The sequence below is a fragment of the Devosia aurantiaca genome (assembly GCF_011058215.1).
Classification (GTDB): Bacteria; Pseudomonadota; Alphaproteobacteria; order Rhizobiales; family Devosiaceae; genus Devosia; species Devosia aurantiaca.
In genome coordinates this window covers 567282-621659 of record NZ_JAALFG010000001.1, presented here as the reverse complement: position 1 = coordinate 621659, position 54378 = coordinate 567282, and the positions used below count along the sequence as shown (strand labels likewise).

Here is a 54378-nt window from a genome sequence, read left to right as displayed (position 1 = left end):
AGCAGCATCACATCGGGGAATCGGCTGGGGCGGTCCATGCCCGGATAGAACCCGGGCCGGTGCCCCCTGTCCAGTACGGCTTACGCTCAGAACTCGGCCCAGTCTTCCTCTATCTTGACCGCCGTGTTGCCGCGCTTGAGGTAGGTGTTGGCGACGGTCTTGAGCTTTTCCTGCATGCCGCGGATGCCGCTTTGCGACAGGACGACCGGCTTGGGCGCGGCGACCGGCGCGGCCGAGGCCTCGACGGTGAAGATATCAACGATATCGTCGAGCCGCACCGCCTGCGCTTCAGTCTGCTCGATGGCGGCATTGGTTTGCTCGACCAGCGCCGCATTGTGCTGGGTCATCTCGTCCATCTGCCGTACGGAGATGGTGACTTCCTCGATGGCCGAGGCCTGTTCGCGGCTCTCGCGGGCGATGGATTCAAGCGCCGCGGTATTATCGCGGATGCCGTCGAGCATGCTGGCGAGCTTTCCGGCGGCTTCCGTCACCAGCTTGCTGCCGCCCGAGACTTCGTTGGCGCTCTGTTCGATCAGCGCCTTGACGTCGGACGAGGCGCTGGCGGCCGACTGGGCAAGGCGGCGCACTTCGACGGCCACCACGGCAAAGCCCTTGCCGGCGTCGCCGGCGCGTGCGGCTTCGACCGATGCGTTGAGCGCCAGAAGATTGGTTTGGAAGGCGATGTCGTCGATGAGCCCGATGATGTTGGAGATCTTGCCCGACGACTGGGTGATCCGGTCCATGGCTTCGGTGGCATGCGCCATGACCGTGCCGCTGGCTTCCGCCTCGCGCGACACATCCTGCGCCTTGCGGCTGGCGCTCTGTGCCTTGCTGGCATTGCCCAGAACCGTTGCGGCAAGCTGCTCCATGGTGGCCGAAGTTTCTTCGATCGTTGCGGCCTGCTTGGTGGTGCGTTCGGACAGGTCGTTGGCGCCGGAGAGGATTTCACCGGTGGCGCGCTTGAGGGCCCCCGAGGTCGCGCGCAGGTCGCCGACGATTTCTCCCAGCTTTTCGGCGACCTTGTTGGTGTCGGCCTTGAGGTTTGCGAAGGCGCCCTGGTACTCGCCCTCGACGCGGCGGGTCAGGTCGGCATCGGCAAGCGCCGAAAGCACGCTGCCGGTTTCATCTAGACCGCGATCGACGGTTTCGACCAGACGGTTGACGGAGCCCGCAAGTGCGTTGAGCTCGGCATCGGGAAATTGCGCATCGACGCGGCGGCTGAAGTCACCGGCGACGGCGGCGTCGACCACGTCACCAAAGGCGCGCTGCAGCGACACCATCATGCGGGCGCGCTCTTCCTGGTTGGCCAGAGCCTGCGCGGCCTCCGCCTCGGTCAGCTGGCTGATCTTGCGGCCGTTCTCGCGGAACACTTCGACGGCGCGCGCCATGGCGCCCAGCTCGTCGGCGCGGTGGTTGCCGGGCACATCGACGTCAAAGTTGCCTTCGGCCACGGTCTCCATCGTGCCGGTCAGACGAGTAATCGGCCTTGTGATGGAGCGCGAGAAGAGGAGGCTTAGTAGCGCGACGACGGCAAGGAGGGCAGCACCAATGACGAGCATGGTGTTGCGCATCTCGGCAATTGGGGCCAGCACCTCATCGGTGGCTTCGACGGCCACCGCAGCCCAATTGCCGGCGCGGGTCGTAATCGGGGATGCGGCAACCAGCATGTCGGTTGACCGGTAAGCCGGGGTTTCGCCGTCGGTCGCCGTGCCCGCCAGGGCCGCCTCGACGATGGGATCGATGAAAGAGGTCTCGAGCGCGTCGTTGTTTTCGGTGAAGGTGGAGTTCGAGCGCAGCAGTCCATCGGTGCCGACGATCACAACTTCGCCGCTGTCGCCCAGGCCCGTCCGGCTGCCGATCACGGCATCGAGGCGCTCGGAGGGCAGCTGGAAGGCGAGGACGCCAACCGTGCGGCCCTGGCCGTTGATCACCGGCTTGGCGAAAAAGCTCGCCGGCATATCGCCCGCCACGGGATAGCGCGCAAAATCGGCGACGGCGATCTGGTCGGGATCGGTGATCGCGACGGCTTCGCGGAACACGCGGCCGAGGCTCGTGTCGGCCATGGGGCCACCCTCGGCAAAGCTCGTGCCGTAATCCTCGCCCTTGTTGACCGAGTAGATCAAGAATCCCTTGGGGTCGAAGAGGTAGAGATCGGCATAGCCACGCGTGCCGATCTGGCTGCGGAAGGTCGGGTGGTAGCGGGTGTGGGGAACGTCATAGGGCCCTACCGTGCCCAGCGTCGTCAGTTCGGCGAGGTTCTCCTTGTTGGGATTGTCCTCGACATACATCTTGCGCACTTCGGCGGTCGGGTCGGTCTTGAACTGCAGCCAGGCGCCGGCGAAGTCGCGCAGCGCCAGGATCACCGCCTCGGAGCGCGAGGAGGCGATAAGGTCGTTTTCGACAGCGTCGAGATAGGTGTCGACGGCCGCCGCGCGTTCGTTGGCAATGGTCGCAAGGGTGTTTTCGGCAGAGCTGCGCAGCGCCTGGCTGCCGATCATGTAGCTCGAAAGACCGACACCGAGACTGACCAGCAGCGCCGAGCCCAACAAGGCAAGTGGAAGCTTGCGTGCGATTGGCAGCGAGAAACGGCGCATGAAAATCCCCGGGACAGATCATTGGCAGCCGCTGCGTTGGTTCGCGCGGCCGATCAGTCCCGGAGATTAGCGTGAACGTCCTTAATCCAGCGTAAAGCTACTCGGCATGCGCGGCGGCGGCCGGCGGATTGATGTCATCGTCGCCCTCCGCCGCAACCGCGGCTTCGCGCAGGCTTGCCTGTGCGGCAATGGCTTTTGCGCTGCTCCGGTAAAGGTGTCGTTGGCGGGGGCATTTGTAAGAATACCTGCCAGCGAGCCGATGGTTGAGCGCAGGTTGTGGCGATGCACGACCATGTCCACCATGCCGTGCTGGTAGAGATATTCGGAGCGCTGGAAGCCCTTGGGGAGCTTTTCGCGGATGGTCTGCTCGATGACGCGCTGGCCGGCAAAGCCGATCAGGGCTCCAGGCTCTGCCAGATGAACGTCGCCGATCATGGCGTAGGAGGCGGTGACGCCGCCGGTGGTTGGGTTGGTGAGAACGACGAAGAAGGGGAGGCCTGCTTCGCGCAGGCGCAGCACAGCGACCGTGGTGCGCGGCATCTGCATGAGCGACAGGACGCCTTCCTGCATGCGGGCGCCGCCGGAAGAAACAAAGAGCACGAAGGGCGTCTTGTTGCGCAGCGCCGTTTCAAGACCGGTGATGATGCCCTGCCCCGCGGCCATGCCGAGCGAGCCACCCATGAATTCGAAATCCTGGATGCCGACGGTGATCGGACGATCGTGGAGCTTGCCGGTGGCAACGATGACGCTGTCTTCGTAGCCGGTCTTGGCGCGGCTCTCGCGAAGGCGATCGGTATAGCGCTTCTGGTCGCGGAATTTGAGCGGATCGACCGGCACGGAAGGCACCGGCACGAGATCGTATTTGCCGTCATCGAGGAAGGTCGCAAGACGATCGGCCGGCTTGATCTTCATGTGGTGACCCGAATTGGGCACCACCCACTGATTGGCCTCGAGATCGCGATAGAACACCATCTCGCCGGATTCGGGATCCTTGACCCAGAGATTTTCCGGGGTTTCCCGCTTGGGATTGAGAATGGAGCGGATTTTCGGGCGGACGAAATTGTCGATCCAGTTCATGGCGCGGCCTTTCGGAGGGAGCGTTCGGCTCCCCTAATCGTCAATTGTGGCAAATGTTATCAGGCCTCACCTCACCAGCAAGGCCCGCTTGAAGGTGTCAGACCCGCGCTCGGCGCAGCCCGCCGGCGAGGTCGGCTACGAGGTCGCGCACGGCAGCAACGGTCTTTTCCGTCGCCTTGCCATCCACCAGCGAGGTGCCGACCGCATTGACCAGCACGGTGCCGACGGCAATCCCGTCGGCATGGCGTCCGATCTCGGCAGCATCATCAGCGGTCTTGATGCCGAAGCCAACGATTACGGGCAGGTCGGTGTGCCCCTTGATGCGTTCGACAGCATCTCCCACGGCGCCGCGCGAGGCGATGGCGCCGCCGGTCACGCCGTTCATGGAGACGTAGTAGACAAAGCCCGAGGTGTTTTCGAGCACGGTCGGGAGGCGGCGATCGTCGGTCGTCGGCGTGGTCAGGCGGATGAAGTTGAGGCCGGCGGCGAGAGCAGGCTTGCAGAGCTCGTCGTCTTCCTCGGCGGGGAGGTCGACGATGATCATACCATCGATGCCGGCTTCCTTGGCCATGGCGATGAAGCGGTCGACGCCGAAAATGTAGATTGGATTATAGTAACCCATCAGCACGATTGGCGTCGTTTCGTCCTTGCGGCGAAACTCTTCCACCATGCCGAGAACGCCGGTCAGCGTCTGGCCGGCCGCAAGGGCGCGCTGTCCGCCGAGCTGGATGGCGACGCCATCGGCCATCGGGTCGGAAAACGGCAGGCCCAGCTCGATGATGTCGGCGCCGGCCTGGGGCAGCATGTTGAGGATAGCTTGGCCGGTCGCGAGATCAGGGTCGCCCGCCATGACATAGGCGGCCAGCGCGGGACGGTTCTGCGCCTTCAGTTCGGCAAGGCGGCGGTCGATACGCGTGGTCATTACTTCAGCAGTCCCAAATATTTGCCGACGCTTTCGACGTCCTTGTCGCCGCGGCCGGAGAGGCAGAGCACGACGGACTGGTCCTTGCTCATGGTGGGCGCAAGCTTCATCACCTGCGCAAGGCCATGAGCGGATTCAAGCGCCGGTATAATGCCTTCCATGCGGGTGCAAAGCTGGAAGGCTTCGAGCGCTTCCTGGTCAGTAATGGGCACATAGGTCACGCGCTTGCTGTCATGCAGCCAGGCGTGCTCAGGACCGACGCCGGGATAGTCGAGACCGGCCGAAATCGAGTGGCCCTCGAGAATTTGCCCATCGGCATCCTGAAGCAGGTAAGTGCGGTTGCCATGAAGGACGCCAGGACGGCCGCCGGTCATGGACGCAGCATGGCCATTGTCGACCTCGATGCCGTGGCCACCCGCCTCGGCGCCGTAGATGGCGACATCGGGTTCGTCGAGGAAGGCATGGAAAGTGCCGATGGCGTTGGAGCCACCGCCAACGCAGGCAACAACAGCGTCTGGCAGCCTGCCCTCTTCCTCGCGGAACTGCGCCTTGAGCTCGGTGCCGATGACGGACTGAAAGTCGCGCACCATTTCCGGATAGGGATGCGGGCCCGCTGCGGTGCCGATCAGGTAATAGGTGGTGTCGACATTGGTGACCCAGTCGCGCAGGGCCTCGTTCATCGCGTCCTTGAGCGTACCGGCACCGGCGGTCACGGGCCGCACTTCGGCACCCAGCATGCGCATGCGCAACACATTGGGCATTTGCCGCTCGACGTCGGTTGCGCCCATGAAGATTGTGCAGGGCAGGTCGAACTTGGCGCAAACGGTCGCGGTCGCGACGCCATGCTGGCCGGCGCCGGTCTCGGCAATGACGCGGGTCTTGCCCATGCGCTTTGCCAGGAGGATCTGGCCCAGGCAATTGTTGATCTTGTGCGAGCCGGTATGGTTGAGCTCTTCTCGCTTGAACCAGACCTTGGCGCCGCCGAGATGGTTGGTCAGCCGTTCGGCAAAATAGAGCGGACTGGGCCGGCCGGTATAGTGCTTGGCAAGATGCTCGACCTCAGCCAGATATTCGGGGTCGTTCTTGGCGGCGCGATATTCACGCTCGAGATCGAGGATCAGCGGCATCAACGTCTCGGCGACGAAGCGCCCGCCATAGATGCCGAAGCGGCCATGCTCGTCAGGACCGTTGCGCAGGGAATTGGTGTTCTGGATGCTCAAGATCGTCTCCCACGAAGTCCAAGGGAGGACCTCATCCTGAGCCTGTCGAAGGACGAGGTCCGGTGTGCCAGGCCTCGTGGTTCGACAAGCTCACCATGAGGCCTCATGAAGCCTCTGGCCTGTCATTGCAAATCTATCCTGCCGCCTTGGCGTTTCGGATGAACGCTTCGATCAGCTTCTTGTTCTTGACGCCCGGTGCCGTCTCGACGCCCGACGACACATCGACGCCGAATGGCGGCCGCACGGTGCGAATGGCTTCGGCCACGTTGTCCGGCGTCAGGCCACCCGAAAGCATGAAGGGCACCGAAGGGTCAAGGCCCCCGAGCAGGCTCCAGTCGAAGGTCTCGCCCAGTCCGCCCGGCCGGTCGGCGTTCTTGGGCGGCTTGGCGTCGAGCAGGATACGGTCGGCGACGTCGAGGAAAGCTGCGACATGGGCGACATCATCAGCCGAGCCGATCGGCAGCGCCTTCATGATCTGCGTGCCAGCTTCCGCCCTGATCGCTTCTACACGATGCGGTGTTTCGGGCCCATGCAGCTGGATCCAGTCCGGACCGAGCGCTGCAACTTCGGCAACGCAGGAATTGTCCGGATTGACCAAAAGCACGCAGCTTTCCACCCGGCCGCGCGCTGCCGAGATCAGACCACCAAGCTCTTCGATCGATACGTGGCGCGGCGAGCGCATGAAGTGGACGAAGCCGACCATGTCGGCACCGGCCTCGATGGCGGCATCGAGAAGGTCGAGCGACTTGATACCGCAGATTTTGACGATAACCGGGTCGGCCATGGGGCTCGGGCTCAAGGGGTCACGTAAGCGTAGCAGAAAACGGCAAAAAGGTCAGCGCAGTTCTAGCACATCATCCACTTCGCTCAGCGTCGAAACGCTTGTCGTGCCAGTGGCGCGGCGCTGCTTGTCGAGCTCCTGCGTCAGCTGATAAGCCTCGCGCCGCCAATGCCGCTCGCGCTTTCGGTGCTGTCCTTGCGCAAACCAGGTCGCAATACCGCCCAGCAGCACGCCGATCAGCAGGACCACAAACAGCACCACGAATAGCGGAATGCCGTAGCCGGCGGTGGGGTCGAGCGGGGCGACGAAAGGATTGACGTTGACCGTCACCAGCTGCCGATTGGCCAGGGCGAAGGCGATCAGCAGCGCGCAGAAGGGAACAAGGACCAGCCAGCCGACGATTTTCTTTGCCATACCGTATCCTAGACGCGCCGACGACGATCCGCTCAGGACGAGCGGTTCAGCCGCTCGCGGATTTCCTTGCCGGCCTTGAATTGGGGAACGTACTTTTCACCCACGTCAACCTGTTCGCCGGTGCGCGGGTTCCGGCCGACGCGGGCCGGGCGATTCTTGACCGAGAAGGCGCCGAAGCCGCGAAGCTCCACCCGGTCGCCGCGGGCCATGGCATCGCCAATTTCGTCGAGGATGGCGTTGACGATGTTCTCGATGTCACGCTGGAACAGGTGCGGGTTTTCCGCCGCGAGCTTTTCGACAAGTTCCGACTTGATCATCCAAGGCTCCGCCGTTTCCTCCGCCCCATCGAAAGAGGCCGCGCCAACCTGCCAAAGCGCGTTCAAAGCGTCAAGCAAAACAGGGGCTTTTAGCCGCTAAACTACGGCAGGCGCTTGATCATATAGCGCGCGTCGGCCTCGTAGCCATGGAGCTTTTCAACCAGATCGGGCCGCTCCTCGACTTCAAAGCCGAGCTTTTCCCAGAAGGGGCGCGACTTGTTGACCGCAACAAGGCTCATGGTCGCAAAATTCTTGACCGCCGCATGCTTGGTCAGCGCCGCGACGATGCCCTTGGCCGAGCCCAGGCCGCGGGTCAGCGGCAGCAGCGCCAGATCGTGAATGTAGTAGGTGTCCGGGGTTTCGGGCAGCGCACCCAGAAGCGTATTGAGCGGCGGCAGGTCACCCAGGCGCCAGGGATGGCTCAGCACATAGCCGGCGGGCTTTTCGTTGACCTCGAGCAGGTAGCAGCCGTTGTGGTAGAGCGCGTATTTTTCCGCCAGAACCTCGACCGACTCGTAAAAGCCGGGATGCACCTTACCGGCAATGGTCGAGACGGCATCGATGTCGTAGCCCGACATGGCCCGCCAGGCGACGTCACGAAACTGGATCATGGGCGGCTTCCACAAAAAAACGACCCGCACCATGTGGCGCGGGTCGAAAAAGTCGTCAACGCAAGAGCGCTTTACTTCTCTTCGCGACCCTTGAGGGCAGCGCCGAGGATGTCGCCCAGCGAAGCACCCGAGTCGGACGAACCGAAGTTGGCCACGGCTTCACGTTCTTCGGCGATTTCGAGCGCCTTGATCGAAAGCTGGATGCGGCCGGTCTTGCGGTCGTACTGGGTGATGCGCGCATCGACCTTGTCGCCCTTGGCGAAGCGCTCGGGCCGCTGGTCGTTGCGGTCGCGGCTCAGATCGGCGCGGCGGATGAACGAGGTCACGTCGCTGTCAGCGATGCGGACTTCAATGCCGCCTTCGTTGACGTCGATGACTTCGGTGGTGACCACGGCGTTCTTGCGCAGGCCACCGGCTTCACCGGCTTCGCTCGAGGACGAACCAGCCGAAGAGGAGGTGCCTTCGCCGTTGAGCTGCTTGATGCCCAGCGAGATACGTTCCTTTTCGACATCGACGTCGAGGACGCGCGCCGAAACCATGTCGCCACGGTTGTAGTCGTCGAGGGCAACTTCGCCCGACTTCTGCCAATCGAGGTCGGAAAGGTGAACCATGCCGTCCACATCGCCTTCGAGGCCGATGAACAGGCCGAATTCGGTCTTGTTCTTGACTTCGCCTTCGATGGTGGAGCCGACCGGATGCTTCTCAGCGAAAGCTTCCCACGGATTCTGCAGGGTCTGCTTGAGGCCCAGCGAAATGCGGCGCTTGTCCGGATCGACTTCGAGCACGACAACGTCGACTTCCTGGGAGGTCGAGACGATCTTGCCCGGATGGACGTTCTTCTTGGTCCAGCTCATTTCGGAAACGTGGATCAGGCCTTCGATGCCCGGTTCCAGTTCGACGAAGGCACCATAGTCGGTGATGTTGGTCACGCGGCCGGTGAACTTGGCGCCGATCGGATACTTGGCTTCGATGCCTTCCCACGGATCGGACTGCAGTTGCTTCATGCCGAGGCTGATGCGGTGCGATTCATGGTTGATGCGAACGATCTGGACCTTGATGGTCTCGCCGATCGTGAGCACTTCGGACGGGTGGTTGACGCGACGCCATGCAATGTCGGTGACATGGAGCAGGCCGTCAATGCCGCCGAGATCGACGAAAGCACCGTAATCGGTGATGTTCTTGACGACGCCGTCAACAACCTGGCCTTCTAGCTGCTGCACGATTTCCGAACGCTGTTCGGCGCGCGATTCTTCGAGGATGGCGCGGCGCGACACGACGATATTGCCGCGGCGCTTGTCCATCTTCAGAATCTGGAACGGCTGCGACACGTTCATCAGCGGAGCGATGTCGCGGATCGGACGGATGTCCACCTGCGAGCGCGGCAGGAAGGCCACGGCGCCTTCCAGATCGACGGTGAAACCACCCTTGACCTGGTTGAAGATGATGCCTTCGACGCGTTCGTTGGCGTTGTACTTTTCTTCGAGCTTGACCCAGCTCTCTTCGCGGCGGGCCTTTTCACGGGAAAGGACGGCCTCGCCGACAGCGTTCTCGACGCGGTCGACGTAGACTTCCACTTCCGAGCCGACCTGGATCTGGCCATCGCGGTAAGCCTGGCCGAATTCCTTGAGCGCCACGCGGCCTTCGGTCTTGAGACCGACGTCGATGATGGCGAGGTCCTTTTCGATGGCGACGACCCGGCCCTTGACGACCGCACCCTCTAGGGGCTCGTTGTCGACAAAGCTGTCGAGCAGCATCGATTCAAAATCTTCAGTAGTCACAGTTTGCTGTGCCAAACGTATTTCTCCGTTGCGCCGGTGGTTGCTGAGGTTGCAGATCCTGTCCCGAAGCCGGGTCCGCTCTGGCGAAACGCCAAAGCCGGCGCACGGAGCACCGCTTCTTGAACAGGACGATCTGGTAGTCTTGGGTTCCGGGCCATCGAGGAGGCTGAGCGTCGTGACGCCGGCGCACAAGGAGGAAATTAGGAGGCGTCAGCCCCCTGCCTTGAGCGCCATGGTCCGATCGACGATCGCGATGGCAGCGCGGAGTGCGGCCTCAATATCCAAAAGCGTCGTGTCTAGCAAGTGCGCGTCTTGCGCCTGATAGAAGCCGCCATGGGGATTGAGCATGTCGCGGGCATCCCGCTCCTCTATCTGGTGATAGAGCGCATAGCGATCAACCACCGCGCCGCGCTTTTCGAGTTGCCGGGCCCGGCGCTCCATGCGTGCCTTGCTGTCGGCGCGGATAAAGAGTTTTACATCCGCATCCGGGCAGATGACGGTGCCGATGTCCCGGCCATCGAGAACGGCACCAACGGGGTTCTGCGCGAACTGGCGCTGGAAATCGAAGAGCGCTTTGCGCACGTCGGCGATAACCGCCACCTTGCTGGCCAAGACGCCGGTTTCGGCGGAGGTCAGCGCCTCGATATCGCCGAGTTGGGTAGCATCGAGCGCGCGCGCGGCGGCGATGGCGGCGGCTTCGAACATGGTGCTGTCCATATAGGTCGCGACGGCCAGTCCCACGGCGCGATAGAGCAGCCCCGTATCGAGGTGCGGCAGGCCATAATGACGCGCGAGCCCGGTCGCGAGCGTGCCCTTGCCCGAGGCGGCAGGTCCGTCGACGGCGATGATCATGGCTTGGCTCCCCGCTGGCTCCCCCAAGGCGATAGCGGGGTGCGGCAGGGAGGGCAAGGGGCAGCATCGGCGCGAAAGCGAAGCATTTTGCGTTTGACAGGGCTGGGCTTTGACCATAACCGAAGCGACCGAAACGGGCGCCGCGGCACTGGTGCGCCCGCACTTTTCCCAAGACGAGGCATGAGAAATGGCCAACGAGCGCGGTACCAAGCGGACCGATCCCGACACCGGCAAGAAATTCTACGACCTCAACCTGGACCCGATCGTCTCGCCCTATACCGGCAAGAGCTATCCGCGGTCCTTCTTCGAGCAGATCAGCGGCAAGGCCGGCCCGGCCACTGCCCGCAAGATCGATGACGAAGACGAGACCGAAGAAGAAGAAGTCGAAGACGTCGCAGCACCCGAAATGGTCAGCCTCGAAGAGGCCGATGCCGAAGAGGCGGGCGACGACGAAGTGCCAGATGACGTCGAAGACGTCGAGGTCGACGAAGAGCTCGGCGACGACGAGGAAGACGTCTTCCTCGAAGAAGACGAAGACGAGGACGACGGTCTCGGTTTTGAAGTCGGCGACGACGAAGAGACCGCTGATTTCGTTAACAAATTCGTACCGGGCAGGCTCTCTGCCCGGTGCACCAAAAAAGTGTTATTTAGGCACTTGCACCCGGGCGGATCATCCAATAGGTTCCGCCTCGCTTCGGACGGGTTAGCCCCTCCGGAACCCACACTAGACTGCCGCAAGGTTGTTCGCGAAAAACCGGTTTCCACTTTTTCGCACCTTGCTCGGATGGGGCCATAGCTCAGCTGGGAGAGCGCTTGCATGGCATGCAAGAGGTCAGCGGTTCGATCCCGCTTGGCTCCACCAGCCTTCGCTTATCGCGAAGGCTTCGATAGTAGATTTCCTGCTTAAGTTTACGCTGTTTTGCCTGCTCCGACTTCGGCCGAGCAGAAGTCGTCACCTACTTCAGTCAGGCGTGAAGCTGGATTGAAGCGACCTTCAGGTCGCCTCGTCCAGACCCTCTACTTCGCCGACCCATCCTTTGAAGCAGCGCCTGCTGCCTTGTCGTCGGCACGCTCGGCCATCAGCATTTCGATGGCGCGGAACCAATAGTCCTTTTCCTTGCCAAACGGGCGGCCGTCGTCTTCCCAGAGGTGGTAAGCGGCCTTACGGACGTTTTGTTCGAAATCCATGTCGACGAATTTTTCGGTGTCCTCATACATGACGCTTCTCCATTCTTGATCGTGAAACGCTAGCAAGGTTCCTCCGTATCCATAGCTGACATGGGTTATTTGCGCAGCTGGTTGACGCCGGAGGGTGCCCTGCTCATGCTGCATGCCTCGCTTGGATCGCCTCGTGACCCGCAAACCTCTTGTCATCACTCAAAAACAAGCGCGCGCCATCTGGATGCGGGCGCAACGTCTCGACAGTTTCGAGCCATTCGGCAGAGGGCCGGAAGCAGCGCAGGCAGCGATCGCTCATCTGGGTTATGTGCAGATCGACACCATCAACGTGATCGAACGCTGCCACCACCACATTCTTTATTCGCGCATCCCGGCCTATCGCCGCTCGGACCTCACGCATCTGCAAAGCGCAGAGAAGTCGATCTTCGAATATTGGACACATGCGCTAAGCTATGTGCCGACCGCCGACTTCGCGTATTTCGTGCCGGCGATGAAACGCTATCGCGACAATCCCAGCGCCTGGTTCGGCTCGGTGACCAAAACGGAAATCAGCGCCATGACCAAGCGGCTGAAGACCGAAGGCGCGCTCTCGATACGCGACATCGATGACGACGAACTCGTCGACAAGAACCATCCCTGGGCCAGCCGCAAACCGTCCAAGCGCGTGCTGCAGCTAATGTTCTATCAAGGGCTTGTGACCATTTCGGCGCGCGAGGGCATGCTCAAGACCTATGAGCTTACCGGACGCCATTTCGGCTGGGACACGTCGCCAAAAGCGGCCACCGAGCGGCAGATCACCGCCTATCTCCTGGACCGCGCCCTGCGCAGCCAGGGACTGGTTAGCCTAGACTCCATCTGCCACCTCAATGCGCCCGCAAAAGGCGCCGTGCTTGAGCTGATCGAGTCGCGGGTCAGGCGGCGCCTGCTTGTTCCGGTTACGATAGAGGGCGCGGAAAAGACCCCGCATTGGGCAGAGCCCGTCACGCTCGACTGGACGGAGGCCCAGGCATCCAACCGCGTCCATATCCTTTCGCCCTTCGATCCGCTGATTATCCAGCGCAAAAGGCTGAAGCTGATGTTCGGCTATGATCATGTCTTTGAAGCCTATGTGCCGGCGGCCAAGCGGCGTTTTGGCTACTTTGCCTTGCCGGTGCTGGTGGACGACCGGATCGCGGCGGTTGTCGACCTCAAGACTGATCGGGCCGCAGGCAAGCTCCTTGAGCAGAAATGGACCTGGCTCGAAGATCCCGGTCTTGAGGGCAAGACGGCGATCGAAGCCGAGCTCGCGCGCTTTGAACGCTTCCAACTGGACCGCTCGGCATAAAGCCGCCTTTCCAGCACATCGGCGGCGCGCTAGAACCCCAGCCGCGACTGGGGACAGCTATGGCCACCTATACCGATATTGCTCGCCGGGTTTACAACCATACCTGGAAGCTCGATCCGATCATCCGCAGCCTGCTGGACACCGATTTTTATAAGCTCCTGATGCTGCAAATGATCTGGGGACTTTATCCCAAGGTCGAGGCGACCTTCTCGCTGATCAATCGGACCAAGTCCGTACGGCTCGCCGAAGAGATCGATATCGAAGAGCTGCGTGCCCAGCTCGATCACTGCCGCACCTTGCGCTTTTCCAAGAAGGAAATGATCTGGCTGGCGGGTAATACTTTTATGGCAGCAAGCAGATTTTCCAGCCCGGTTTTCTGCGCTGGCTTGAAAACTACCAGTTGCCGGAATACCGCCTCGAAAAGCGCGACGGCCAGTATATTCTGGAGTTTCCGGGGCTTTGGGTCGACACCACGATGTGGGAGATCCCGGCGCTTGCCATTATCAACGAGCTGCGGTCGCGGGCGGCGATGAAGCGCTATGGGCCGTTTACGCTCGACGTGCTTTATGCGCGCCAAGGCGCGGATGTGGGAAAAAGTCGAGCGTTTGCAGAAGCTTCCGGACCTCAAGATCTCCGATTTCGGCACCCGCCGCCGCCATTCCTTCCTCTGGCAGCGCTGGTGCGTCGAGGCCCTCAAGGAAGGGATCGGCGACAGCTTTACCGGCACCTCGAACGTCAAATTGGCGATGGACAGCGACCTCGAAGCGCTCGGCACCAATGCGCATGAACTGCCCATGGTGCTGGCCGCCCTCGCCCGCTCCGACGATGAGCTGCGCGAAGCACCCTATCGGGTTCTCCAGGACTGGAAGAGCTATTATGGCGGCAACCTGCTGATCGTTTTGCCGGACGCTTTCGGCACCGATGCCTTTTTGCGCGATGCGCCGGACTGGGTGGCCGACTGGACCGGCTTCCGTCCCGACTCGGCGCCGGCCATCGAAGGGGGCGAACGCATCATCGAATTCTGGAAGTCGCGTGGCCGCGACCCGCGCGAAAAGCTGCTAATTTTCTCGGACGGGCTCGACGTCGACATGATCGAGGAAGCCTATATCCACTTCAACGGCAAGGTGCGGATGAGCTTTGGCTGGGGCACCAACCTCACCAATGACTTCGAAGATTGCGCGCCCGAGCCCAATCCGGGTCTTTCGCCCATCTCCATCGTAGCCAAGGTCAGCGAGGCCAATGGACGCCCGGCGGTCAAGCTTTCGGACAACCCCGCCAAGGCGACGGGCACGCCTGAAAATATCGCACGTTATCTTCGCATCTTCGGGGACACCGGCCGGGTGGAACACGCGGTGCGCGTTTAGCTTTTGTTTTTGATGGCAAATCGCTTTAGGCAGTTCAGGTCTCGGCTCTTCGGGCGAGACCCAGAATCTTATTCTCCATGTGGAGAAACCTAAGCAGTTTCCCAGAGTTAAGGCCGCGTGAACCACTATCGGCCAGCTTGGCTCGGGGGCTCTGCGGAGCCAAAATGACTTTCGAATTGATCGATATCGCGCTGGCTGAACGCCAGGCGCATCCGCGACTCCCCGACAGGATGACCGGGAAAGTGCGGGCCGTGCTCACCGAAACCGTGGGCGACCAGCACTTGCGCCACGAGCTGATGTTGCCGGTCTGGGTCGACACGCATCAGGGCATGAGCGACGAGGACATCGAGCTCGGACTCATGGTCAAGGCCGCCGACATCGTCGGTCGCCTCAAGCAGACATTGGGACGGCCCGCGGCCTAATCCAGACGCGCCAGCCGCGCCGCAGCGGAGGGCTGGTGCCGATAGGCCGGCGCCTCTGCGAAATGGCGTACTCGAGCCATCAGCCGCTCTTCGCGCAGCCGACGTTCATCCATGACGAACCAGGACACGGTGGTGAAGACGATTGCCCCGATTGCCAGCAGTTCCCAAGCCATGACGCGCGCTCCTTGTGCGCCGTGTCGTAGCTAACAATTCGTTAAGGCAAAAGCGGGTTCGCCGATTAAGCCTAACCGCTAAACTTTGATCATTTCTGCGCAGATTTGGGGTCGAGCGGTACGGCGTAAAGCTCGAGCCGGTGGTCGATGAGCTTGTAGCCCAGACGCTTGGCGATCACTTCCTGGATCGCTTCGATTTCCTCGTTGCGGAACTCGATGACCTTGCCGGTGCGAATGTCGATGAGGTGATCGTGGTGCTCGTCGGGAATGAGCTCGAAGCGGGCGCGGCCATCCTTGAAATCGTGCTTGGTGACGAGCCCGGCCTCTTCGAAGAGGTTGACGGTGCGATAAACCGTCGACAGCGAAATGCGCGGATCGACGGCCGACGCGCGGCGATACAGCTCTTCCACGTCGGGATGATCGGAAGCGCCTTCGATGATGCGGGCAATGGTGCGGCGTTGGTCGGTCATGCGCATGCCGCGGGCGACGCAGGCTTCTTCGAGCGTTGGGTCGGAACTGATCTTGCTCACGGTATCGCTCCCTCGAAGCCGGGTGACCCGTCCGGGTTACCCAAGATCGCGGGCCATGACAAGCGCAGTGGCGGCGCTGCCGTCGGGCTGGGGATAGTAGCCCTTTCGAGTGGAGATGGTCTTGAAGCCTTGCTGCTTGTAGAGGCGAACGGCTGGGATATTACCCTCCTCGACCTCCAGAAACATGCGCTTGGCCGGCGACATCATCATGTCGGCAAAAACCGCATCGAGCAGTGCCCGGCCGATCTTCTTGCCGCGCCATTTGGGGTCGACAGCGATGGTCAAAAGCTCGGCTTCGTCGACGACGACGCGGATCAGGGCAAAGCCCGCTATGCGGCGCCTGGCGTCGCAAGCCACGTAAACGGGGGTCATGCGATCGGCGAGGAAGGTCGAAAACTCTTCGGCTGGCCAGCCGCGGTAAAAGCCCAGGGCATGGATGCGGGCCATTTCCCTGGCGTCGCCGGCTTCGCCCATTTCGATATGGAGCCCCGCGGGGGCCAGCCAGAGCTTGTCCATGCTGCTCACGCCCGGCGCGGCACGCGCGAGGCGTCCTGCGGCTTGGCATCGGCGTCGCGCACATAGGCGGCGTGCGGCGGGAAGGCGGCGGGATCGGCATCGGCCGAAAAACGCGCCAACTTGCCGATGTCGACGAAGGGGGCCTCGATCAACAGTGCTTCCGATCCCACCAAAGCTCGTGCTTCCGCCATGGGCAGGAGCCGGGGCCCGTCCCCGACCACGCCCGGCGAAGGAAAGGCTTCGAAATAGGCTTCGTCGCGCCGCGCATCGAGCAGGACCGCGACCGGACCGGAGGGCGCGCTCAGCGAAATCGCAAGGAGGCTCGGCACGCCAATCACCGGCAGCTTTCGGGCAAGGCCCAGGCCACGGGCAGCCGAGAGGCCGATGCGCAGTCCGGTGAATGAGCCGGGCCCGGTCGTCGTGGCAATCCGCGCCAGCGCCTCGTAGCCGACGCCTTTGCGCGCCAGAAGCGTATTGATGCGGTCGAAAAGAATTTCCGCATGGCCCTTGGCAATATCTTCCACCAGCACGTCGCAGCTCCCGTCGGCCAGCAACAGCGCGAGCTGCAAGCGGGGTGCGGCGGTGTCGATGGCAAGGGTGATCGGCAGGTCGGTCATGGCCTCTCGGCAGTAGCGCCAGCAAGGCCACGAGTCCACCGCCTTGACGCTACCCAGGCAGGCGACCACCTTGCCGCCATGTCCTCTGATTCGCCTCCCCCAAGCCCATGACCTGGCTGGCCGAAACTGCCATGTTGAGCCAGGGCTGGCGCCGCTTCCTGCTGCTGCTGGTGGCGGGCGCCATTGCCGGCCTATCGGTGCCGCCGCTGTTCATCGTTCCTGCGCTGTTTGTCGCCATGCCGATCTGGATCTGGGCCCTCGATGGCGCAGAGCGCGGCAAGGGCTGGCGCCGCATTTTCAGCCCGGCCTTCAGCATCGGCTTTGCCTTCGGCTGGGGCTATTTCATTGTCGCCTTCCATTGGCTGGGCGCGGCCTTCTTTGTGGATGGCGGCTGGATCATCGGCGCCATGCCGTTTGCGATCGCGGCCCTTGCAGCGCTCATCGCCGTTTTCTGGGCTTTGCCAGCGCTTTTGCGCATCTGTTCTGGAGCCATGGCTGGACGCGGATCGTCACGTTTTCCGCCTGGCTTGCCGCCGCCGAGTTCGCGCGCGGCCATGTGCTGACCGGGTTTCCCTTCGATCTGCTCGGCTATAGCCTCACCGGTAGCGACGAGATGATGCAGCTGACCTCGGTGATCGGCATCTATGGCCTCACTTTTCTCGCGCCTCTCCTGGCGTCGGTGCCGGCGCTGGTGTGGCCGGCAGATGACCGATCCTGGTCGCGTCGCCTGGCGCCGTTGTTCCTCGCGCTCTTCGTCATCGCCGCGCAGCTCGGCTATGGCTACAACCGGCTTGCCGGCACCATCTCCACCGAGCGGCAGGACATAGCGATGCGCCTCGTGCAACCGCTGGTCTACGAGCATGCCGATTTCGGCAATGTCGATCCGGTGGCGCTGGTCGATCGCCTCTTGATGCTGAGCGACATGCGCATGGACCCGACGGACCAGGGGCTGGGCGACATCACGCACCTGGTCTGGCCCGAATCGAGCCTGCCGTTTTTCCTTGAAAGCTACCCCGATGCCCTGGCCCGCATCGCCCGGCTCTTGCCCGAGCAGACGACGCTGATCGCCGGCGTGCCGCGCCTGCCCTATGCCCTCGATGGTGCGCGAACCGGGGAGCCGCCCTTCAATTCCGTCGTGGCCATCGATACGGAAGGCGAGATCGTCGCCTCCTACGACAAGGCGCACCTCGTCCCCTTCGGCGAATTCCTGCCCTTTGCGCCCTTCTTCCGGCAGATCGGCATCACCCAGTTCGTGCCAGGGGTCGATGGCTGGTCGGCCGGTGAAGTTCGCCGGCGGGTCCTGGCCCTGCCCAATGCTCCCGCAGCCCTGGTTCTGGTCTGCTACGAGATCATTTTTTCAGGCGATCTGGGGGACAGCGGCAGCGCGCAGTTCATGCTCAACCCCACCAACGATGCCTGGTTCGATGGCTCGATCGGACCGGCGCAGCATGCCCACCATGCGCGGGCCCGCGCGGTCGAAGAGGGCATGAGCCTGGTCCGCGCGGCCAATACCGGCCTCACCTTTGCCACCGATCCGGTCGGCCGCATCACCGCAGCCCTGGCGCCGGGGCAGATGGCGGCGCTCGATGTCCGCCCGCATCAAAAGCTCAACGGGACGATCTTCACCCGGGTACGGCATTGGCCGTTCCTGATCGCGGTGATCGCGGGCATGCTGATCGGCCTTGTCGCATCGCGACGGCTTCGACGCCGGCGGCTCTGAGCGCCCTTCCCATCGCCTCCTCGGGCCTGCTACGTCTCACGCAGCACTTTGAGGAGAAGGCTGTGACCCCGATCGATCTTTCCGCCGCGCCGTTTCATCTCGACGAAGCGGCGCAGGCCTGGGTGCACCAGACACGCGATAGCCTCAGCGCGCGGGATCGGCTGGCGCAGCTTTTCAATCTCCTCAGCCGCGAGGGGCCGGAAACCGCCATCGAAAGCCTGCGAACATTCAAGCCGGGCGGGGTAACGCGCATCTTTTCGGCGAACCTTGCCGACGAGGTCGCACTGATGCGCCAGGTCGATGGCGCCGGCCCGGTGCCGATGCTGGTGAGCGCCGATCTTGAAGGCAGCCGCATGAGCCTTCCCTTCGGGACGGAAGTGCCGAACCCGCTCGGCTTGGCGGCGGTGGACGATGTCGAGGCCACCGCGGCAATCTCGACCATCATGGCGGAAGAAGCGCGGGCCGTCGGGCTCAACTGGAGTTTTACCCCGGTCATCGACATCAACAAGGCCTGGCAGAGTGCCATTGTCGGCACGCGCTCCTATGGCTCGGACGTCGCTCGCATCGAGCGGCACGCCTTGGCACAAATCCGTGCCTTTCAGGCCAAGGGCGTGGCCGCGACGGTCAAGCATTGGCCCGGCGAAGGCTATGACGACCGCGACCAGCATCTGGTGACGACGGTCAATCCGCTGACGCTGGCGGAATGGGAGGCCAGTTTCGGCCGGCTTTATCGCGCGGCGATCGAGGCCGGGGTGATGAGCGTCATGTCGGCGCATATCGCCTTCCCAGCCTTTGTGCGTGAGCTCGATCCCGCGGCGGAGGGCGAAGCGTTCCGGCCTGCCTCGATCAGCCGCGTCCTCAACCAGCAGCTCTTGCGCGAACGGCTCGGCTTTAACGGGCTCATCGTTTCGGATGCGACAGGCATGGCGGGGCTTGGCGATTGGGGGCATCGCGATCAGACCGTTCCGGACCTCGTGATCGCCGGCTGCGACGTCATCCTTTTTCCGACGACCCCAATGCCGACCTGATGCGGCTGGTCAAGGCGGTGGCCGACGGGCGGCTCTCACAGGAGCGCGTGGATGAAGCGGTGACGCGGGTTTTGGCCCTCAAGGCAGCGCTCGGACTGCACAAGCCGGAGCGCACCCTGCCCTCGCTCTCTACTGCCGAGATGATCATGGCGCGCTCGGATAGCCGCATCACTGCAAAGTCGGTGACCGAGCGGGTGCCGACGCTGGTCAAGGATGTGCAAAATCTGCTGCCGCTGACGACAGCCAAGCATAAGCAGGTTTTGGTCTTTTCGACTGGCGCCGTGCAGCCCTTTGCGCCGGTGCCGATCCCGCTTTCCCTGCCCGATCGATTGCGCCAGGAAGGTTTCGAGGTGACGGAGTTTTCGCCTGAGACGCCGGTCAATCCCAAGGATTTTGACCTCATGCTCTACCTTTTGGCCGAGGAAACGCTTTTGACGCGGGGGCGCATCTTCCTCAACTGGCGGCAGCTGACCGGCTCGGTCTTCGGTGCAATGCGGCGCTACTGGCACGATGTGCCCACGCTCATGGTTTCGCTGGGCTTCCCCTACTATCTCCACGACGCACCGCGCGTCCCGACCTATGTCAACGCCTATGGCTCGAACGAAGACATGCAGGCGGCCGTGGTTGAGGCGCTAATGGGGCGGATCGACTGGAAGGGCGTGAGCCCGGTCGATCCGTTTTGTGGGAGTGAACAGGGGAAGTATTAGGCGGTCTGAGAGCCCCCACCCCCGCCTCCCCGTTAGTCGGGGGAGGAGCTCGATCGAGTCATAGCCACCAGCGGTACTCCTCCCCCTCCTAAAGGGGGAGGCCGGGTGGGGGTTTTTACTTGGCCTAGTGCAGCGTCGCGACGCCGATATTCTGGTCGCCCAGCCATTCGGTCACGGCGGCTTGGGTGTCGGCCACCATAAGGGGCGTGCCATCGGCCGACATCACCAGGTGATAAAGCGTTGCTGCATCGAACTGGGCGTCCTCGATGAGGCCGGAAAGCAGGATGCCGTCCACCGACTTCACATAGGCCACGGCATCGCCGCCAAGGGCCGCGAACTGGGCGCGGGTCATATCCTTGAGCGGATTGGCAGTGTCGATCGCGGCGTCGTTTCTCTTATCCATCATTTTTTGGCCCTTTCCTGTTTTGCCTGGCCGCGGGGGCTGATCGCTAGAGCGATCGAATGTCTATCTTGCGGGCGATCTTGGGCGCTTGCGGACGCTCAAGGGTAATAACGAGCATGCCATGGCTCAAAGTTGCATCACGGACTTCCATGCCTTCGGCGAGGAGGAAGGATCGCTGGAATTGCCGGGCAGCAATGCCGCGGTGCAGATAGTTGCGGGAGGGGTCGTCCCGCTGCTTGCCGCGCACCTGGAGGCCATTGTCTTCCACCGTCACATCAAGCTCGCCCGAGGCAAAACCGGCCACCGCGATCGAGATCAGGAACCGCTCGGCACCATCGGCCGAAATCGTGCGCTCGATATTGTAGGGCGGGTAGCCGTCGGCAGTGCGGGCTAAGCGGTCGATGCGTTCTTCGAACGTGTCGAAGCCAAGAAGAAATGGTGCGGAAAACACCGAGATACGCGACATGATGGGCGTCCTTGAACTCAAGCAACGTCTTGCACCCGCGACCCTAACAATGGCATCGCTGACACGAGCCGGATATGGGGCCGAAAACCCATGATTTCAAGGCGGAGGAGCGTTGCACCATGGGCAAGACGGTCGCCATCATCACCCCGGCTTACAAGGCGCAGGAGACGCTGCCAGAGACGGTGCGCAGCGTGCTCGAGCAGACGCATGCCGATTGGCAGCACTGGATCGTCGCCGACGACGGGTTCGACTATGCCGGCTTCCTCGATCAGCAGGGCCTGGGCGACAGGCGGCAGGTCTTTGCGACCACCGGCCGCACCGGCAGCGGAGCCTCGGCAACCCGCAACGTGGCGCTCGAACAGCTGGCAACGCCCTATGCGGCTATCCTTGATGCGGATGATCGGCTGAAGCCGCAAAAGCTTGAACGCGCCGTTGTGGCTTTGGACGAATATGGCATCGTCACCACTGCGCTCGATGTGGTGACGACCGGCTTTTCACATTTGCGTTTCGTGGCCGACGGACCGGATCGCGTGCTCACGGCGGGCGAGCACAAGTGGGTCAATCTTTCCATGGACTCCATGGTGGTCTGGGACCGCCGACGGGCCGACGGCCGCTATGATCCCACTATCCGCAACATGAACGACCTCGAATTCCTGCTGCAGCTCTTCCGTACCGTGCCGCAGAGCTTTCACCTCGGCACGCCGCTGCATGACTATGTCAAACGCAATGGATCGCTCAGTAATGGCGCCGAGACCGCAGCGGCGATGATCCATGCCAAGACGGCGATCCTTGATCGGCTGGAAGCAGGATATTACGGGCTCGATGCCGAAGACGTCGCCGGCGTCGCGGGATTTTTGCGCGTTTCTCTCGCGGCGGAGGCAGCTTATGGCGATGCGGTCAGCGCCGCACCCGGCCTTCTCTTCGAAGATCATCTCGAACCGCGTTTGCGCGCATCCAAGCCCTTGCCTTAGCGGGCCTTTGCCCCTATAGAGCCCACTTCTCCGGACCGCCCGGCCAAAAGGCATGCCGTGGCGGTTCTTGAATGCGATGGGCCCAAATCCATCCTCACTGTTCTGAAGGACCCGCAAAATGCCAAAGATGAAGACCAAGTCCGGCGCCAAGAAGCGTTTCAGCTTCACCGCCACGGGCAAGGTGAAGGCCGGCGTCGCCGGCAAGCGCCACCGCCTGATCAGCCACAATGCCAAGTACATCCGCACCAACCGCGGCACCAAGATCCTGTCCAAGGGCGACGAGGGTCTGGTGAAGTGGTACATGCCGTACAATCGCTAAGCTGGAAGGACACAAATAAATGGCACGCGTTAAACGTGGCGTAACCGCCCACGCTCGTCACAAGAAGGTCTTGAAGGCCGCCGAGGGCTATTATGGCCGTCGTAAGTCTACGATCCGTATCGCCAAGCAGGCCGTCGAAAAGGCCGGCCAGTACGCTTATCGCGATCGTCGCGTCAAGAAGCGCAACTTCCGTGCGCTCTGGATCCAGCGCATCAACGCCGCCGTGCGCGATCACGGCCTGACCTATGGCCGATTTATCGACGGCCTCAGCAAGGCTGAGGTTGCTGTCGACCGCAAGGTGCTGTCCGATCTCGCGATCACCCAGCCCGAAGCGTTCGCTGCCCTGGTCACCAAGGCCAAGGCTGCGCTGGCGTATCTGGAAAGCGTGGACTCCGTCACCCACGCCCGCGTCACCGCCTAAGCACCCTCCTCGCTGAGGCTGAAATTTGCGCCTTGCGCCACCCGGAAGGGCTGGCGCGGGGCGTTTTGTTTTGGTCTATAGCGGCCAAGAACACGATAACCCATGAGACCTCATGGTGAGCTTGTCGAACCACGAGGGCGGGCGCAGCCATGGTGCCACGACCTCGTCCTTCGACAGGCTCAGGATGAGGTCTGCTGATGAGACTGCGGAAGATAAGATGTCCCTAGACGCCCAGATCGAAACCCTGCGCACCGAGCTCTCCGCCGCCATTTCTGCAGCCGAGACGGAAGCCGGGCTCGATGCCGTGCGTGTCTCGGCGCTGGGCAAGAAGGGCAGCGTTTCGGCCCTCCTCGCTTCGCTCGGTGCGATGGCGCCGGAGGAACGCAAGTCCGCGGGCCCGGCAATCAATGGGCTCAAGGCCGAAATCGGCGGACTGATCGAAGCCCGCAGCGAGGCCCTCAAGCGCGCCGCCCTCGATGCCCGGCTCAAGGCCGAGACAGTCGACATCACTCTGCCGCTGCCGCCTGCCCCCACAGCCCGCGGCCGCATCCACCCGATCTCGCAGACGATCGACGAGATCACCGCCATCTTCTCGGACATGGGCTTCTCGATCGCCGAAGGCCCCGATATCGAGACCGACTACTACAATTTCACCGCGCTCAACTTCCCCGAAGGCCATCCGGCGCGCGAAATGCACGACACCTTCTTCATGAAGCCCGGCCCCGACGGGGTAAAGAAGGTGCTGCGTACCCATACTTCGCCGGTACAGGTGCGCGTCATGCAAAAGACCAATGACAAGCCCGCCGCCGGCTATCTGACGCCCGCCATGGATCCGCCGATCCGCGTGGTCATGCCTGGCCGCACCTATCGCAACGACTCGGACCAGACTCACACGCCGATGTTCCATCAGGTCGAGGGTCTCGTCATCGACAAGAGCTCCCATATTGGCCAGCTGCGCTGGGTGCTCGAAGAGTTCCTAAAGGCCTTTTTCGAAGTGCCCAATGTCACGCTTCGCTTCCGGCCGAGCTTTTTCCCCTTCACCGAACCGTCCATGGAAGTGGACGTCCAGTGCGATCGCTCCGGCTCCGAGGTCAAGATCGGCGAGGGCAGCGATTGGCTCGAAATTTTGGGCTGCGGCATGGTGCACCCCAATGTCATCCGCAATGCCGGGCTCGACCCCGACGTCTACCAGGGCTTTGCCTGGGGCATGGGCATCGACCGCATTGCCATGCTGAAATACGGCATGCCGGACCTGCGCGCCTTCTTCGACGCCGACCAGCGCTGGATCGAGCATTACGGGTTCCGACCCCTGGACCTGCCGACCCTGTTCGGCGGACTTTCGAGCTAAGGAGCCAAAGACATGAAATTCACCCTCGACTGGCTCAAGGAACATCTCGACACCAATGCGACTGCCGAGGAGATCGGCGTTGCGCTGACGACTGTCGGGCTTGAGGTGGAAGGCATCGAAAGCCAGGGCAAGGCGCTGGACAAGTTCGTCGTCGCCAAGGTGGTTTCGGCCGAACCGCATCCCAATTCCGACCATCTCAATGTTTGCAAGGTGGATGCCGGGACCGGCGCGTTGATCGATGTCGTTTGCGGCGCGCCCAATGTGAAAACCGGCATGAAGTCGGTCTTTGCCTTCCCCGGCACCTATATTCCGGGCAAGGATTTCGAACTCAAGGGCGGAGTCGTCATTCGCGGACAGCCATCCAACGGCATGCTTTGCTCGGCGGCGGAACTGCAGCTTTCCAACGATCATGACGGCATTATCACGTTGCCGGACGATGCGCCGGTGGGCGAAAAATATGTCGATTATGCCGGCATCAATGGCGTGGTGTTCGACATTTCGATCACCCCGAACCGTGGCGATGCGACCGGGGTCTATGGCGTGGCGCGCGACCTTGCCGCCTTCGGTATCGGCACGCTCAAGACCACCCACATGTCGCCGGTGCCGTCAGTCGGACCGAGCCCAATCCCGCCGCTGCCGCAGCAGTTCGCCGATGGCGAGCCCAAGGCGATCCGCAAGTTTGCCGGCCGCTATTTCCGCGGCATCAAGAATGGCCCTTCCCCTGACTGGCTGCAGGCGCGGCTGCGGGCCGTCGGACTTCGGCCGATCAATACCGTGGTCGATATCACCAACCTCGTTTCGCTCGGCTGGGGCCGCCCGCTCCATGCCTATGACGCCGATAAGGTCGAGGGCAACATGGTGCTGCGCCCGGCGCGTGGCGAAAGCTTCGATGCCCTGGACAACAAGGTCTATACGCTCGACGAAACCATGACCGTCATCGCCGACGAGCGAGGTCCGCTCTGCCTTGGCGGCATCATGGGCGGCATCCGCTCGGGCGTGACCGACGAAACCACCAACGTCTTCATGGAATGCGCCAGCTGGGATCCCGAGCTCATCGCCCGCACCGGCCGTAAGACCGGCATTGTGTCGGATGCCCGCTATCGGTTGGAGCGCGGAGTCGATCCGGCGCTGACCGAACCGGGGCTGGAACTGGCCACGCGGCTGGTGCTGGAGCTTTGCGGCGGCGAAGCGCTCGAACCGGCTATTTCCGGCGAAGATGTCTTCCCCAACACCGTGGTCGAGTTTCCGCTCGGCGAGGTCAAGCGCTTGACCGGCCTCGACGTGTCACCAGAGCGGATCGATGCGATCCTCCGATCGCTTGGCTTTAAGACTTCGGGCTCGGGCGAAACGCGGACTGTCCAAGTGCCGAGCTGGCGTCCGGATGTGACGCAGAAGGCCGACCTCGTCGAAGAGGTCATGCGCATGGTGGGCGTCGACAATGTTCCGGTCGAGCCCTTGCCGCGCTTGAACCATGTGGCACAGCGCATGCTGACCAGGATTCAGAACCGCCGGCGCATCGTGCGTCGTGCCCTGGCGGCGCGAGGCCTAGACGAGGTGGTGACCTGGAGCTTCATCTCCAATGCCGATGCGACCCGCTTCGGCGGCGGGACCGAGGATCGGCAGCTGGCCAATGCCATCGCGTCGGACATGACCGACATGCGGCCCTCGCTCCTGCCGGGCCTGCTTGCCGGTGCGCGGCGCAATGGCAATCGCGGCTTTGGCGACGTGGCGCTGTTCGAGGTCGGGCAGGTATTTTTGTCAGACCGGCCTGAAGGGCAGCATACCTTTGCTTCCGGTGTGCGAACCGGGACGGCACGGCAGGATGGCGCCGGCCGGCATTGGTCGGGCAAAGCCCAGTCGGTAAGCGTTTGGGACGCCAAGGCGGACCTCTCGGCCGCGCTCGATGCCCTGGGTGTCGACATCGACAAGGTACAGGTGCTGGCTGAACCCGCTGCCTGGAGCCATCCGGGCCGGGGTGGTCGCGTGGCCCTGGGGCCGAAGGTGACGCTGGGCTGGTTTGGCGAACTGCATCCGGCGCTGGCGGCGGAGCTTGACCTTGAGGGCGCTGTTGCGGTGTTCGAGATCGACCTCGATGCCCTTCCGGAAGCGCGCAAGAAAGCCAGCAAGACCAAGCCGGCCATCGAGCTTTCGCCCCTCCAGCCGGTCTCTCGCGACTTTGCCTTCGTCATGGATCGCAGCGTTGCCGCAGCAACGATCCTCAAGGCCGCGCGCGGTGCCGACAAGACGCTGATCAAGCAAGTCGACATTTTCGACGTCTTCGAAGGCGCCCACGTCGGCGAAGGCAAGAAATCGGTCGCGATCGAAGTTACGCTTCAGCCCAAGGACCGCACGCTGACCGACGAGGAAATCGAAAAGGTGTCCGCAGCGGTGGTCGCGGCGGTGACCAAAACCACCGGCGGAGAATTGCGGAAGTAGGGCTCTATGGTCGGCTTCCCTCCCCCTTGTGGGGAGGGACTGAGGGTGGGGGTGTCGGGGCTCCCCATCCGTTGAGCTTGAGGATGTCGCGGCACCCCCACCCCAACCCCTCCCCACTAGGGGAGGGGCTTCAGATCGAGGATTGACCATCATGTCCCGCACCGATGAAATCCTTGCGCGCCTGTCCCAGCTCCATCCCAAGCTGATCGACCTGTCGCTCGATCGCATGCTGCCGCTGCTCGAGCGGCTGGGCAATCCGCAGGATCATCTGCCACCGACCATCCATGTGGCTGGAACCAATGCCAAGGGCTCCACCATTGCCTATCTGCGCGCCTTTCTCGAGGCTGCGGGGAAGCGGGTGCATGTCTACAATTCCCCCATCTTGTGCGCTTCAACGAGCGGATCCGGTTGGCCGGCACACTGGTCGAAACGGAACCGCTCAACGCGGCTTTGGAAGAAGTGGAGCGGATGAATGGAGGCGACGCGATCACCTTTTTCGAGGTGACGACCGTCGCGGCCTTCAAGCTGTTTGCGGAAACGCCTGCCGATTATCTGCTGCTGGAAACAGGCATGGGCGGGACCTTCGACACCACCAATGTGGTCCGGCATCCGCTCGGAACCATCATCACCCCGATCGACTATGACCACCAGGCCTTTTTGGGCAACACGCTGGCGGAAATTGCCTCCAGCAAGGCGGGGATCCTTAAGCGCGGTGCCAAGGCGGTGATGGGGCTGCAGCAGGATGAGGCGCGCCACGTGCTGGAGCGTGCGGCGGCGCGGCTGGGCGTTCGACCGATCTGGCAGGGCGAGGATTTTCACGGCAGCGCGCAAGATGGGCGGCTGGTGTTTCAGGACGAGGACGGCCTCCTCGACCTGCCGCCCCCTGCCCTCCTCGGCGCGCATCAATTTGACAATGCCGCGCTGGCCATTGCTGCGGTTCGACACTTTGGGCTGCCAGTGGACGAGGCAGCGCTAGTGGAAGGCTTGCGGCGGGTGAGCTGGCCGGCCCGGATGCAGCCGCTGCGCACCGGCGCACTGCGTGCGCTGCTGCCCGAGAGCCACGAGCTCTGGCTCGATGGTGGCCATAATGCGCATGGGGTGGCGGCTCTAGCGCGGTCGATCGCAGCGATCGCAAAAGCCGCTGGTGCTGATCATGGGCATGATGAACACGCGCCAGCCCGAGGATATTCTGGCGCCATTCGCGAATCTGCAGCCGGTTTCGGTCAAGACGCTGACGATCCCGGGCGAGACGAATGCACGCGACGCCGAGGAAATTGCCGGGCGGGCGCGGGCCCAAGGTTTTCCGGCCGTGGCAAGGGTAGTTCTCAGGGAAGCGCTGACCGAAGCCGCACAGGTCAACGGTGCGCGGGTTTTGATCTGCGGGTCTTTGTATCTGGCCGGAGAGGTGTTGGCGCAGAACGGGACCTTGCCTGACTGAAGCCCCCACCCAGCCTCCCCGTAAGGCGGGGAGGAGCCCCATCGAGCAAATCTTAAGCGGCGTAATGCGTCTCGAGCGGCGTCGTCAAAATCGAATAAAGGCGGGCCGGATCGGTTTCCGCGCGCAGCTGTGCGGTGATGCTTTCGGTCCGCAGCAGACGGGCAACCTTGGACAGCGCCTTGAGGTGATCGGCACCTGCGCCGATTGGCGCAAGCAGCGTCACGACGATATCGACCGGCTCATCGTCTACCGCGTCGAATTCGATGGGCTGGTCTAGGCGAGCGAAAACGGCGGTGACATGCTTGAGGCCCGCAACCTTGCCATGCGGCACAGCAATGCCGTTGCCGAGGCCAGTCGAACCGAGGTCTTCGCGCGCCTCAAGGGTTGCGAGCAGATCTTCGGCGGCAAAGCCGGTCAGTTCGGCGGCCCTGTCGGCAATGATCTTGAAGAGCTGAGGCTTATCAAGCGCGCCGTTACAAGTCAGCACGGCGCGCTCTGCCAGAATATCGGCCAAGTCCATAAATCTGCCTTAGGATCTATTACCCCGCGGACAGGCGCGGGCGCCGATCAATTGGCGCCCAGGGCTGGGTCGATCCAGCCAATATTGCCATCCGCGCGGCGGTAGACCACATTCAGCCCGCCATGTCCAGCATGGCGGAACATGACAAGCTGCTGACCGGAAAAATCGAGCTCGGCCACCGCCGCTTCGACGCTCATCTGGCGCAGGTTCTTGGTGGTCTCGGCAATCACCGGCGGCGCATAGTCCTCATCGAGCTCGTCGAGCTCTTCGGTGCTGCCGAAAACGGTGTATTGCGCGGTCACCGCATCGAGCCCGTCTCCGTCAAAGCCCTTGCGGTGCGACTTGAGCTTGCGATTGTAGCGGCGCAGGCGCTTCTCAATATTGTTGGCCATGATCTCGTAGGCGGACGTCGCGTCGCCGCCCTGGGCGCTGGCCTGCAGCACGGCGCCCGAATCGAGATGAACCATGCAGTCGGCCCGGAAACCGCTGCCATCGGGGCTGAGGGTCAGGTGTCCGTCGTAGCCGCCGTCGAAATATTTTCCGACCACGGCGGCGAAGTGTTCCTCCGCCTTGCCCCGCAGGGCATCGCCGACATCCATGTTCTTTCCCGAAACGCGTAAGGTCATGGCTTTTTTCCTCTCAGTCTTTGTTTGACGCGAGAGATCCGAAAGCCGTTTCCCGGCTTTACGGGATCACGTCTGCCCCTCCGCTACGAAAAGAGGCAGAGGCGATGCTAGACCCGCTCGCGCAGAGGAAGCAATGCGCAAGTGTCGTCACCGGTTCGATTGATCGAGACAGTGGACACACATTCGTCAAGCTTGGGACGAAGCCTCACGAGGCCTGCGCCAGTTCCTTCTTTTGCCGCCGGCGAATGACGGAGGAAGGGATATTCATACCCTCGCGGTATTTGGCGACCGTGCGTCGGGCGACATCCATGCCCTGCTCCTTGCGCAGCATTTCGGCGATCGTGTCGTCGGAAAGAATGGCGCCGGGCGGTTCGGCATCGATCAGCTGCTTGATGCGGTGGCGCACCGCTTCCGCCGAGTGGTCACCGCCGCCATCGGCCGAAGCGATGGCCGTGGTGAAGAAGTATTTCATTTCGTAGAGGCCGCGCGGCGTTGCCATATATTTTTGCGCGGTGACCCGGGACACGGTCGACTCGTGCATGTCGATGGCTTCGGCCACCATCTTGAGGGTCATCGGCTTGAGATAGGCCACGCCGTGCGTTAGGAAGCCGTCCTGCTGACGCACGATTTCGGCCGCCACCTTGGTGATGGTCTGGGCGCGCTGGTCGAGGCTCTTGGTTAGCCAGTTGGCGGTGGCAAGGCAATCGGTGAGGAAGGTCTTTTCACCGGCGTCCCGGGTCTTCTTGCTGACCGTTGCGTAGTAACTGCGGTTCACCAGGACCTTGGGCAGGATGTCGGAATTGAGCTCGATCTGCCAGCTGCCGTCAGGCTCCGCGCGGACAAAGACGTCGGGGACGACGGTCTCGACGGGGCTGGTGTCGAAGGCAAGACCCGGCTTGGGGTCGAGCATTCGAAGCTCTGCCAGCATATCCTGGAGATCCTCGCGATCGCAGCCGACGGCGCGCAACAGCGCCGGCGTATTGTGTTCAGCCAGCATCGGCAGGTGATCGATCAGCCGCTGCATCATTGGATCGAGCCGCCGATCGCGCTCGCGCGCAGCTGCATGGAAAGGCATTCGGCAACAGTGCGGGCAAAGATGCCCACCGGGTCGCAGGTCTGCAGCACGGCGAGCACGGCCTCGACGTCCTCGATCTCGGCACCGAGCAACACGGCAACCTGTTCAAGTTCAATGGCAAGATAGCCGGCTTCGTTGAGGCCATCGATCAGGTGCTGCGCAATAAGGCGGTCTGCCTGCGTGCGCAGCAGCATGTGTGCCTGCGCTTCGAGATGATCTGAAAGGCGCGGACGGGTGGCGATGAACTGGTCGAGATCAGGCGCATCGCCGCCGTCGAAACTGCCATTGCGGTCAGGTCCGGCCGCAGAGCTGCCCAAGTCGCTGGGCGCGCTGTCGGGGAACACGTTTTCTACGGCAGTGTCGTAGCCCTCGGCGATCTGGTCGGCATCCTTGATGCGGTCGGAGGACGCGACAGTGTCCTCGTAGGCACTCATTTCGACCCGTGGTTCGGCGGGTTCGGGCGCTTCATCGGTGCCGCCATCCTCACGTTCGAGCAGAGGATTGCGCAGCAATTCGTCGTCGACGAAGGCGGATAATTCGAGATGGCTCAGCTGCAGCAGCCGGATCGACTGCATGAGCTGAGGCGTCAATGTCAGCGTTTGAGACTGGCGAAATTCCAGCCGTGGCGAAAGCGCCATTCGCAAGCGGCCTCTGATGCAAACCTCGGCCGTTGCCGGCCACTTCCCGCGCGCACCATGGCAAGAACGCTCAAGGTTGGCAAGTTTCGTGCCAGAAGATGTGGTGCTAGATCGAAAAGCTTTCGCCGAGATAGACGCGGCGCGCTTCGGGATCGGCGCTGATGGTCTCGGGCTTGCCTTGAATCATCACCTTGCCGCCATGGATCAGATAGGCGCGATCGACGAGGCCGAGGGTTTCCCGCACCGCGTGATCGGTGATCAAGACGCCGATGCCGCGCTGCGTGAGCTGGCGGACAAGGCCCTTCACTTCGGCAACCGCGATCGGGTCGACGCCGGCAAACGGTTCGTCGAGCAGCATGAAGCTGGGGTCGGCTGCGAGCGCTCGGGCGATCTCGACGCGGCGGCGCTCGCCACCGGAGAGGGCTAGGGCATTGGACTTGGCGAGGTGAGCAATGGAAAATTCGTTGAGCAGCGCTTCAAGCCGCAGCTTGCGTTCGGCGCGGTTGCTGACGGTGTTTTCAAGCACAGCCATGATATTGCCGGTGACGGTCAGGCCACGAAAGATGGAAGGCTCCTGTGGCAGGTAGCCGATGCCCAATTGCCCGCGCTGGAACAGCGGCAGGCGGGTGATGTCCTGGCCATCGAGCATGATCTTGCCCGCGTCGGGTTTGACGAGGCCCATGATCATAGTGAAGACCGTGGTCTTGCCGGCGCCATTGGGGCCGAGCAAGCCCACCGCCTCGCCGCGGCGCACGGCGAGTGAAACGTCGCGCACCACGGTCCGCTTGCCGAAGCTGCGGGCCAAGCTATGGGCGACGAGCCAGCCCTTCTGGTCGATGCGCGGGCGAGCCGGTTCAGAGCTCATTGCGACGAGAAGATACCGGTAACGCGACCGCCGCCGGAGCTGGTGAATGTCGAAACGTTGGTCTCGAGATTCACCTCAAGTTCGGTAGCATCGATCGTGCCCGAAGCGTTGGTGACCTTCACATTCCCAGTGAGGCGCAGCATTTGATCAGCCGGGGTGAAGACGGCGCGATCGCCGGTGGCATCCTGATCAGACGTCTGCAGGCGCACATTGCCGCCAGACGCCTCAAAAGTCTGGATATCGCTGGTGCCGCCCTCGCCATAAGTGGCCACAACCTTGGGCGCCCAGACATTGACGGTCGGATGCTTGACGATGACGTTGCCGGTGAACACCGCCTCGCGCACCGCTTCGTTCATGACAAAGGTGTCGGAGGTGATTTCGACCTTGCTTTGCGCCAGGGCCGGCAGCGGCATCAGCAAGGCCAGAAGGGCAAGGAGACGCAAAGGTCGGGTCATCAGTTTTGGTCTCCGTCGGAGAGCTCGTTCTCTCCGGGGGTGGAAGGCAGGGTGACGACGGACCGGTTGAAGGTCCAGATCATGCTTTGCGCATCATAGACGAGACCGCCCGCCCGCACCGTGGTGCCATCGGCATAATCGATCACAACCTCGCCATTGGTAGTCAGAAGCTGCGCCTGCCAGTCGAAGACGGAATCGCGCAAGGTGCCTGTGGTTCCGCTCGAGTCCGCGATGTCGGCGACGCCGGGCACCATGGTCTTCTGGTTGGTGGTGTCGAGCTGGGCCATGGCCGCGTCAGCGCTGAGCTGAACGCCATCGATGCGGTCGAGCACCAGTTTGGCTTCGGCTAGACCGATAAGGTCGGGTCGCTCGGTGGTGGCGCGGGCGCTGCTGGCGGAAACATGGTAGGAGGACCCGTCCTGCATGACGCCGACATAGTCGGGCGCGGCGACCGTCACCGCATCGGGCGAAACGGTGATCTGGCCGATGCTGAAACGGCCTTCCAAGCTCGACAACACGATCTGCAGCAGCAGCGCGAACAGCACCAACGCACCCAAGATCGGCACCGCCAACCGCAAGACGCGCACAATCGAGTTGCGCCGCTTGAGGCGTCGGATCGGCGGCAGCGAGGCGGCGGTGCTGATGCTCATTTAGCTATGGGCAAAAATGTCGGTTTCTTCCCAGCCGAGCAGGTCGAGCGCGCAGCGCGTCTTGAGAAAATCAAAACACTCGCGCGCCAGCTCGGTGCGGCCTTCGCGCTGCAGCATGCGATCGAGGTGGCGCTTGAGATCGTGGAGATAGAGCACGTCCGAAGCGGCATATTCGAGCTGGGCATCGGTCAGCTTCTCGTGACCCCAGTCCGAACTCTGCTGCTGCTTGCTCATGTCGACATTGAGCAGCTCACGGACGAGGTCCTTGAGGCCATGGCGGTCGGTATAGGTGCGGACCAGCTTGCTCGCGATCTTGGTGCAATAGACCGGGCCGGTGACCACGCCAAAGCGCTTCTGCAGAACGGCGACGTCGAAGCGCGCATAGTGGAAAATCTTGGTGACGGCGGGATCGCCGAGGAGCTTGACGAGATTGGGCGCCTGGGTAGCGTCCTGCGGGATCTGCACCACATCGGCGCTGCCGTCGCCCGGCGACAGCTGGATGACGCATAGCCGATCGCGGTGGGGGTGGAGGCCCATGGTCTCGGTATCGATCGCAACTTCGCGGCCATAGTTGGAAAGATTGGGCAGATCACCCCGATGCACTCGAATGGCCATAAAGAAAATCCCGCGTTCCGATACCAGCTTCCTTGGCACAGAGCCGTGGCCAAGAAAAGGCACAGCGACCAGCACGTCGAACAGCGCAACGATATAAAGCTTTCTTTATATGGATATTGATTTCAGGTCGGGGACCTGCGAGAAGCGAAGCTGAAAGTGTGGGGACGTCTCCACACGCGCACTGCCCGTGCGCCCTCGCCACTTTGCAAAGAGGTTTAACGTGGCCCGTCTCGATTACCAGTTCACCTCGGAATCCGTCTCCGAAGGCCATCCCGACAAGGTTTGCGACCGCATTTCCGACGAAATCGTCGATCTCGTGTTCAAGGAAGCCAAAAAGGTCGGCATGGATCCGGCCAGTGTGCGCATCGCCTGCGAAACGCTGGCGACCACCAACCGCGTCGTGATCGCCGGTGAAGTGCGCGTACCGCAATCGCTGCTCAAGAAGGGCAAGGATGGCGCGATCCTGACCGATGCCGCCGGTGCGCCGGTGGTCAATCCGGCCAAGTTCAAGTCGGCGGCGCGCAAGGCGATCCGCGACATCGGCTACGAGCAGTCCGGCTTTCACTGGAAGACCTGCAAGATCGACGTGCTGCTGCATGGCCAATCGGCCGATATCGCGCAGGGTGTCGATGAAGGAGGCAACAAGGATGTCGGCGCCGGCGACCAGGGCATCATGTTCGGCTATGCCAGCCGGGAAACCCCGAATTGCTGCCGGCGCCGATCTATTATGCGCACAAGATCCTCGAAACGCTGACCACTGCCCGCAAGTCGGGCGAAGGTCCGGCTGCCGTGCTGGGCCCGGATGCCAAATCGCAGGTCACCGTCCGCTACCAGGACGGCAAGCCCGTCGGCGTGACGCAGATCGTCCTCTCCACCCAGCACATGGACGACAAGCTGAGCTCGGCCGACGTGCGCAACATCGTCGAGCCCTATATCCGCCAGGCGCTGCCGGAAGGCTGGATTTCCGACGATACCGTTTGGCATGTGAACCCGACGGGGAAGTTCGTGGTCGGCGGTCCTGATGGCGATGCTGGCCTCACCGGCCGCAAGATCATCGTCGACACTTATGGTGGCGCAGCCCCGCATGGCGGCGGCGCGTTTTCGGGCAAGGACCCGACCAAGGTTGACCGCTCGGCGGCCTATGCGGCGCGTTACCTTGCCAAGAATGTCGTGGCGGCAGGCCTTGCCGATCGCGCCACGATCCAGCTCAGCTATGCCATTGGCGTTGCCAAGCCGCTCTCGATCTATGTCGACCTCCACGGCACCGGCTCGGTCGACGAAGCCAAGCTCGAAACCGCGCTGGCCGAAGTCATGGACCTCACCCCCGCGGCATCCGCACGCATCTTGACCTCAACAAGCCCATCTACGCCAAGACCTCGGCCTATGGCCATTTCGGCCGCAAAGCCGGCCGCGACGGCAGCTTTTCCTGGGAGAAGACGGATCTCGTAAAGGCACTCAAGGCGGCGGTGGCTTAAGGGCCGATTTGCGTCAGACCGGGTGCAAGTATAGACTCTGGCGCTATTGGATCGCCGGAGGCTGTCATGACGGAAGAGAGCCTACTTCTGTTGAAGCGCATCGTTGCAACACCCGGTGTTCTGGGTGGCAAACCAAGCATTGATGGTACGCGGGTCGGGGTTTCTCATATCCTTGAGGCATTGGCCGCAGGCGATACCGCAGAGGAGATCGTCGACTCGCTGCCCTGGCTCACGCACGACGATATTCGCGCCGCCCTTATCTATGGAGCCTACCAGGCGGAAAATACGCGCATACAGGCGGCTGAGTGAGCTGTTTCCTGATCGATGCGCAGCTTTCAGGAAAGCTGGCGCGAAGACTTCGGGAACATGGTCACGTAGCTGACCATGTCTACGACCATCTCGACCCTCAGGCAGACGATCGGGAGATTGCAGATCTAGCCAATGCAATAGGCGCCAGCGTGATCAGCAAGGATGCCGACTTTGCGATCTCGCGAGGCGCGGCCGACTTGAGCAGACCTTTGTCTGGCTCAAGCTGCCCAACCTTTGCCATGCGCAATTGCTGGAAAGGCTGGACCTTGCCATGGCCGAGATTGTATCGGCCATCGACGCCAAAGATCGTATTATCGAAATCCGCTAGGGCCTTCCGCTTGACCGACCACCAACTCCCAAAAACCCGTTCGGGTGAACCGCGCGCATTTTTTGGCCGGCGTTCCGGCAAGACCTTGCATGGCGGGCAAAAGGCGCTGGTGGAAGATGTGCTGCCGGAAGTCGAGATTGAGCTCGACGGAGAGCTCGATCCGCGGTCGCTGTTTCCGCAAGCGGAGCGGATCGTCATCGAGATCGGCTATGGCGGCGGCGAGCATCTGGCGCGCAAGGCGAGCGAGGAGAGGCAAACCGGCTTTATCGGCTGTGAGGTGTTTACCGGCGGCATCGGCAAGATGGTGCAGGCCATCGCGGCGGCCGAGCTTACCAATGTGCGGCTTTTCACCGACGATGCGCTGAAACTGTTGATGGCCTTGCCTGACGCCTCGGTCGATGCGGTATACCTGCTTTATCCCGATCCCTGGCCGAAAACCCGCCACCACAAGCGGCGGTTCGTTTCGCCGACAACGCTTGCCGAACTGGCACGGGTGATCCGCCCAGGCGGCACGTTCTTTTTGCCACCGATATCGAGGACTATGCCGACTGGACGCTTGCCCATATCGTGCGGACGCCCGACTTCGTGTTCGACGCCGAGCGTCCTGGCGCCTGGCACGCGCCTTATCCCGGCTGGCAGCCGACACGCTATGAGCAGAAGGCGCGGCGTGAAGGCCGGATGGTCAGTTTCTATTTTGGTTTCAAGCGGCGCTGAAGCTCAGTTCCAGGCTGGTCGGGCGCCGCGTCACGACAGTGGCATCCCACTTGAACCCCGAGGAGCGGATTTCCAGCGTCACCGCGTCTGGAATATCGGCCGAGTTGAACACCTGGACTTCGGCGCCGCCATCCCAGAGGGCGCGGACGGTACAGTCGATCACCGACTTCTTGTCGTAGAACACCAGCCGCCCAGCCTTGAGCACCCGCCGGCGCTCGATCTGCCGCGTGGTGGCCGTGGTCGCGCCGCGCCAAAGCATCGAGACATTGCGGCCGGCGCCTTTGGCTTCGTAAAGCGCCTCATCGGCCTTGACCAGAAGTGCATCGAGGTCGTCGGCGCCCGGATCAAGCGTCGCCACCCCGAAGCTGGCAGAAATCGTCATCGGCGGCTTGCTGCCGGGAAAGCGCAGCGCCAGAAGGCTGTGGCGGAGTTTTTCGGCAACGGCCATGGCCGAGGCCGCGTCGGCATCGGGCAGGATCACGGCAAATTCTTCGCCGCCCAATCGGCCCAGAACGTCGCTTTGACGCAGGACGCCGCCAATGGTTTCGGCCACGGCTTTGAGCACGACATCGCCGGCAGCGTGGCCATAGGTGTCGTTGACCTTCTTGAAGTGATCGATGTCGAAGGCGATGACGCTGAGCTGGCTGCGGTGGCGACGCGCCAGCGCCACGAACTTTTGAGCATCTTCCTTGAAGGCGCGGCGCGTACTGATGCCGGTGAGGCCATCGGTGGTGGCGAGCCGCCTGAGCTCGAGTTCGTTGGTGACGATCTGTGCAAGCTCGTAAAGAATTTTCTCTTCGCGCTCGGTAAATTCACGCGGCCGGCTGTCGATGGCGCAGACCGTGCCGATGTTGAAGCCGTCGTTGGTGGTGATGGGGACGCCGGCATAAAAGCGCACGCCGACCTCGCCGGTGACCAGCGGATTATTGCGAAAGCGGTCGTCCTTGGTGGCATCGGGCACGATCAGCGGGGCACTTGCAATCAGCGCATGGCGGCAAAACGTGTCGTTGATCGGCAGTTCATCGACCTTGTTGCCCTCGGCTGCCTTGAACCATTGCCGGTGCCCGTCGATCAGCGACACGACGGAGGTTTCGACGCCAAAAATCAGCCGGATCAGCGAGGCGACACGGTCAAAGGCCGGCTCGCGCGGCGTGTCGAGCACATCGTAGCGGGCGACGGCCTCGAGCCGCGCCTCATCGGCGATAGGTGAGACAGGACTTGGCTTTTCGAGCACAGCAGACATGGCGGGTTCGCATCTCGACTGGTTGAGACCCCCGCACGCATGCAGCGGCCTTGATATATGACGCCATATGGCGCGGCTGGGTTTCCGTTTTCGGTTGAGACCCTTTACGAACCCTTGACGGCACGATCTTGCGTTTTACCGAGGCCGGCGCTATATGGAGGCAACATCGATGCTCTCAATCGAGAGTGGGTGCCCTGACCGGCCCCGCTCTTTTTGCTTATCTGGGACCTCCTATGGCGTTCGATCTTGCTGAAAAGCGCTACATCAAGGAAAGCGGGCTCGAGGCCCGCATCGCCCGGATCGTCGAACCGGTGGCAATCGGCCTCGGCTATTCGCTGGTCCGCATCAAGGTGACGCCGGAAAACGGCACTACGCTGCAGATCATGGCCGAAGACGAAAACGGGCGTTTCACCATCAACGACTGCGAAAACCTGTCCAAGGACCTTTCGCCGGTGCTCGACGTCGAGGATCCGATCGATCGCGAATACCATCTCGAAGTTTCCTCGCCCGGCATCGACCGGCCGCTGGTGCGCAAGCGTGACTACGAGCGCTTTGTCGGTCACGAGGCCAAGATCGAGCTGCACGACATGATCAATGGCCGCAAGCGTTTTCGTGGGCATATCGGCCCGGTGGATGAGGAGGGCGTCACCATTATCCTGCCCGATGCTCCGGGTGGAACCGACCCCAACCACAAGCTCAACTTCGTCAACATCGCCGAAGCGAAGCTAGTGATGACCGACAAGCTCATGGATCAGGCCCGCGCCGACCAGGAGCTGCACCCGATCGACGACGACGAGACCGAAACGGTCGAATATGCCGACGCCGACAATGACGACCAAGCCGACGGCCCGGAGACCGAGACGGTCGAGGACACGGTGGCAGACGAAATTAATGTCTCCGAGGAGAAGAACTAAATGGCCGTTTCAGCCAATCGCCTTGAGCTGTTGCAGATCGCTGACGCTGTTGCGCGCGAGAAATCGATTGACCGCATGGTCGTGATCGAGGCGATGCAGGACGCCATGGAAAAGGCGGCCAAGGGCCGCTATGGCGCCGAAACCGAAATTAAGGTCGAGATCAATCCGCGCTCGGGCGAAACGCGCATGTGGCGCCTGCTCGAGATCGTCGATGCGGTGGAAGAGCCGAGCCGCCAGGTCGAGCTCAGCTATGCCAAGAGCAAGTCGCCGCAGGCCAAAATCGGCGACTTTTTGACCGAGCCGCTTCCGCCGATGGAATTCGGCCGTATCGCCGCGCAGTCGGCCAAGCAGGTGATCGTTCAGAAGGTGCGCGATGCCGAACGTGACCGCATGTTCGAGGAATATACCGGCCGTGTCGGCGAGATCGTCAACGGCACCGTCAAGCGCGTCGAATACGGCAATGTGATCGTCGATCTGGGCCGGGGCGAAGCCATTATCCGCCGCGACGAGCTGATCCCGCGCGAGCTCTTCCGCTATGGCGACCGCGTGCGTGCCTATATCTATGACGTGCGCCGCGAGCAGCGTGGTCCGCAGATTTTCCTTTCCCGCACCCATCCGCAGTTCATGGCGAAACTGTTCATGCAGGAAGTGCCGGAAATCTATGATGGCGTGATCACCATCCGCTCGATCGCCCGCGATCCGGGTTCGCGCGCCAAGATCGCCGTGACCTCCAATGACAGCTCGATCGACCCCGTCGGCGCTTGCGTCGGTATGCGCGGCTCGCGCGTGCAGGCCGTGGTGGCCGAACTGCAGGGCGAAAAGATCGACATCATCCCTTGGACCGACACCATTGCCGATCTCGTGGTTTCTGCCCTGCAGCCGGCCGATGTCGCCAAGGTCGTGCTCGACGAGCAGGCCGAGCGTATCGAAGTGGTGGTGCCGGACGAGCAGCTGTCGCTCGCCATCGGCCGCCGTGGCCAGAATGTGCGTCTCGCTTCGCAGCTGATCGGTTGGGATATCGATATCCTTACCGAGCAGGAAGAATCGGAACGCCGCCAGAAAGAGTTCACCGAACGCTCGGCTCTCTTCATGCAGGCCCTTGACGTTGACGAGATGGTTGCCCAACTACTGGCTTCCGAAGGTTTCTCCACCGTCGAGGAACTGGCCTATATCGAAGCGAACGAAATCGCATCGATCGAAGGCTTCGACGAAGAAACCGCCGGCGAAATCCAGAACCGCGCTGCCGAATACCTGGCAGAGATCGACCGCAAGTTCGACGAAGAGCGCACGGCGCTGGGCGTCGAGGACGAGCTCTACGAGATCGCTGGTTTGAACGCTGCCATGCTGGTGGCTCTGGGCAAGGACGACATCAAGACGGTCGAGGACTTTGCCGGCTGCGCCGCCGACGATCTCGTCGGCTGGACCGAACGCAAGGATGGCGAGACCAAGCGCTTCGACGGCGCGTTCAAGGACTTCCCCGTTTCGCGCGAGGAGGCCGAGGACATGATCATGCAGGCCCGCGTCAAGGCTGGCTGGATCAGTGCCGACGACATTCCTGCCGATGAAGGCGAGGAATTGACCGAGGAGGAGGCGGTCTCCTGACCGCCTTCCTTTGGGAGCACCCGGTTTTGGCCCGGCGCGCGGACATGATCAGGACTTGTGCCCTCACCCGGGTGGAAAAGCCGGTTGAGGACCTTGTTCGCTTCGCCGTCGGGCCAGAGGACATTCTGGTCCCCGATGTCGATGCCCGGGCGGAGGGGCGTGGTGTTTGGATCACGCTTAGCCATGCGGCGGTGGCCGAGGCGGTAAAGAAAAAGGCCTTTGCCCGAAGCCTCAAGGCTCCGGTAACGGTGGCCGACGATCTGGCCGACCTGACCCGGCTGCGGCTGGAGCAACGGCTGCTATCGGCCCTGGGCATGGCGAAGAAGGCAGGGCAATTTGTGTCCGGCGCGACCAAGGTCAAGGGCGCGCTCGAGAGCATGGAAGTCATTGCTCTCCTAACTGCGACCGATGCGGCCGAGGACGGGCGCAACAAGATGCGAGGGACGCTCAAGGCCCTCAATTATGCGCGGCGCGAGCAGGGACTTTCCGGTCCCGACGTGCCGCACTTCGAATTACTCCAAAGTGCTGAAATGGGTTTGGCACTTGGACTTGAAAATGTGATACATGCTGCCCTAACGAGCGGGGCCGCAGCCCAATCGGCAGTGGAAAAGGCCAAAAGACTGGCCCGATACATTGCCCAACCGATGGATGAAGACACCGACCCCACTGGGGCGTCCGGTGTGCTTTTGTCCGCGGAACAGGACGAAAGACGATAGGAAGCATGGCTGATAACGACGACAAGCGCACCGACGACACCGGCGCCAAGAAGACGCTGACCCTCAAGGGTGGCGCGGGCCTCGGCAACCGCCCAGGCGGGATGTCGCGCGCGCCGTCGCGATCGACGGTGGTCGTGGAAAAGCGCACCCGCATTGTGCCCAAGCCCGCAGGCCAGGCACCATCCGGTGGCAATACGCGCCCGGCCAGCTCGCCTGGCCAGGGCCGGCCGCAGGGCCGCCCGATGCAGCAGCAGACCCGCGCACCGCTTGGCCTTTCGGCTGCCGAAGCAGAAGCCCGGCGCCAGGCACTCGCCCTCGCAGGTGCACGCCAGGCTGAAGACAGCCAGCGCTTCGCGCAGGAAGAAGCCCGTCGCATCGAGGAAGACAATCGCCGCCGTCAGGTGCGCGAGGAAGCTGCTCGCCAGGAAGAAGAGCGCCGCCAGGCCGAGGAAGCGCGCAATGCGCCGGCTCCCGTGGTCGAAGCTTCGCCAGAACCTCAGGCTGCTGCCCCTGCAGAGTCGCAGGTTCGCGAACCGTTTATTCCGGCAAGCCAGCGCAATCCCGGTCCGTCCAGCGTGCGCACCGTTGCCGGCCGTCCGGGCCAGCCGCCTCGTCCGCAGCGGACCAGCAACGAGCGCCCGACCGGTCGCCCCGGCGAAGGCGAGCGTCCAAATCCAAATGCTCGCCCCAACCCCAATGCCCGCCCCGCTGGCTCAACCGGCGTGCGTCCGGCTGGCTCGACGGGCGTTCGTCCCGCCGGTTCGACCGGGGTTCGCCCCGCCGGCACTTCGGGTCGTCCCGCGGGTGGCCGTCCGGCTGGCGCCGGCATGGCGCCGATCGGCAATGTTCCCCCTGCCCCGCCGAGCGAGGCCGATGGCCGCCGCACCCGTACCGGTGCACCCCAGGTTCGTCCGACCACTGAAGCGGAACTCGAAAACGCCCGCCGCGCTTCGCGCCCAACCGGAACGGCCGACCCGCCGCACCGGCGATGACAGCGCGCGCGGTCGCCTGACGGTTTCGACGGCGACCACCGAGAACGATCGCGATCGCGGTCCGTCCCTGGCGGCCATGCGCCGCCGTCGCGACAAGAAGATGGGCCGCAACCAGCAGGATGCGCCCAAGCTCAGCCGCGAAGTCGTTATCCCGGAAGTCATCACGGTTGCCGAACTCGCCAACCGCATGGCCGAACGCTCCGTCACCGTGATCAAGATGCTGATGCAGCAGGGCCAGATGGCGACCATCAACGACGTCGTCGACGCCGATACCGCCGAACTGATCGCCCAGGAACTGGGCCATACGGTGCGCCGCGTTTCGGATGCCGACGTCGAAGAAGGTCTCTACGACATTCCGGCAGACGACAAGGCCGAGGATCTGACCGATCGCGCGCCGGTCGTGACCATTATGGGCCACGTCGACCACGGCAAGACCTCGCTGCTCGACGCCATCCGCGAAGCCAATGTCGTGTCTGGCGAAGCCGGCGGCATTACCCAGCATATCGGCGCCTATCAGGTCGAAAAAGACGGTGCCAAGATCACCTTCCTTGACACGCCGGGCCACGAAGCGTTCACCGCCATGCGTGCCCGTGGTGCGCAGGCAACCGATATCGCGGTGCTGGTCGTGGCGGCCGATGACGGCGTGATGCCGCAGACGATCGAATCCATCAAGCACGCCAAGGCGGCTGGTGTTCCGATCATCGTGGCCATCAACAAGATGGACAAGCCGGAAGCCAATCCAACCCGCGTTCGCACCGAGCTCTTGCAGCACGAAGTGTTCGTGGAATCGATGGGCGGCGAAGTGCTCGACGTCGAGGTGTCTGCCAAGACCCACAATGGCCTCGACAAGCTGCTCGAAACCATCCAGCTCCAGGCCGAAGTGCTTGAGCTCAAGGTGGCCCGCGACGGCCGTGCCGAAGGTCTTGTCATCGAAGCCAAGCTCGACAAGGGCCGTGGTGCGGTGGCAACGGTCCTCGTGCAGCGCGGTACGCTCAAGATCGGTGACATCCTTGTCGCCGGCACCGAGTTTGCCCGTGTGCGTGCGCTGATCAACGACAAGGGCGAGCAGGTCAAGGAAGCCGGCCCGTCCGTGCCGGTAGAAGTGCTCGGCTTTAATGGCGTGCCATCGGCCGGCGACCGCTTCTCGGTGGTCGAGAACGATGCGCGTGCTCGCGAAGTCACCGAGTATCGTCAGCGCGCCATCCGCGAAAAGACCGCTGGTGGTGGTGCAACGAGCCTCGAGCAGATGATGAACCAGCTCAAGGTTGCTGGCATTTCCAAGTTCCCGCTCGTCATCAAGGGTGACGTGCAGGGTTCGGTGGAAGCCATCGTCTCCTCGCTGAACAAGCTCTCGACCGATGAAGTTTCGGCGCAGATCCTGATGGCAGGCGTGGGCGGCATCACCGAGTCCGACGTGACGCTGGCGGCGGCCTCCAACGCCATCGTCATCGGCTTTAACGTCCGTGCCAACAAGCAGGCATCGGATCTTGCGACCCGCGACGGCATCGAAATCCGCTACTACAACATCATCTACGACCTCGTGGATGACGTGAAGAACGCCATGTCGGGCCTGCTCAAGCCCGAGCGCCGCGAAACCTTCATCGGCTACGCGACCATCAAGGAAGTGTTCCAGATCACCAAGGTCGGCAAGGTTGCCGGTTGTCAGGTCACCGAAGGCATCGTCGAACGCGGCGCCGGTGTGCGCCTCCTCCGCGACAACGTCGTCATCCACGAAGGCAAGCTCAAGACGCTCAAGCGCTTCAAGGATGAAGTCAAGGAAGTCCAGGTCGGCCAGGAATGCGGCATGGCCTTCGAAAACTACGAAGACATCCGCGCCGGCGACCAGATCGAATGCTTCCGCGTCGAAACGGTGCAGCGCACGCTCTAACGCGCGGCGCCAACAAGTTAAAAGGGGCGTGGCGCGAGCTGCGCCCTTTTTCGTTTGGGATGAAGCGATGAAGGTAGTGCTGCTCGATGTCGACGGCGTCCTGGTCACAGGCAGAGACCAGTATGGCAAGCATCTGATCCCGGACCTCGAACGCGACTTCGGCATCCCACCGCGGCGGCTCAAGCGCGAGTTCTTTGAGCGCTCCTGGCCCGACATCGTTACCGGCAAGAAACCACTTCTCCCCGAACTGGGGCGCGTACTGGCCCGCACAGCGCCATCAGTCGAACCAGAGGCGCTGCTCGATCACTGGCTGCGCTATGAGGCCCATATTGACGAGCAATTGCTGAGCGACGTCGCGGCACTGCGGGCAAAAGGCACTCCGGTATATTTCGCGACCAATCAGGAGCATCATCGCGCGCGCTATCTGATGGAGGAGCTCGGCTTCGCCGGTCATGTCGACGGCATGTTCTATTCAGCGGAGCTTGGCCATCGAAAGCCCGACCGCGGCTTTTTCCGCGCTGTGCAACGCGCCCTTTCCGACACCGCATCAGACGTTGTCCTGGTCGATGATCGGCAAGCCAATGTCACAGCCGCCCGGCGCTTCGGCTGGCGCGCCATTCATTGGATGGAAGGCATGTCACTGACCGAGCAACTCGGCAAAATCGAGCATATGGCTCGGCCGGGATGAGCGTCTCTCCTTATCCCTATTGCTGACAGGATTTGGTTGAAGCCTGTTTCAGGATGCCGGGACGAGGAGAGAGTTCATGAAACCCATCACCATTATCCTGACCGAATTCTATTCCGACTGGGAGATCGCACCCTTGGCCGGTGCCGGGCGCGCCTTTTTGGCGCCGACATCCGTTTCACTTCGCCGCGGGGTGGCGCACTCTCCTCCGCGGCAGGCCTGCCGATTGCGGACACGATAGCTTTCACGCCGCCGGACGATGGCGTGGTCGTGATCTGCGGCGGATCGGCCTGGGAGGCGGACACAGCTCCCGATCTAACCGACGCATTGCGTCAAAGCCTCGACAACGGATGCGTGGTCGCGGCGATCTGCGGCGGCACGGTGGCCTTGGCGAATGCCGGCCTCTTGGATGGGGTACGGCACACCTCCAATGGCGCGGACTATCTTCCCAGCCTCTCCAAGGCCTATCGCGGCATTGCGACCTATGTCGACCAGCCGCAGGCGCTGCGCGACGGGCAGATCATCACCGCCCCTGCCCCCGCCCCCGCAAGCTTTGCCTATGAGGTTTTGGCCGCCGCCGGCCTCCCCGAAGATGCGGCGCGGCAGGTCAAGGACATGCTCAGGCAAGAGCACCAGCGCTGAAGATCTACTTGCTGCAGACCCAGCGGCGGACGGTGCAGCCACCGTCATAGCGCGAGCAGGAGTTGAGCGCCCGCGTCTGTGCCTCGGCGCGGCCGGCAGACCAGCCGGTGCCCCAGCCGCCGCGGCGGCCGACAGCCAGCGCGCCGCAGGCATTCTGGAAGGTGATGGCGACGCGGCAATCATAGGCATATTGCTCGCAATTGCTCATGGCCCGATCCTGCGCATCGGACTTGCTGTTGTAGTTGTGGCTGTAGCCGATCGCCCGTGTCTCGGGCGAGTAGGCGATGGCGCCATATTCGTTGGCGATCGCGGGAAATGCCGTGACGAGGCACAGCGCAACAAGTGTCAGAAGTCGGATCATCGAAAAGCCCCCAGGCAGTGCAGCAAAGCATGCCGCCGGGGGTGCCGCTAGCCCCCTGCCCGCCTCGCTGCAAAGAAAAGACCCGCCTCTTGCGAAGCGGGCCTTGGTGTTGCCGGTGGCGGGTGACTACGGTTGATAAACCGACGCCACAGACAAGAAGGGGAAGCTGGCCGTAGCCAGCTCCAAATCAGTCGGTCAATTGATGACCGTTACCCGTGCACCTACCGGAACGCGGGCGTAAAGGTCAATGATGTCCTGGTTCATGAGGCGGATACAGCCTGAGGACACGTTGGTGCCGATCGTATAGGGCTCGGTCGTGCCATGAATGCGGAACAGGGTGTCGCGGCCGCCCTTGTAGAGGTAGAGCGCGCGCGGGCCGAGCGGATTGGTCGGGCCCGGCTCCATGCCGCCCGCATATGGACCGTAGCGATCCGGTTCGCGGCGGATCATCGACTGGGTCGGGGTCCAGCGCGGCCATGCAGCCTTGCGGCCGATCGTGGCGTCGCCACGGAACACCAGGGCCTCGTCCTTGCCGACGCCGACGCCGTAGCGAAGCGCGCGGTTATTTTCCATGACGAGGTAGAGATAGTGCGCCGGCGTATCGACCACGAGCGTGCCCGGACGCTCGGAAGTGAAATACTCCACTTCCTGACGCCACCACTTGGGATCGACGCGGCGGAGATCCATCGCCTCAACGGTGTAGGGCTCGTTGGTCAGCGTGCCATACATGGCCTGGTAGTATGGATCGATAGTGGGCTCCTGCACGACCGGCTGGCGGGTCGTGGTGCAGGCGGAAAGCACGGTGGCGGAGGCGCCAAGCAGGAACAGGCGGCGGGAGATCAACGCGGATACCTCAAAACGGCAAGACGGGAGAAGGACGAATAGCGGTGAACCGCCTTGCCTTACGCAATACGCTTCTGCCCGTTAACGCCGCCCCAATTGTGGCAGTTCCTCGCCACAATGTGACCACCTATTCAGGTGTTGCACGAAAAACACACATTTCGGTCACGAAGGCGTGACCAGCCACATCATAGCGCCGCTAGCAAAAAAGGCCCGGATCGCTCCGGGCCTTTCTGTTTCATCACACCAAGCTTTGCCTTATTCAGCGGCAGCTTCTTCCTTGGTGATTTCCTTGCCGGTCGCCTGGTCGACGACCTTCATGGAGAGGCGAACCTTGCCGCGCTCGTCAAAGCCGAGAAGCTTGACCCAGACCTTGTCGCCTTCCTTGACCACGTCGGTAGTCTTGGCAACGCGCTGGTCGGCCAACTGGCTGATATGGACGAGACCGTCCTTGGCGCCGAAGAAGTTCACGAAGGCGCCGAAATCGGCGGTCTTCACCACGGTGCCCTGGTAGATGGCGCCGACTTCGGCTTCGTCGGTGATCGAGCGGATCCACTTGATGGCCGCTTCGATCTGCGAACCGTCGGAGGACGAAACCTTTACGGTGCCGTCGTCTTCGATATTGATCTTGGCGCCGGTCTTTTCGACGATCTCGCGGATCACCTTGCCGCCGGTGCCGATCACTTCACGGATCTTGTCGGTCGGGATCTTGAGCGTTTCGATGCGGGGTGCGAATTCGCCCACTTCGCCACGCGATGCCGACAGGGCCTTGGCCATTTCGCCAAGGATATGGATACGACCGCCCTTGGCCTGCTCGAGGGCGATCTTCATGATCTCCTCGGTAATGCCGGCGATCTTGATGTCCATCTGCAGGGAGGTGACGCCTTCTTCGGTGCCTGCCACCTTGAAGTCCATGTCGCCGAGGTGATCCTCGTCGCCAAGGATGTCCGACAGAACGGCGAACTTTTCGCCTTCAAGGATCAGGCCCATGGCGATACCGGCCACCGGGCGCTTCATCGGCACGCCAGCATCCATCAGCGCCAGCGACGTGCCGCAGACGGTCGCCATCGACGAGGAACCGTTGGATTCGGTGATCTCCGATACGACGCGAACCGTGTAGGGGAACTCTTCCATCGAGGGTCGGATCGGGTTGATGGCGCGCCAGGCAAGCTTGCCGTGGCCGATTTCGCGGCGACCGGGTGAGCCCATGCGACCAGCTTCACCGACCGAATAGGGCGGGAAGTTGTAGTGCAGGAGGAAGTTCTGCTTGTAGGTGCCTTCGAGCGAGTCGATGAACTGCTCGTCATCGGCAGTGCCGAGGGTCGCAACCACCAGCGCCTGGGTTTCCCCGCGGGTGAAGATAGCCGAACCATGGGTGCGCGGCAGGACGCCGACTTCAGCCAGGATTGGACGGACGGTCGAAAGGTCACGGCCGTCGATGCGCGAGCCGGTGTCCAGAATGTTCCAGCGCACGATCTTGGCCTGGAGATTGTGGACCACTTCGCCCAAGGCTTCCTTGGAAACCTCGCCGGCTTCGATCTTGGCCGCGAATGCGTCCTTGACCTTGGTGTTGGCGGCGGCCACGGCAGCGTAGCGATCAGCCTTGTCGATGATCTGGTAGGCAGCGCGGAGATCGGCTTCGGCAATCCCAAGCACTTCCTGCTCGAGCGCCGAGAAATCGGGCGGGGTGAATTCGCGCGGTTCCTTGGCGGCCAGTTCTGCCAGCTGAATGATGGCTTCGATCACCTGGGCCGAGGCCTTGTGGCCGAACATCACGGCGCCGAGCATGACTTCCTCGGAAAGCTCCTGGGCTTCCGATTCCACCATCAGCACGGCGTCCTGGGTGCCGGCCATGACGAGGTCGAGCTTTGAGTCGGCGCGACGATCGACAGGGAGGTTGAGGACATATTCGCCATTGACGTAGCCCACGCGGGCAGCGCCGATCGGGCCCATGAAAGGCACGCCCGAAATGGTCAGCGCGGCAGAGGCGGCGACCATGGCGAGCACGTCGGGATTGTTCTCCATGTCATGCTGGAGAACGGTGACGACGACCTGGGTCTCGTTGCGATAGCCATCGGGGAAGAGCGGGCGGATGGGGCGGTCGATAAGACGCGAGATCAGGGTCTCGTTCTCGGTCGGACGGCCTTCGCGCTTGAAGTAGCCGCCCGGGATCTTGCCGGCGGCGAAGTACTTTTCCTGGTAGTTGACGGTCAGGGGAAGAAGTCCTGGCCGGGCTTGGCGGACTTGGCGCTGACAACGGTTGCCAGCAGCACGGTCTCGCCCAGGGTGGCGAGCACGGCGCCATCGGCCTGGCGGGCGATCTTGCCGGTCTCAAGGGTCAGCGGCTGGCCGCCCCAGTTGAGTTCGACCTTATGGTGATCAAAATTGATCGACATGGAATTGTCTTTCCATTCTGCCGGCGGAGCGGGAACGCGGGGCTAGGCGACACCCACGAACTCAACCGGTGTGTCCGCACCCGCGCCGCACCCCATGTGCGCCCGCAGGCTCAAAATCAGACACTTGTTTCATCTTGGCGGGGACGAAACATGGACAAGACAACGAGCCTCTCCACCGCGGAAGAAGCCGATAATCCTGCCATGCTCCGGCACGGCCGGCCTAGGTGTGCCTTCCAGTGGAAAGGCAAACGGCGCGGAAGCGGGCTCCCGCGCCGGATATCGAATTAGCGGCGCAGGCCGAGCTTTTCGATCAGGGTCTTGTAGCGAGCGTCGTCGGCCTTCTTGAGGTAGTCGAGGAGGCGGCGGCGGGTCGACACAAGCTTGAGCAGGCCACGGCGGGAATGGTTATCCTTGCTGTGGTCCTTGAAGTGTTCGGTGAGGTTGGCAATACGTTCGGACAGGATCGCAACCTGAACTTCCGGCGAGCCGGTATCGTTGGCCTTGGTGGCGTATTCCTGGATCAGTTCGTTCTTGCGTTCTGCAGTGATCGACATCGGTCTATCCTTTCGAAAGGGAGGACAATGGCCGCCCCAGCCGGGATGTCGTCCAGGTGGGGCCGAATGAAGCAGAAGCCCGGTTTCAAGTGAAACCAGGCGCCGGCTGGCGTCGATATAGGGCAAAGCGCGCCCTGTTTCCAGCCTTATCGGGAGATTATGGCTTTTCGTCGGGCCGCTCGGCGGCAAAGGCCGGATCGAGCGCCGAAAGGGGAACGTGGAAGGTCCACTCGACCCCATCAGAGTGAGCTTCGCGGTTGACTTGTGCGCCCAGGGCGCCCCCGACCATGGTGCGCAACACGATGGTGCCAAAGCCGGTGCGACCGGTTTCAACCACGAGCTGACCAGCCACACTTTCGCGCCAGTTGAGGACCAGTTCTTCGCCCTGAACGCGCCAGGTGAGGCTCAGCGTCCCGCCGTTGACTGCAAAGGCGCCATGGCGGGTGGCGTTGGTGGCAAGTTCATGGAGGGCCATGCCCAGGATCTGCGCGCCCTGTGGGTTGATGCGGAGATCCGGGCCCTCGATCAGAGCCCGGCTTTCGTTGATGGCTGGCAAAAATGGCGCCAGCTGCAAGTCGATCAGATCGCGCAGCATCACACCGGCGCGGCCATTGGCGAGCAGGAGATCGGTCGAGCGGGCCAAGCCCATGATGCGCTTTTCAAGCGCCGCCACATAGGACGGCACATCGGTAGCGCCGCGAGCGGTCTGCTTGGCCATGGCGTTGATCACCGCCATCTGGTTCTTCGAGCGATGCGCCAGTTCGCGCATGAGGAAGCGATTGTCGCGCTCCGCCGTCTTGCGCTGTTCGCTGGCTTCGGCGAGGGCCTTGGAAATTTCCGCGATCTCGGCAACGGGATAGGTGCGCGGATAGACCATCTCGCCGCGACCGAGCCGCACGGCATCTTGCCGAAGGCCCTGCACGCTTTCCCCGATCCTTGTCGCGATCAACGTCGCGACGAGTGCAGCAACAAGGGCAATGGCAATGCCCCAGGCGCCGAGCTGCAAAATACTGTCGCCCAAAGGCTGCTGGATGCGCGCAGCGTCAGCCCAGGCTACGACTCGCCAACCGGTTAGGTTCGACCGCCATTCGGACGTCACCACCCGCTGCCCGTCGAGTTCCTCGCTGACCCATTCACCCGGCGGCAGGTTGGATTGCTGACGAAGGGTAAGCCTTGTGTCAGGCTCGATGCCGCTATCGGCAGTTGCGACGATCACGTCGCCATCGGCATCCACAAGGGCGGCATGCCAGCCGCCCGGCAGCTGTTGCGATTGCAGGGCGGGGAGAAGATCGCGTGTGTTCTGCGTGAGCGCCAGAAGCCGGATGGTCGGATTGTTGTCGATCGGCAGCCAGACATTGAACGCCGTGGTCTGCGCTGTCCGCCCGAAGAAAACGCCGGAAATCGTCGGCAGCTTGCGATTGATCGCTTTGGCGGCCGTTTCAGGATCGGAGGTCTGACCGGCAGCCTCACCGAACGGCACGCGGGTGTTGAGCAGCTGATTGAGGTTGGCATCGAGGGCGATCAGAAATGCGCCGGTGCCGCTAAGCGCCAACTCGCCACGGCGATGCAGCTCCTGTAGATCGCCAAGATCCAGGGCGCTGGTGGTCGATAGTACGCGCAACGTCGTCACCATGCCCGAAACTTCGCGGTCAACCGTCTGCCCCATGGCCTGCATGGTGGCGTTGGTCAGGGCCTGGACGACATTTTCCTGCGCGTCATTAGTGCGGTTGATCAGCACCAGCGCAACGATCAGGGATGGGATCAAAATAACGAGGATGAGGGCAAAAGGTAAAGCGCCAATGGCCGCATGGAGGCATGTCTCCGACGCGGCGCATTGGCGTTACTTTCCCCGGTGGGCACGGTAGTCGGCGCCATGCTTGCCTCCGGGGTTACCCCGCCAGGCATTCAAGCCGGCGGTAGTCGTCGTCAATATTTGGTGACCGGGTCACTGGCGGGGAAGGTCTCGTCCACTGACTCGTCCTGCTTGTCCCACTTGTTCGGCTTGTTGGCCATGTCTTCGGTTCCAGCGTTCCGCACCTGCTGTGGCGCGTCCTTGGGACCGGGTTTCTTGCCGTCCTTCATGGCGGCAGCGTCATCGGTCGGCTTATTCTGGTCGGTCATATCGAGGTCCTCTCGGGCATATAACACACGACCCCCTCCGCGGTTGCAGCTTATGGCGTGGTTGCGTCGGCTCTGGTAAACAGCGCCGCATGGAACACGAGCAGACCCTGAGCCCAGCCCCGCAAAAGCGGGTGTTTATCAAGACCTATGGCTGTCAGATGAATGTTTATGACAGCGATCGCATGGCCGATGCCCTGGCGCCGCATGGCTATGCGCCGACGGGCGACATTGCCCAAGCCGATCTTGTCCTGCTCAACACCTGCCACATCCGCGAAAAGGCTTCGGAAAAGGTTTTTTCCGAACTCGGACGCCTCAAGGAACTGCAGGGCGAACGCCGGGCGCTGGGTGGCGACATGATGATCGGCGTTGCAGGTTGCGTGGCGCAGGCCGAGGGCGAGGAAATCGCGCGGCGCGCGCCGGTGGTCGACCTCGTGTTCGGGCCGCAGGCCTATCATCGCCTGCCCGATGCTGGCGCGGGCCGAAGGCCAGCGGCATTTGCATCCCGCGCTGAAACGCGCGGTGATCGACACCGACTTTCCTGAAGAGGACAAGTTCGCCCACCTGCCCGCGGCGAAGAAAGACGTGACCGTTGCTCGTGGGCTCACGGCTTTCCTCACCGTCCAGGAAGGCTGCGACAAGTTCTGCTCGTTCTGCGTCGTGCCCTATACGCGCGGCGCTGAAGTCTCGCGCCCCGTGCATCAGGTGCTCGATGAAGCGCGGCGGCTGGTCGAGGCTGGCGTCAGGGAAATCACGCTGCTGGGCCAAAACGTCAACGCCTATCACGGCACCGATGCCGGCGGTCGCAGCGTTGGCCTGGGTGAGCTCGCCTACCTCCTTGCCGAAATTTCGGGGCTCGAGCGGCTGCGTTACACCACCAGCCATCCGCGCGACATGGATGATGCGCTGATTGCAGCCCATCGCGACTTGCCGCTCCTGATGCCCTATCTTCACCTGCCGGTGCAGTCGGGTTCCGATCGCATTCTCAAAGCGATGAACCGCAAGCATACGGGCGCCGAATACCGGGCGCTGATCGAGCGCATCAAGACGGCACGTCCGGACATGGCGCTATCAGGCGATTTCATCGTCGGCTTTCCGGGCGAGACCGACCAGGATTTCGAGGACACCCTCACCATCATCCGCGACGTCGGCTACGCCTCGGCCTATTCCTTCAAATATTCGACCCGCCCCGGCACGCCCGGCGCCAATCTCGGCGATCAGGTCGCCGAAGAGGTCAAGACCGAGCGGCTTTATCGGCTCCAGGAGCTGGTCACCAAGCAGACCAACGAGTTTCATGCCTCCTGCGTCGGCCGCACACTGCCCGTCCTGATCGAACGCATCGGCCGGATGCCGGGCCAGGTCGGCGGTCGCTCTCCCTATCTACAAGCCGTTCACCTCGAAGGCTCGGCCGACCTCATCGGCAGTATCCAGATGGTAGAGATCGTCGGCACCAGCACCAACTCCCTCGTCGGCCGCCTCGCGATTGCCGCAGCCGCCTGAGGCGCCGTTAACCTTTTGCGTTAAGCAAATAGAGCCAAAACGCTTTTGTTATCGGTTACTTAGAGCAATATCCACAGCCAACCCCAAGCCTGAAGTCTTAACGGGCCGGCAAACGTGGAGATGAACATGGCAGTACGTGCAAAAGCAGACCTCAAGATCGTCGACAACGAACACCAGGAAGCCCTGGCAGCAGTCGTCGATGCCGCCAAGCAGGTGGCGCCGATGATCCAGCGCCTCGCGACCCATCGCGATCGTTTCGATCTTGCGATCAAGGAACTGGAAAGCGAGCGTTTCGAGATCATCTCGCGTCGCGATCACCTGCGCCGCCAGATCGAAGCCGTCGAAAGCGGCTTTGCGCTACATCTCGACGATATCGACGCGACCCTGCGGATGTATGAGGGCGGCATGAATTCCTTGGGCCTGCCGCAGACCGAATAGGCACCTTACGGCCAACAGCCGACAAAGAAAAAAACCCCGCGATCTTGCGATCACGGGGTTTTCGAAACTGGTGCCCAGAAAAGGACTCGAACCTTCACACCTTGCGGTACACGGACCTGAACCGTGCGCGTCTACCAATTCCGCCATCTGGGCGACGGGCGTGTAACTAGGGCGCGCCCAACCCGTTGTCAATGCGCATTGCGCATGCGGATCAGAAGTTTGCACCATCCCAGTGCTTGATCGTGGCGCGATCGATCGGTGGTGCATCCTCGAGGCAGGCGACGTTGATCATCACCATGGTGTTGCCATTGCCGTCGCTGCCCCGAGCAAAGCTTTCTATGCCGCAGGTTTTGCAGAAGAGATGGTCGATCATCTCGGTGTTGAAGCGGTAGAGCGTGAGGTTGTCCTCGCCCGAATGCAGCTCGAAATCGGCCTCCGGCACCGACTGCATGATCCAGCCGAGCCTCCGACAGCGCGAGCAGTTGCAGTCGGCGACGCCCGAAAGATCGGTTGAGGCGGTATAGCGGACAGCGCCGCAATGGCATTGGCCTTGATAGGCGCGCTTTTCGGTCATCGTGTGAGTCTCCTGATGTGAACGAAAGAAGAACACATGCGCGCAAGAGTCAAGCCGGGATGGCTCGACAGAGGCGCGCCGCTTGGGATAAAAGCGGGCCGAATAGCTGTTACCTGGAGCCCCAAATGGATCGCACCACGCCCAAGCTCGTCACCATTTTTGGTGGCTCGGGATTTGTCGGCAATCATCTGGTGCAGCTTTTGGCGCGGCAGGGCTATCGCATTCGCGTTGCCGTGCGTCGGCCAGACTTGGCAGGCGAGGTGCGCATGTTCGGCGGCGTCGGGCAGATCGTTCCGGTGCAAGCCAATCTCCGAAACGAGGATTCGATCCGCCGCGCCGTTCATGGCGCCGATATCGTCATCAACCTCGTTGGCGTCGGCCAGGAAGCGGGCAAGCAGAGTTTCCGCGCCGTGCACCTCAATGGCGCAGCGGCTGTTGCCCGTGCTGCCACGGCTGCCGGAGCCACGGCACTCGTTCATATGTCGGCGCTGGGCGTCGACAAGGCCAAGGAAGTCAGCGCCTATGCCGCAAGCAAGCTTGCTGGCGAGCAGGCCGTGCTCGACGCCTTCCCGGGAGCGGTGATCATGCGTCCGTCACTGATGTTCGGGCAGGGCGACGGGTTCTTCAATCTCATGGGTACGCTGGCCCGCATCGCCCCAGCCATGCCGCTGATCGGCGGCAAGACCAAGTTCCAGCC

At 62.5% G+C, this 54378-nt stretch carries 59 protein-coding genes, 2 tRNA genes and 6 pseudogenes (2 of these 67 running past the window's edge); 31 read left to right on the top strand and 36 right to left on the bottom strand.

Annotated features, from left to right (window positions below; translation table 11 throughout):
• The 11 genes from G5575_RS03245 to G5575_RS03195 form a co-directional block, all read right to left on the bottom strand.
• Positions 1–38, bottom strand: partial view of a nucleotidyltransferase family protein gene (locus tag G5575_RS03245; protein ID WP_164533062.1) — the beginning only. Its footprint begins 649 nt before the window's first position; 38 of the gene's 687 nt are visible here — the first part of the coding sequence; it begins with the start codon at positions 36–38; the stop codon falls past the left edge of the window.
• 48 nt (positions 39–86) lie between these two features.
• Positions 87–2594 carry a methyl-accepting chemotaxis protein gene (locus G5575_RS19915; RefSeq protein ID WP_235935539.1) on the bottom strand — a complete coding sequence of 836 codons (2508 nt, stop codon included), beginning with the start codon at positions 2592–2594 and terminating at the stop codon, positions 87–89.
• A gap of 81 nt (positions 2595–2675) precedes the next feature.
• Positions 2676–3671 (bottom strand): acetyl-CoA carboxylase, carboxyltransferase subunit beta, encoded by a 996-nt coding sequence (accD, locus tag G5575_RS03235; protein ID WP_164533061.1) that lies wholly within the window; start codon positions 3669–3671, stop codon positions 2676–2678.
• 97 nt (positions 3672–3768) lie between these two features.
• Positions 3769–4593, bottom strand: a complete 825-nt coding sequence (trpA, locus tag G5575_RS03230; RefSeq protein ID WP_164533060.1) for a tryptophan synthase subunit alpha — start codon at positions 4591–4593, stop codon at positions 3769–3771.
• Entirely contained in the window at positions 4593–5813 is a 1221-nt protein-coding gene (gene trpB / locus G5575_RS03225; RefSeq protein ID WP_164533059.1) for a tryptophan synthase subunit beta, read from the bottom strand. The genes trpA and trpB overlap by 1 nt, the downstream gene beginning before the upstream one ends.
• 133 nt (positions 5814–5946) lie before the next feature.
• A complete protein-coding gene (locus G5575_RS03220) occupies positions 5947–6597 on the bottom strand; it encodes a phosphoribosylanthranilate isomerase (protein WP_164533058.1) in 651 nt (216 codons plus the stop codon).
• Positions 6598–6648: 51 nt separating this feature from the next.
• The gene (locus G5575_RS03215; protein ID WP_164533057.1) at positions 6649–7008 is read right to left on the bottom strand and encodes a lipopolysaccharide assembly protein LapA domain-containing protein; all 360 of its coding nucleotides are present in this window, start codon (positions 7006–7008) and stop codon (positions 6649–6651) included.
• Positions 7009–7040: 32 nt separating this feature from the next.
• Positions 7041–7325, bottom strand: a complete 285-nt coding sequence (locus tag G5575_RS03210; protein WP_164533056.1) for an integration host factor subunit beta — start codon at positions 7323–7325, stop codon at positions 7041–7043.
• Positions 7326–7426: 101 nt separating this feature from the next.
• A complete protein-coding gene (locus tag G5575_RS03205; RefSeq protein ID WP_164533055.1) occupies positions 7427–7936 on the bottom strand; it encodes a GNAT family N-acetyltransferase in 510 nt (169 codons plus the stop codon).
• A gap of 71 nt (positions 7937–8007) precedes the next feature.
• Positions 8008–9690, bottom strand: coding sequence for a 30S ribosomal protein S1 (gene rpsA / locus G5575_RS03200; RefSeq protein WP_235935755.1), 1683 nt, complete (start codon positions 9688–9690; stop codon positions 8008–8010).
• A 234-nt stretch (positions 9691–9924) separates the two neighbouring features.
• Positions 9925–10566, bottom strand: coding sequence for a (d)CMP kinase (locus G5575_RS03195; protein ID WP_164533053.1), 642 nt, complete (start codon positions 10564–10566; stop codon positions 9925–9927).
• A 187-nt stretch (positions 10567–10753) separates the two neighbouring features.
• On the opposite strand from G5575_RS03195, the pseudogene G5575_RS19910 reads away from it, so the two are divergent.
• Positions 10754–11152: pseudogene (locus G5575_RS19910) on the top strand (TIGR02300 family protein); the annotation flags it as partial.
• A gap of 200 nt (positions 11153–11352) precedes the next feature.
• Positions 11353–11428 (top strand) — tRNA-Ala (locus G5575_RS03185).
• A 155-nt stretch (positions 11429–11583) separates the two neighbouring features.
• Here G5575_RS03185 and G5575_RS03180 read toward each other — a convergent pair.
• Positions 11584–11784, bottom strand: a complete 201-nt coding sequence (locus G5575_RS03180) for a DUF2934 domain-containing protein (RefSeq protein WP_164533051.1) — start codon at positions 11782–11784, stop codon at positions 11584–11586.
• Positions 11785–11968: 184 nt separating this feature from the next.
• On the opposite strand from G5575_RS03180, the gene G5575_RS03175 reads away from it, so the two are divergent.
• The 4 genes from G5575_RS03175 to G5575_RS03165 all read left to right on the top strand — a co-directional run bounded on the left by G5575_RS03175 (position 11969) and on the right by G5575_RS03165 (position 14855).
• Positions 11969–13069, top strand: coding sequence for a winged helix-turn-helix domain-containing protein (locus tag G5575_RS03175; protein WP_407924847.1), 1101 nt, complete (start codon positions 11969–11971; stop codon positions 13067–13069).
• 59 nt (positions 13070–13128) lie between these two features.
• Positions 13129–13602, top strand: a complete 474-nt coding sequence (locus G5575_RS19905; RefSeq protein WP_235935537.1) for a beta/alpha barrel domain-containing protein — start codon at positions 13129–13131, stop codon at positions 13600–13602.
• A gap of 33 nt (positions 13603–13635) precedes the next feature.
• Positions 13636–14433 (top strand): beta/alpha barrel domain-containing protein, encoded by a 798-nt coding sequence (locus G5575_RS19900; protein ID WP_235935536.1) that lies wholly within the window; start codon positions 13636–13638, stop codon positions 14431–14433.
• A gap of 164 nt (positions 14434–14597) precedes the next feature.
• Positions 14598–14855, top strand: a complete 258-nt coding sequence (locus G5575_RS03165; protein WP_164533049.1) for a hypothetical protein — start codon at positions 14598–14600, stop codon at positions 14853–14855.
• Here the strand turns inward: G5575_RS03165 and G5575_RS03160 are convergent.
• The 4 genes from G5575_RS03160 to tsaB form a co-directional block, all read right to left on the bottom strand.
• Positions 14852–15028, bottom strand: coding sequence for a hypothetical protein (locus G5575_RS03160; protein WP_164533048.1), 177 nt, complete (start codon positions 15026–15028; stop codon positions 14852–14854). The genes G5575_RS03165 and G5575_RS03160 overlap by 4 nt on opposite strands.
• Before the next feature lie 89 nt (positions 15029–15117).
• Positions 15118–15504, bottom strand: coding sequence for a Fur family transcriptional regulator (locus G5575_RS03155; protein ID WP_164533723.1), 387 nt, complete (start codon positions 15502–15504; stop codon positions 15118–15120).
• A 90-nt stretch (positions 15505–15594) separates the two neighbouring features.
• Entirely contained in the window at positions 15595–16074 is a 480-nt protein-coding gene (gene rimI, locus G5575_RS03150; RefSeq protein ID WP_164533047.1) for a ribosomal protein S18-alanine N-acetyltransferase, read from the bottom strand.
• A 5-nt stretch (positions 16075–16079) separates the two neighbouring features.
• Positions 16080–16691, bottom strand: a complete 612-nt coding sequence (gene tsaB, locus G5575_RS03145) for a tRNA (adenosine(37)-N6)-threonylcarbamoyltransferase complex dimerization subunit type 1 TsaB (protein WP_164533046.1) — start codon at positions 16689–16691, stop codon at positions 16080–16082.
• A gap of 131 nt (positions 16692–16822) precedes the next feature.
• On the opposite strand from tsaB, the gene G5575_RS19895 reads away from it, so the two are divergent.
• The 4 genes from G5575_RS19895 (at position 16823) to G5575_RS19885 (ending at position 20146) form a co-directional block, all read left to right on the top strand.
• On the top strand, positions 16823–17254 hold the full coding sequence (locus tag G5575_RS19895; protein WP_235935753.1) for a hypothetical protein: 432 nt from the start codon (positions 16823–16825) through the stop codon (positions 17252–17254).
• Positions 17143–18411 (top strand): apolipoprotein N-acyltransferase, encoded by a 1269-nt coding sequence (gene lnt, locus G5575_RS03140; protein ID WP_235935752.1) that lies wholly within the window; start codon positions 17143–17145, stop codon positions 18409–18411. Before G5575_RS19895 ends, lnt begins: the two co-directional genes overlap by 112 nt.
• Positions 18412–18473: 62 nt before the next feature.
• Positions 18474–19439: a glycoside hydrolase family 3 N-terminal domain-containing protein gene (locus G5575_RS19890; RefSeq protein WP_328765817.1), complete on the top strand. Its 966-nt coding sequence runs from the start codon at positions 18474–18476 to the stop codon at positions 19437–19439.
• Positions 19439–20146 (top strand): glycoside hydrolase family 3 protein, encoded by a 708-nt coding sequence (locus G5575_RS19885; protein WP_235935535.1) that lies wholly within the window; start codon positions 19439–19441, stop codon positions 20144–20146. Before G5575_RS19890 ends, G5575_RS19885 begins: the two co-directional genes overlap by 1 nt.
• A 124-nt stretch (positions 20147–20270) precedes the next feature.
• Here the strand turns inward: G5575_RS19885 and G5575_RS03130 are convergent, their stop codons facing one another.
• On the bottom strand, positions 20271–20552 hold the full coding sequence (locus G5575_RS03130; protein ID WP_164533045.1) for a DUF1150 family protein: 282 nt from the start codon (positions 20550–20552) through the stop codon (positions 20271–20273).
• A gap of 43 nt (positions 20553–20595) precedes the next feature.
• Positions 20596–21015, bottom strand: a complete 420-nt coding sequence (locus tag G5575_RS03125) for an Hsp20 family protein (RefSeq protein WP_164533044.1) — start codon at positions 21013–21015, stop codon at positions 20596–20598.
• A 119-nt stretch (positions 21016–21134) separates the two neighbouring features.
• Here G5575_RS03125 and G5575_RS03120 point away from each other — a divergent pair, with 119 nt between their 5' ends.
• The 6 genes and pseudogenes from G5575_RS03120 to G5575_RS03095 all read left to right on the top strand — a co-directional run bounded on the left by G5575_RS03120 (position 21135) and on the right by G5575_RS03095 (position 27948).
• Positions 21135–21986 carry a glycosyltransferase family A protein gene (locus G5575_RS03120; protein ID WP_164533043.1) on the top strand — a complete coding sequence of 284 codons (852 nt, stop codon included), beginning with the start codon at positions 21135–21137 and terminating at the stop codon, positions 21984–21986.
• A 118-nt stretch (positions 21987–22104) separates the two neighbouring features.
• Positions 22105–22305 (top strand): 50S ribosomal protein L35, encoded by a 201-nt coding sequence (rpmI, locus tag G5575_RS03115; RefSeq protein ID WP_046105910.1) that lies wholly within the window; start codon positions 22105–22107, stop codon positions 22303–22305.
• A 19-nt stretch (positions 22306–22324) separates the two neighbouring features.
• On the top strand, positions 22325–22726 hold the full coding sequence (gene rplT, locus G5575_RS03110; protein WP_164533042.1) for a 50S ribosomal protein L20: 402 nt from the start codon (positions 22325–22327) through the stop codon (positions 22724–22726).
• A gap of 217 nt (positions 22727–22943) precedes the next feature.
• Positions 22944–24074: a phenylalanine--tRNA ligase subunit alpha gene (gene pheS, locus G5575_RS03105; protein ID WP_164533041.1), complete on the top strand. Its 1131-nt coding sequence runs from the start codon at positions 22944–22946 to the stop codon at positions 24072–24074.
• A 12-nt stretch (positions 24075–24086) separates the two neighbouring features.
• On the top strand, positions 24087–26510 hold the full coding sequence (gene pheT / locus G5575_RS03100; protein WP_164533040.1) for a phenylalanine--tRNA ligase subunit beta: 2424 nt from the start codon (positions 24087–24089) through the stop codon (positions 26508–26510).
• Positions 26511–26661: 151 nt separating this feature from the next.
• Positions 26662–27948 (top strand): annotated as a pseudogene (locus G5575_RS03095) (bifunctional folylpolyglutamate synthase/dihydrofolate synthase).
• A gap of 52 nt (positions 27949–28000) precedes the next feature.
• On the opposite strand, the gene G5575_RS03090 reads toward G5575_RS03095, so the two are convergent.
• From G5575_RS03090 to G5575_RS03060, 8 genes are all read right to left on the bottom strand, one after another.
• The gene (locus G5575_RS03090; protein ID WP_164533039.1) at positions 28001–28468 is read right to left on the bottom strand and encodes a PTS sugar transporter subunit IIA; all 468 of its coding nucleotides are present in this window, start codon (positions 28466–28468) and stop codon (positions 28001–28003) included.
• Positions 28469–28515: 47 nt separating this feature from the next.
• Positions 28516–29094 carry a ribosome hibernation-promoting factor, HPF/YfiA family gene (hpf, locus tag G5575_RS03085; protein ID WP_164533038.1) on the bottom strand — a complete coding sequence of 193 codons (579 nt, stop codon included), beginning with the start codon at positions 29092–29094 and terminating at the stop codon, positions 28516–28518.
• A 205-nt stretch (positions 29095–29299) separates the two neighbouring features.
• Positions 29300–30169 (bottom strand): RNA polymerase factor sigma-54, encoded by an 870-nt coding sequence (gene rpoN / locus G5575_RS22060; RefSeq protein ID WP_407924837.1) that lies wholly within the window; start codon positions 30167–30169, stop codon positions 29300–29302.
• Entirely contained in the window at positions 30118–30807 is a 690-nt protein-coding gene (locus G5575_RS22055; protein WP_407924836.1) for an RNA polymerase factor sigma-54, read from the bottom strand. The genes rpoN and G5575_RS22055 overlap by 52 nt, the downstream gene beginning before the upstream one ends.
• A 106-nt stretch (positions 30808–30913) precedes the next feature.
• Complete coding sequence (lptB, locus tag G5575_RS03075; protein ID WP_164533037.1) at positions 30914–31672, bottom strand: LPS export ABC transporter ATP-binding protein; 759 nt, start codon at positions 31670–31672, stop codon at positions 30914–30916.
• Positions 31669–32127, bottom strand: coding sequence for an LptA/OstA family protein (locus G5575_RS03070; protein WP_164533036.1), 459 nt, complete (start codon positions 32125–32127; stop codon positions 31669–31671). The genes lptB and G5575_RS03070 overlap by 4 nt, the downstream gene beginning before the upstream one ends.
• Positions 32127–32777: a hypothetical protein gene (locus G5575_RS03065; RefSeq protein WP_164533035.1), complete on the bottom strand. Its 651-nt coding sequence runs from the start codon at positions 32775–32777 to the stop codon at positions 32127–32129. The genes G5575_RS03070 and G5575_RS03065 overlap by 1 nt, the downstream gene beginning before the upstream one ends.
• Entirely contained in the window at positions 32778–33392 is a 615-nt protein-coding gene (locus G5575_RS03060) for a ribonuclease D (protein WP_164533034.1), read from the bottom strand.
• Positions 33393–33612: 220 nt separating this feature from the next.
• On the opposite strand from G5575_RS03060, the gene G5575_RS22050 reads away from it, so the two are divergent.
• The 4 genes and pseudogenes from G5575_RS22050 to G5575_RS03040 form a co-directional block, all read left to right on the top strand.
• Entirely contained in the window at positions 33613–34146 is a 534-nt protein-coding gene (locus G5575_RS22050; RefSeq protein ID WP_407924835.1) for an S-adenosylmethionine synthetase N-terminal domain-containing protein, read from the top strand.
• A pseudogene (gene metK, locus G5575_RS22045) lies at positions 34098–34867 on the top strand (methionine adenosyltransferase). Before G5575_RS22050 ends, metK begins: the two are co-directional and overlap by 49 nt.
• A gap of 66 nt (positions 34868–34933) precedes the next feature.
• On the top strand, positions 34934–35176 hold the full coding sequence (locus G5575_RS03050; protein WP_164533033.1) for a DUF433 domain-containing protein: 243 nt from the start codon (positions 34934–34936) through the stop codon (positions 35174–35176).
• A pseudogene (locus G5575_RS03040) lies at positions 35173–35964 on the top strand (DUF5615 family PIN-like protein); the annotation flags it as partial. The gene G5575_RS03050 and the pseudogene G5575_RS03040, both read left to right, overlap by 4 nt.
• On the opposite strand, the gene G5575_RS19880 reads toward G5575_RS03040, so the two are convergent.
• Positions 35919–36122, bottom strand: a complete 204-nt coding sequence (locus tag G5575_RS19880) for a hypothetical protein (RefSeq protein ID WP_235935533.1) — start codon at positions 36120–36122, stop codon at positions 35919–35921. The pseudogene G5575_RS03040 and the gene G5575_RS19880 overlap by 46 nt on opposite strands.
• An 82-nt stretch (positions 36123–36204) precedes the next feature.
• On the bottom strand, positions 36205–37461 hold the full coding sequence (locus tag G5575_RS03035; RefSeq protein WP_164533032.1) for a sensor domain-containing diguanylate cyclase: 1257 nt from the start codon (positions 37459–37461) through the stop codon (positions 36205–36207).
• Positions 37462–37694: 233 nt separating this feature from the next.
• Here G5575_RS03035 and rimP point away from each other — a divergent pair, with 233 nt between their 5' ends.
• The 8 genes from rimP to G5575_RS03000 all read left to right on the top strand — a co-directional run bounded on the left by rimP (position 37695) and on the right by G5575_RS03000 (position 44900).
• Positions 37695–38375 carry a ribosome maturation factor RimP gene (gene rimP / locus G5575_RS03030; protein WP_164533031.1) on the top strand — a complete coding sequence of 227 codons (681 nt, stop codon included), beginning with the start codon at positions 37695–37697 and terminating at the stop codon, positions 38373–38375.
• A complete protein-coding gene (nusA, locus tag G5575_RS03025) occupies positions 38376–39977 on the top strand; it encodes a transcription termination factor NusA (protein WP_164533030.1) in 1602 nt (533 codons plus the stop codon).
• A gap of 26 nt (positions 39978–40003) precedes the next feature.
• Positions 40004–40693: an RNA-binding protein gene (locus G5575_RS03020; protein ID WP_164533029.1), complete on the top strand. Its 690-nt coding sequence runs from the start codon at positions 40004–40006 to the stop codon at positions 40691–40693.
• 5 nt (positions 40694–40698) lie between these two features.
• Positions 40699–41685: a hypothetical protein gene (locus tag G5575_RS21450; protein ID WP_328765815.1), complete on the top strand. Its 987-nt coding sequence runs from the start codon at positions 40699–40701 to the stop codon at positions 41683–41685.
• Positions 41567–43573 carry a translation initiation factor IF-2 gene (gene infB / locus G5575_RS03015; RefSeq protein WP_407924834.1) on the top strand — a complete coding sequence of 669 codons (2007 nt, stop codon included), beginning with the start codon at positions 41567–41569 and terminating at the stop codon, positions 43571–43573. The genes G5575_RS21450 and infB overlap by 119 nt, the downstream gene beginning before the upstream one ends.
• A 67-nt stretch (positions 43574–43640) precedes the next feature.
• A complete protein-coding gene (locus tag G5575_RS03010) occupies positions 43641–44261 on the top strand; it encodes an HAD-IA family hydrolase (RefSeq protein WP_164533027.1) in 621 nt (206 codons plus the stop codon).
• Between the two features lie 76 nt (positions 44262–44337).
• Positions 44338–44499, top strand: coding sequence for a hypothetical protein (locus G5575_RS03005; protein ID WP_164533026.1), 162 nt, complete (start codon positions 44338–44340; stop codon positions 44497–44499).
• Entirely contained in the window at positions 44430–44900 is a 471-nt protein-coding gene (locus G5575_RS03000; RefSeq protein ID WP_328765902.1) for a DJ-1/PfpI family protein, read from the top strand. The genes G5575_RS03005 and G5575_RS03000 overlap by 70 nt, the downstream gene beginning before the upstream one ends.
• A gap of 4 nt (positions 44901–44904) precedes the next feature.
• Here the strand turns inward: G5575_RS03000 and G5575_RS02995 are convergent, their stop codons facing one another.
• From G5575_RS02995 to G5575_RS02970, 6 genes and pseudogenes are all read right to left on the bottom strand, one after another.
• Positions 44905–45261: a DUF4189 domain-containing protein gene (locus G5575_RS02995; protein ID WP_164533024.1), complete on the bottom strand. Its 357-nt coding sequence runs from the start codon at positions 45259–45261 to the stop codon at positions 44905–44907.
• Between the two features lie 195 nt (positions 45262–45456).
• The gene (locus G5575_RS02990) at positions 45457–46104 is read right to left on the bottom strand and encodes a L,D-transpeptidase (RefSeq protein WP_164533023.1); all 648 of its coding nucleotides are present in this window, start codon (positions 46102–46104) and stop codon (positions 45457–45459) included.
• Positions 46105–46359: 255 nt separating this feature from the next.
• Positions 46360–48497 (bottom strand): annotated as a pseudogene (gene pnp / locus G5575_RS02985) (polyribonucleotide nucleotidyltransferase).
• Between the two features lie 284 nt (positions 48498–48781).
• A complete protein-coding gene (gene rpsO / locus G5575_RS02980; protein WP_164533022.1) occupies positions 48782–49051 on the bottom strand; it encodes a 30S ribosomal protein S15 in 270 nt (89 codons plus the stop codon).
• A gap of 157 nt (positions 49052–49208) precedes the next feature.
• Positions 49209–50816 (bottom strand): sensor histidine kinase, encoded by a 1608-nt coding sequence (locus tag G5575_RS02975; protein WP_164533021.1) that lies wholly within the window; start codon positions 50814–50816, stop codon positions 49209–49211.
• A 161-nt stretch (positions 50817–50977) separates the two neighbouring features.
• Positions 50978–51172, bottom strand: a complete 195-nt coding sequence (locus G5575_RS02970; protein WP_164533020.1) for a hypothetical protein — start codon at positions 51170–51172, stop codon at positions 50978–50980.
• Positions 51173–51261: 89 nt separating this feature from the next.
• Here G5575_RS02970 and miaB point away from each other — a divergent pair.
• Positions 51262–52669 (top strand): annotated as a pseudogene (miaB, locus tag G5575_RS02965) (tRNA (N6-isopentenyl adenosine(37)-C2)-methylthiotransferase MiaB).
• A gap of 126 nt (positions 52670–52795) precedes the next feature.
• Positions 52796–53107 (top strand): hypothetical protein, encoded by a 312-nt coding sequence (locus G5575_RS02960; protein ID WP_164533019.1) that lies wholly within the window; start codon positions 52796–52798, stop codon positions 53105–53107.
• 68 nt (positions 53108–53175) lie between these two features.
• Here G5575_RS02960 and G5575_RS02955 read toward each other — a convergent pair.
• Positions 53176–53260 (bottom strand) — tRNA-Leu (locus tag G5575_RS02955).
• Positions 53261–53318: 58 nt separating this feature from the next.
• Positions 53319–53681, bottom strand: a complete 363-nt coding sequence (locus G5575_RS02950; protein ID WP_164533018.1) for a GFA family protein — start codon at positions 53679–53681, stop codon at positions 53319–53321.
• 125 nt (positions 53682–53806) lie between these two features.
• On the opposite strand from G5575_RS02950, the gene G5575_RS02945 reads away from it, so the two are divergent.
• Positions 53807–54378, top strand: partial view of a complex I NDUFA9 subunit family protein gene (locus tag G5575_RS02945; protein WP_164533017.1) — the 5' portion only. Its footprint extends 436 nt past the window's final position; the window shows 572 of its 1008 coding nt (coding positions 1–572); its start codon is at positions 53807–53809; the stop codon falls past the right edge of the window.

What these genes read in the sequence shown, in the direction of transcription:
- G5575_RS19915 (WP_235935539.1), bottom strand. Translation starts at nt 2,594, where the DNA reads ATGCGCCGTTTCTCGCTGCCAATCGCACGCAAGCTTCCACTTGCCTTG.
- accD (WP_164533061.1), bottom strand. Translation starts at nt 3,671, where the DNA reads ATGAACTGGATCGACAATTTCGTCCGCCCGAAAATCCGCTCCATTCTC.
- trpA (WP_164533060.1), bottom strand. Translation starts at nt 4,593, where the DNA reads ATGACCACGCGTATCGACCGCCGCCTTGCCGAACTGAAGGCGCAGAAC.
- G5575_RS03220 (WP_164533058.1), bottom strand. Translation starts at nt 6,597, where the DNA reads ATGGCCGACCCGGTTATCGTCAAAATCTGCGGTATCAAGTCGCTCGAC.
- G5575_RS03215 (WP_164533057.1), bottom strand. Translation starts at nt 7,008, where the DNA reads ATGGCAAAGAAAATCGTCGGCTGGCTGGTCCTTGTTCCCTTCTGCGCG.
- G5575_RS03210 (WP_164533056.1), bottom strand. Translation starts at nt 7,325, where the DNA reads ATGATCAAGTCGGAACTTGTCGAAAAGCTCGCGGCGGAAAACCCGCAC.
- G5575_RS03205 (WP_164533055.1), bottom strand. Translation starts at nt 7,936, where the DNA reads ATGATCCAGTTTCGTGACGTCGCCTGGCGGGCCATGTCGGGCTACGAC.
- rpsA (WP_235935755.1), bottom strand. Translation starts at nt 9,690, where the DNA reads ATGCTGCTCGACAGCTTTGTCGACAACGAGCCCCTAGAGGGTGCGGTC.
- G5575_RS03195 (WP_164533053.1), bottom strand. Translation starts at nt 10,566, where the DNA reads ATGATCATCGCCGTCGACGGACCTGCCGCCTCGGGCAAGGGCACGCTC.
- G5575_RS03180 (WP_164533051.1), bottom strand. Translation starts at nt 11,784, where the DNA reads ATGTATGAGGACACCGAAAAATTCGTCGACATGGATTTCGAACAAAAC.
- G5575_RS03175 (WP_407924847.1), top strand. Translation starts at nt 11,969, where the DNA reads ATGCGGGCGCAACGTCTCGACAGTTTCGAGCCATTCGGCAGAGGGCCG.
- G5575_RS19905 (WP_235935537.1), top strand. Translation starts at nt 13,129, where the DNA reads ATGGCCACCTATACCGATATTGCTCGCCGGGTTTACAACCATACCTGG.
- G5575_RS19900 (WP_235935536.1), top strand. Translation starts at nt 13,636, where the DNA reads ATGCGCGCCAAGGCGCGGATGTGGGAAAAAGTCGAGCGTTTGCAGAAG.
- G5575_RS03165 (WP_164533049.1), top strand. Translation starts at nt 14,598, where the DNA reads ATGACTTTCGAATTGATCGATATCGCGCTGGCTGAACGCCAGGCGCAT.
- G5575_RS03160 (WP_164533048.1), bottom strand. Translation starts at nt 15,028, where the DNA reads ATGGCTTGGGAACTGCTGGCAATCGGGGCAATCGTCTTCACCACCGTG.
- G5575_RS03155 (WP_164533723.1), bottom strand. Translation starts at nt 15,504, where the DNA reads ATGCGCATGACCGACCAACGCCGCACCATTGCCCGCATCATCGAAGGC.
- rimI (WP_164533047.1), bottom strand. Translation starts at nt 16,074, where the DNA reads ATGGACAAGCTCTGGCTGGCCCCCGCGGGGCTCCATATCGAAATGGGC.
- tsaB (WP_164533046.1), bottom strand. Translation starts at nt 16,691, where the DNA reads ATGACCGACCTGCCGATCACCCTTGCCATCGACACCGCCGCACCCCGC.
- G5575_RS19895 (WP_235935753.1), top strand. Translation starts at nt 16,823, where the DNA reads ATGTTGAGCCAGGGCTGGCGCCGCTTCCTGCTGCTGCTGGTGGCGGGC.
- G5575_RS19885 (WP_235935535.1), top strand. Translation starts at nt 19,439, where the DNA reads ATGCGGCTGGTCAAGGCGGTGGCCGACGGGCGGCTCTCACAGGAGCGC.
- G5575_RS03130 (WP_164533045.1), bottom strand. Translation starts at nt 20,552, where the DNA reads ATGATGGATAAGAGAAACGACGCCGCGATCGACACTGCCAATCCGCTC.
- G5575_RS03125 (WP_164533044.1), bottom strand. Translation starts at nt 21,015, where the DNA reads ATGTCGCGTATCTCGGTGTTTTCCGCACCATTTCTTCTTGGCTTCGAC.
- G5575_RS03120 (WP_164533043.1), top strand. Translation starts at nt 21,135, where the DNA reads ATGGGCAAGACGGTCGCCATCATCACCCCGGCTTACAAGGCGCAGGAG.
- rpmI (WP_046105910.1), top strand. Translation starts at nt 22,105, where the DNA reads ATGCCAAAGATGAAGACCAAGTCCGGCGCCAAGAAGCGTTTCAGCTTC.
- rplT (WP_164533042.1), top strand. Translation starts at nt 22,325, where the DNA reads ATGGCACGCGTTAAACGTGGCGTAACCGCCCACGCTCGTCACAAGAAG.
- pheS (WP_164533041.1), top strand. Translation starts at nt 22,944, where the DNA reads ATGTCCCTAGACGCCCAGATCGAAACCCTGCGCACCGAGCTCTCCGCC.
- pheT (WP_164533040.1), top strand. Translation starts at nt 24,087, where the DNA reads ATGAAATTCACCCTCGACTGGCTCAAGGAACATCTCGACACCAATGCG.
- G5575_RS03090 (WP_164533039.1), bottom strand. Translation starts at nt 28,468, where the DNA reads ATGGACTTGGCCGATATTCTGGCAGAGCGCGCCGTGCTGACTTGTAAC.
- hpf (WP_164533038.1), bottom strand. Translation starts at nt 29,094, where the DNA reads ATGACCTTACGCGTTTCGGGAAAGAACATGGATGTCGGCGATGCCCTG.
- rpoN (WP_407924837.1), bottom strand. Translation starts at nt 30,169, where the DNA reads ATGCCTTTCCATGCAGCTGCGCGCGAGCGCGATCGGCGGCTCGATCCA.
- G5575_RS22055 (WP_407924836.1), bottom strand. Translation starts at nt 30,807, where the DNA reads ATGGCGCTTTCGCCACGGCTGGAATTTCGCCAGTCTCAAACGCTGACA.
- lptB (WP_164533037.1), bottom strand. Translation starts at nt 31,672, where the DNA reads ATGAGCTCTGAACCGGCTCGCCCGCGCATCGACCAGAAGGGCTGGCTC.
- G5575_RS03070 (WP_164533036.1), bottom strand. Translation starts at nt 32,127, where the DNA reads ATGACCCGACCTTTGCGTCTCCTTGCCCTTCTGGCCTTGCTGATGCCG.
- G5575_RS03065 (WP_164533035.1), bottom strand. Translation starts at nt 32,777, where the DNA reads ATGAGCATCAGCACCGCCGCCTCGCTGCCGCCGATCCGACGCCTCAAG.
- G5575_RS03060 (WP_164533034.1), bottom strand. Translation starts at nt 33,392, where the DNA reads ATGGCCATTCGAGTGCATCGGGGTGATCTGCCCAATCTTTCCAACTAT.
- G5575_RS03050 (WP_164533033.1), top strand. Translation starts at nt 34,934, where the DNA reads ATGACGGAAGAGAGCCTACTTCTGTTGAAGCGCATCGTTGCAACACCC.
- G5575_RS03035 (WP_164533032.1), bottom strand. Translation starts at nt 37,461, where the DNA reads ATGTCTGCTGTGCTCGAAAAGCCAAGTCCTGTCTCACCTATCGCCGAT.
- rimP (WP_164533031.1), top strand. Translation starts at nt 37,695, where the DNA reads ATGGCGTTCGATCTTGCTGAAAAGCGCTACATCAAGGAAAGCGGGCTC.
- nusA (WP_164533030.1), top strand. Translation starts at nt 38,376, where the DNA reads ATGGCCGTTTCAGCCAATCGCCTTGAGCTGTTGCAGATCGCTGACGCT.
- G5575_RS21450 (WP_328765815.1), top strand. Translation starts at nt 40,699, where the DNA reads ATGGCTGATAACGACGACAAGCGCACCGACGACACCGGCGCCAAGAAG.
- infB (WP_407924834.1), top strand. Translation starts at nt 41,567, where the DNA reads ATGGCCGCCGCACCCGTACCGGTGCACCCCAGGTTCGTCCGACCACTG.
- G5575_RS03010 (WP_164533027.1), top strand. Translation starts at nt 43,641, where the DNA reads ATGAAGGTAGTGCTGCTCGATGTCGACGGCGTCCTGGTCACAGGCAGA.
- G5575_RS03005 (WP_164533026.1), top strand. Translation starts at nt 44,338, where the DNA reads ATGAAACCCATCACCATTATCCTGACCGAATTCTATTCCGACTGGGAG.
- G5575_RS02995 (WP_164533024.1), bottom strand. Translation starts at nt 45,261, where the DNA reads ATGATCCGACTTCTGACACTTGTTGCGCTGTGCCTCGTCACGGCATTT.
- rpsO (WP_164533022.1), bottom strand. Translation starts at nt 49,051, where the DNA reads ATGTCGATCACTGCAGAACGCAAGAACGAACTGATCCAGGAATACGCC.
- G5575_RS02970 (WP_164533020.1), bottom strand. Translation starts at nt 51,172, where the DNA reads ATGACCGACCAGAATAAGCCGACCGATGACGCTGCCGCCATGAAGGAC.
- G5575_RS02960 (WP_164533019.1), top strand. Translation starts at nt 52,796, where the DNA reads ATGGCAGTACGTGCAAAAGCAGACCTCAAGATCGTCGACAACGAACAC.
- G5575_RS02950 (WP_164533018.1), bottom strand. Translation starts at nt 53,681, where the DNA reads ATGACCGAAAAGCGCGCCTATCAAGGCCAATGCCATTGCGGCGCTGTC.